The sequence below is a fragment of the Variovorax sp. PBL-H6 genome (assembly GCF_901827155.1).
Taxonomy (GTDB): Bacteria; Pseudomonadota; Gammaproteobacteria; order Burkholderiales; family Burkholderiaceae_C; genus Variovorax.
The window spans coordinates 217,420-273,281 of record NZ_LR594660.1 but is presented as its reverse complement, the minus strand read 5'-3'; the positions used below and the strand labels follow the sequence as shown (position 1 = coordinate 273,281).

Annotated in this window: 56 protein-coding genes (1 of these 56 running past the window's edge); 30 read left to right on the top strand and 26 right to left on the bottom strand. The window is 63.1% G+C overall.

Features of this window, described 5'->3' with window-relative positions; translation table 11 throughout:
• The 6 genes from G3W89_RS29660 to G3W89_RS29635 all read left to right on the top strand — a co-directional run.
• Positions 1–756: the final stretch of a flotillin family protein gene (locus tag G3W89_RS29660; protein ID WP_162570952.1), read on the top strand. 987 nt of this gene lie to the left of the window's left edge; only the last 756 of its 1,743 coding nucleotides appear in the window; its start codon lies beyond the left edge, outside the window; it ends in the stop codon at positions 754–756.
• A gap of 164 nt (positions 757–920) precedes the next feature.
• The gene (locus G3W89_RS29655) at positions 921–1,190 is read left to right on the top strand and encodes a hypothetical protein (RefSeq protein WP_162570953.1); all 270 of its coding nucleotides are present in this window, start codon (positions 921–923) and stop codon (positions 1,188–1,190) included.
• A 115-nt stretch (positions 1,191–1,305) separates the two neighbouring features.
• Positions 1,306–2,064: a hypothetical protein gene (locus tag G3W89_RS29650; protein ID WP_162577713.1), complete on the top strand. Its 759-nt coding sequence runs from the start codon at positions 1,306–1,308 to the stop codon at positions 2,062–2,064.
• Between the two features lie 305 nt (positions 2,065–2,369).
• A complete protein-coding gene (locus G3W89_RS29645) occupies positions 2,370–2,768 on the top strand; it encodes a hypothetical protein (protein ID WP_162570955.1) in 399 nt (132 codons plus the stop codon).
• 121 nt (positions 2,769–2,889) lie between these two features.
• The gene (locus tag G3W89_RS29640) at positions 2,890–4,059 is read left to right on the top strand and encodes a hypothetical protein (RefSeq protein ID WP_162570956.1); all 1,170 of its coding nucleotides are present in this window, start codon (positions 2,890–2,892) and stop codon (positions 4,057–4,059) included.
• Between the two features lie 75 nt (positions 4,060–4,134).
• On the top strand, positions 4,135–4,665 hold the full coding sequence (locus G3W89_RS29635; RefSeq protein ID WP_162570957.1) for an HD domain-containing protein: 531 nt from the start codon (positions 4,135–4,137) through the stop codon (positions 4,663–4,665).
• A 42-nt stretch (positions 4,666–4,707) separates the two neighbouring features.
• Here G3W89_RS29635 and G3W89_RS29630 read toward each other — a convergent pair whose 3' ends face one another.
• From G3W89_RS29630 to G3W89_RS29605, 6 genes are all read right to left on the bottom strand, one after another.
• Positions 4,708–5,097 carry a Csu type fimbrial protein gene (locus tag G3W89_RS29630; protein ID WP_162595291.1) on the bottom strand — a complete coding sequence of 130 codons (390 nt, stop codon included), beginning with the start codon at positions 5,095–5,097 and terminating at the stop codon, positions 4,708–4,710.
• 55 nt (positions 5,098–5,152) lie between these two features.
• Positions 5,153–7,369 carry a fimbria/pilus outer membrane usher protein gene (locus G3W89_RS29625; protein ID WP_162570959.1) on the bottom strand — a complete coding sequence of 739 codons (2,217 nt, stop codon included), beginning with the start codon at positions 7,367–7,369 and terminating at the stop codon, positions 5,153–5,155.
• Between the two features lie 21 nt (positions 7,370–7,390).
• Positions 7,391–8,098 carry a fimbrial biogenesis chaperone gene (locus G3W89_RS29620; RefSeq protein ID WP_162570960.1) on the bottom strand — a complete coding sequence of 236 codons (708 nt, stop codon included), beginning with the start codon at positions 8,096–8,098 and terminating at the stop codon, positions 7,391–7,393.
• Between the two features lie 163 nt (positions 8,099–8,261).
• Positions 8,262–8,717, bottom strand: coding sequence for a Csu type fimbrial protein (locus G3W89_RS29615; protein WP_162570961.1), 456 nt, complete (start codon positions 8,715–8,717; stop codon positions 8,262–8,264).
• 212 nt (positions 8,718–8,929) lie between these two features.
• The gene (locus G3W89_RS29610) at positions 8,930–9,373 is read right to left on the bottom strand and encodes a hypothetical protein (protein ID WP_162570962.1); all 444 of its coding nucleotides are present in this window, start codon (positions 9,371–9,373) and stop codon (positions 8,930–8,932) included.
• 93 nt (positions 9,374–9,466) lie between these two features.
• Positions 9,467–11,320, bottom strand: coding sequence for an AAA family ATPase (locus G3W89_RS29605; RefSeq protein WP_162570963.1), 1,854 nt, complete (start codon positions 11,318–11,320; stop codon positions 9,467–9,469).
• 265 nt (positions 11,321–11,585) lie between these two features.
• Between G3W89_RS29605 and G3W89_RS29600 the strand changes: the two genes are divergently transcribed.
• Positions 11,586–12,494, top strand: a complete 909-nt coding sequence (locus tag G3W89_RS29600) for a hypothetical protein (RefSeq protein ID WP_162570964.1) — start codon at positions 11,586–11,588, stop codon at positions 12,492–12,494.
• 102 nt (positions 12,495–12,596) lie between these two features.
• Here G3W89_RS29600 and G3W89_RS29595 read toward each other — a convergent pair whose 3' ends face one another.
• A complete protein-coding gene (locus G3W89_RS29595; protein ID WP_162570965.1) occupies positions 12,597–13,613 on the bottom strand; it encodes an AI-2E family transporter in 1,017 nt (338 codons plus the stop codon).
• A 239-nt stretch (positions 13,614–13,852) separates the two neighbouring features.
• Between G3W89_RS29595 and trpS the strand changes: the two genes are divergently transcribed.
• Positions 13,853–14,884: a tryptophan--tRNA ligase gene (gene trpS, locus G3W89_RS29590; protein WP_162570966.1), complete on the top strand. Its 1,032-nt coding sequence runs from the start codon at positions 13,853–13,855 to the stop codon at positions 14,882–14,884.
• A 143-nt stretch (positions 14,885–15,027) separates the two neighbouring features.
• On the top strand, positions 15,028–15,744 hold the full coding sequence (locus G3W89_RS29585; protein ID WP_162570967.1) for an ATP-binding cassette domain-containing protein: 717 nt from the start codon (positions 15,028–15,030) through the stop codon (positions 15,742–15,744).
• Between the two features lie 121 nt (positions 15,745–15,865).
• Here the strand turns inward: G3W89_RS29585 and G3W89_RS29580 are convergent, their stop codons facing one another.
• The 5 genes from G3W89_RS29580 to G3W89_RS29560 form a co-directional block, all read right to left on the bottom strand.
• Complete coding sequence (locus G3W89_RS29580; protein ID WP_162570968.1) at positions 15,866–16,156, bottom strand: hypothetical protein; 291 nt, start codon at positions 16,154–16,156, stop codon at positions 15,866–15,868.
• A 94-nt stretch (positions 16,157–16,250) separates the two neighbouring features.
• Positions 16,251–17,873 carry a hypothetical protein gene (locus G3W89_RS29575; RefSeq protein ID WP_162570969.1) on the bottom strand — a complete coding sequence of 541 codons (1,623 nt, stop codon included), beginning with the start codon at positions 17,871–17,873 and terminating at the stop codon, positions 16,251–16,253.
• A 270-nt stretch (positions 17,874–18,143) separates the two neighbouring features.
• Complete coding sequence (locus G3W89_RS29570) at positions 18,144–19,205, bottom strand: glyoxalase superfamily protein (protein ID WP_162570970.1); 1,062 nt, start codon at positions 19,203–19,205, stop codon at positions 18,144–18,146.
• A gap of 314 nt (positions 19,206–19,519) precedes the next feature.
• The gene (locus tag G3W89_RS29565) at positions 19,520–20,248 is read right to left on the bottom strand and encodes a hypothetical protein (RefSeq protein WP_162577712.1); all 729 of its coding nucleotides are present in this window, start codon (positions 20,246–20,248) and stop codon (positions 19,520–19,522) included.
• 16 nt (positions 20,249–20,264) lie between these two features.
• Positions 20,265–20,633: a hypothetical protein gene (locus G3W89_RS29560; RefSeq protein ID WP_162570972.1), complete on the bottom strand. Its 369-nt coding sequence runs from the start codon at positions 20,631–20,633 to the stop codon at positions 20,265–20,267.
• Positions 20,634–20,823: 190 nt separating this feature from the next.
• Here G3W89_RS29560 and G3W89_RS29555 point away from each other — a divergent pair, with 190 nt between their 5' ends.
• Positions 20,824–22,029 (top strand): RNA-guided endonuclease InsQ/TnpB family protein, encoded by a 1,206-nt coding sequence (locus G3W89_RS29555; RefSeq protein ID WP_269475013.1) that lies wholly within the window; start codon positions 20,824–20,826, stop codon positions 22,027–22,029.
• A 105-nt stretch (positions 22,030–22,134) separates the two neighbouring features.
• Here G3W89_RS29555 and G3W89_RS29550 read toward each other — a convergent pair whose 3' ends face one another.
• Positions 22,135–22,977, bottom strand: coding sequence for a prepilin peptidase (locus G3W89_RS29550; protein WP_162570973.1), 843 nt, complete (start codon positions 22,975–22,977; stop codon positions 22,135–22,137).
• A gap of 139 nt (positions 22,978–23,116) precedes the next feature.
• On the opposite strand from G3W89_RS29550, the gene G3W89_RS29545 reads away from it, so the two are divergent.
• Positions 23,117–25,105, top strand: a complete 1,989-nt coding sequence (locus G3W89_RS29545) for a beta strand repeat-containing protein (RefSeq protein WP_162570974.1) — start codon at positions 23,117–23,119, stop codon at positions 25,103–25,105.
• 175 nt (positions 25,106–25,280) lie between these two features.
• Here G3W89_RS29545 and G3W89_RS29540 read toward each other — a convergent pair whose 3' ends face one another.
• Complete coding sequence (locus tag G3W89_RS29540) at positions 25,281–25,817, bottom strand: outer membrane beta-barrel protein (protein WP_162570975.1); 537 nt, start codon at positions 25,815–25,817, stop codon at positions 25,281–25,283.
• A 196-nt stretch (positions 25,818–26,013) separates the two neighbouring features.
• A complete protein-coding gene (locus G3W89_RS29535) occupies positions 26,014–27,561 on the bottom strand; it encodes a hypothetical protein (protein ID WP_162570976.1) in 1,548 nt (515 codons plus the stop codon).
• A 135-nt stretch (positions 27,562–27,696) separates the two neighbouring features.
• Here G3W89_RS29535 and G3W89_RS29530 point away from each other — a divergent pair, with 135 nt between their 5' ends.
• Positions 27,697–28,002 carry a hypothetical protein gene (locus tag G3W89_RS29530; RefSeq protein WP_162570977.1) on the top strand — a complete coding sequence of 102 codons (306 nt, stop codon included), beginning with the start codon at positions 27,697–27,699 and terminating at the stop codon, positions 28,000–28,002.
• 204 nt (positions 28,003–28,206) lie between these two features.
• Here the strand turns inward: G3W89_RS29530 and G3W89_RS29525 are convergent, their stop codons facing one another.
• Positions 28,207–28,854, bottom strand: coding sequence for an HAD family hydrolase (locus G3W89_RS29525; RefSeq protein ID WP_162577711.1), 648 nt, complete (start codon positions 28,852–28,854; stop codon positions 28,207–28,209).
• 162 nt (positions 28,855–29,016) lie between these two features.
• Positions 29,017–29,322, bottom strand: coding sequence for a hypothetical protein (locus G3W89_RS29520; RefSeq protein ID WP_162570979.1), 306 nt, complete (start codon positions 29,320–29,322; stop codon positions 29,017–29,019).
• A gap of 300 nt (positions 29,323–29,622) precedes the next feature.
• Here G3W89_RS29520 and G3W89_RS29515 point away from each other — a divergent pair, with 300 nt between their 5' ends.
• From G3W89_RS29515 to G3W89_RS29505, 3 genes are all read left to right on the top strand, one after another.
• Positions 29,623–30,477 (top strand): RNA ligase family protein, encoded by an 855-nt coding sequence (locus G3W89_RS29515; protein WP_162570980.1) that lies wholly within the window; start codon positions 29,623–29,625, stop codon positions 30,475–30,477.
• Between the two features lie 110 nt (positions 30,478–30,587).
• On the top strand, positions 30,588–30,932 hold the full coding sequence (locus G3W89_RS29510) for a hypothetical protein (RefSeq protein WP_162570981.1): 345 nt from the start codon (positions 30,588–30,590) through the stop codon (positions 30,930–30,932).
• A 23-nt stretch (positions 30,933–30,955) separates the two neighbouring features.
• Complete coding sequence (locus G3W89_RS29505; protein WP_162570982.1) at positions 30,956–32,116, top strand: AAA family ATPase; 1,161 nt, start codon at positions 30,956–30,958, stop codon at positions 32,114–32,116.
• A 396-nt stretch (positions 32,117–32,512) separates the two neighbouring features.
• On the opposite strand, the gene G3W89_RS29500 is transcribed toward G3W89_RS29505, so the two are convergent.
• Both G3W89_RS29500 and G3W89_RS29495 read right to left on the bottom strand, forming a co-directional pair.
• The gene (locus G3W89_RS29500) at positions 32,513–33,013 is read right to left on the bottom strand and encodes a hypothetical protein (protein ID WP_162570983.1); all 501 of its coding nucleotides are present in this window, start codon (positions 33,011–33,013) and stop codon (positions 32,513–32,515) included.
• Between the two features lie 139 nt (positions 33,014–33,152).
• Positions 33,153–33,737 (bottom strand): hypothetical protein, encoded by a 585-nt coding sequence (locus G3W89_RS29495; RefSeq protein ID WP_162570984.1) that lies wholly within the window; start codon positions 33,735–33,737, stop codon positions 33,153–33,155.
• Between the two features lie 442 nt (positions 33,738–34,179).
• Between G3W89_RS29495 and G3W89_RS29490 the strand changes: the two genes are divergently transcribed.
• From G3W89_RS29490 to G3W89_RS29465, 6 genes are all read left to right on the top strand, one after another.
• Positions 34,180–34,509: a hypothetical protein gene (locus G3W89_RS29490; protein WP_162570985.1), complete on the top strand. Its 330-nt coding sequence runs from the start codon at positions 34,180–34,182 to the stop codon at positions 34,507–34,509.
• A 211-nt stretch (positions 34,510–34,720) separates the two neighbouring features.
• Complete coding sequence (locus G3W89_RS29485; protein WP_162570986.1) at positions 34,721–36,178, top strand: RNA-guided endonuclease InsQ/TnpB family protein; 1,458 nt, start codon at positions 34,721–34,723, stop codon at positions 36,176–36,178.
• Between the two features lie 591 nt (positions 36,179–36,769).
• Positions 36,770–37,084 carry a helix-turn-helix domain-containing protein gene (locus G3W89_RS33760; RefSeq protein ID WP_162570987.1) on the top strand — a complete coding sequence of 105 codons (315 nt, stop codon included), beginning with the start codon at positions 36,770–36,772 and terminating at the stop codon, positions 37,082–37,084.
• Positions 37,085–37,098: 14 nt separating this feature from the next.
• Positions 37,099–37,695 carry a thioredoxin domain-containing protein gene (locus G3W89_RS29475; protein WP_162570988.1) on the top strand — a complete coding sequence of 199 codons (597 nt, stop codon included), beginning with the start codon at positions 37,099–37,101 and terminating at the stop codon, positions 37,693–37,695.
• 554 nt (positions 37,696–38,249) lie between these two features.
• Entirely contained in the window at positions 38,250–39,299 is a 1,050-nt protein-coding gene (locus G3W89_RS29470) for a hypothetical protein (RefSeq protein WP_162570989.1), read from the top strand.
• A gap of 131 nt (positions 39,300–39,430) precedes the next feature.
• A complete protein-coding gene (locus tag G3W89_RS29465) occupies positions 39,431–40,222 on the top strand; it encodes a hypothetical protein (protein ID WP_162570990.1) in 792 nt (263 codons plus the stop codon).
• Between the two features lie 13 nt (positions 40,223–40,235).
• On the opposite strand, the gene G3W89_RS29460 is transcribed toward G3W89_RS29465, so the two are convergent.
• From G3W89_RS29460 to G3W89_RS29450, 3 genes are all read right to left on the bottom strand, one after another.
• Entirely contained in the window at positions 40,236–40,478 is a 243-nt protein-coding gene (locus G3W89_RS29460; protein ID WP_162577710.1) for a hypothetical protein, read from the bottom strand.
• 83 nt (positions 40,479–40,561) lie between these two features.
• Positions 40,562–41,014 carry a hypothetical protein gene (locus tag G3W89_RS29455; protein WP_162570992.1) on the bottom strand — a complete coding sequence of 151 codons (453 nt, stop codon included), beginning with the start codon at positions 41,012–41,014 and terminating at the stop codon, positions 40,562–40,564.
• A gap of 294 nt (positions 41,015–41,308) precedes the next feature.
• Entirely contained in the window at positions 41,309–41,701 is a 393-nt protein-coding gene (locus G3W89_RS29450) for a DUF4326 domain-containing protein (protein ID WP_162570993.1), read from the bottom strand.
• Positions 41,702–41,982: 281 nt separating this feature from the next.
• Here G3W89_RS29450 and G3W89_RS29445 point away from each other — a divergent pair, with 281 nt between their 5' ends.
• Complete coding sequence (locus G3W89_RS29445) at positions 41,983–42,702, top strand: Crp/Fnr family transcriptional regulator (RefSeq protein WP_162570994.1); 720 nt, start codon at positions 41,983–41,985, stop codon at positions 42,700–42,702.
• 113 nt (positions 42,703–42,815) lie between these two features.
• A complete protein-coding gene (locus tag G3W89_RS29440; protein WP_162570995.1) occupies positions 42,816–43,655 on the top strand; it encodes an HDOD domain-containing protein in 840 nt (279 codons plus the stop codon).
• 83 nt (positions 43,656–43,738) lie between these two features.
• Here the strand turns inward: G3W89_RS29440 and G3W89_RS29435 are convergent, their stop codons facing one another.
• Complete coding sequence (locus tag G3W89_RS29435; protein ID WP_162577709.1) at positions 43,739–45,910, bottom strand: ATP-binding protein; 2,172 nt, start codon at positions 45,908–45,910, stop codon at positions 43,739–43,741.
• 195 nt (positions 45,911–46,105) lie between these two features.
• Here G3W89_RS29435 and G3W89_RS29430 point away from each other — a divergent pair, with 195 nt between their 5' ends.
• Positions 46,106–48,184: a helicase C-terminal domain-containing protein gene (locus G3W89_RS29430; protein WP_162570997.1), complete on the top strand. Its 2,079-nt coding sequence runs from the start codon at positions 46,106–46,108 to the stop codon at positions 48,182–48,184.
• Between the two features lie 264 nt (positions 48,185–48,448).
• On the opposite strand, the gene G3W89_RS29425 is transcribed toward G3W89_RS29430, so the two are convergent.
• A complete protein-coding gene (locus G3W89_RS29425; protein ID WP_162570998.1) occupies positions 48,449–48,943 on the bottom strand; it encodes an H-NS family nucleoid-associated regulatory protein in 495 nt (164 codons plus the stop codon).
• A 239-nt stretch (positions 48,944–49,182) separates the two neighbouring features.
• Here G3W89_RS29425 and G3W89_RS29420 point away from each other — a divergent pair, with 239 nt between their 5' ends.
• The 6 genes from G3W89_RS29420 to G3W89_RS29395 all read left to right on the top strand — a co-directional run bounded on the left by G3W89_RS29420 (position 49,183) and on the right by G3W89_RS29395 (position 53,561).
• Positions 49,183–49,581, top strand: a complete 399-nt coding sequence (locus tag G3W89_RS29420; RefSeq protein WP_162570999.1) for a hypothetical protein — start codon at positions 49,183–49,185, stop codon at positions 49,579–49,581.
• Entirely contained in the window at positions 49,559–49,825 is a 267-nt protein-coding gene (locus G3W89_RS29415) for a hypothetical protein (protein WP_162571000.1), read from the top strand. Before G3W89_RS29420 ends, G3W89_RS29415 begins: the two co-directional genes overlap by 23 nt.
• A 64-nt stretch (positions 49,826–49,889) precedes the next feature.
• Positions 49,890–50,759 (top strand): hypothetical protein, encoded by an 870-nt coding sequence (locus G3W89_RS29410; protein WP_162571001.1) that lies wholly within the window; start codon positions 49,890–49,892, stop codon positions 50,757–50,759.
• A 365-nt stretch (positions 50,760–51,124) separates the two neighbouring features.
• Positions 51,125–51,748 (top strand): HAD family hydrolase, encoded by a 624-nt coding sequence (locus G3W89_RS29405; RefSeq protein ID WP_162571002.1) that lies wholly within the window; start codon positions 51,125–51,127, stop codon positions 51,746–51,748.
• Positions 51,712–52,410: a hypothetical protein gene (locus G3W89_RS29400; protein WP_162571003.1), complete on the top strand. Its 699-nt coding sequence runs from the start codon at positions 51,712–51,714 to the stop codon at positions 52,408–52,410. Before G3W89_RS29405 ends, G3W89_RS29400 begins: the two co-directional genes overlap by 37 nt.
• A 296-nt stretch (positions 52,411–52,706) precedes the next feature.
• Positions 52,707–53,561 (top strand): metallophosphoesterase, encoded by an 855-nt coding sequence (locus G3W89_RS29395; protein ID WP_162571004.1) that lies wholly within the window; start codon positions 52,707–52,709, stop codon positions 53,559–53,561.
• Between the two features lie 112 nt (positions 53,562–53,673).
• Here the strand turns inward: G3W89_RS29395 and G3W89_RS29390 are convergent, their stop codons facing one another.
• Together G3W89_RS29390 and G3W89_RS29385 are read right to left on the bottom strand one after the other, a co-directional pair.
• Positions 53,674–54,609, bottom strand: coding sequence for a DHHA1 domain-containing protein (locus tag G3W89_RS29390; protein WP_162571005.1), 936 nt, complete (start codon positions 54,607–54,609; stop codon positions 53,674–53,676).
• A 52-nt stretch (positions 54,610–54,661) separates the two neighbouring features.
• Positions 54,662–55,657 (bottom strand): hypothetical protein, encoded by a 996-nt coding sequence (locus G3W89_RS29385; RefSeq protein ID WP_162577708.1) that lies wholly within the window; start codon positions 55,655–55,657, stop codon positions 54,662–54,664.
• Positions 55,658–55,862 lie beyond the last annotated feature (205 nt).

Genomic DNA, 55,862 nt, shown 5'->3' with positions numbered 1-55,862 from the left:
ACGCAGGAAGCGCAGGCCGAGTCGGAAGCGAACAAGGCGCGTGCGCTGGCTGTCGCTGCCGAGGAACAGGTCCGCACGGCCCAGGCAACGGAAATCGCGAATCGTACGAAGGCCGTGGCCGTCATCGCCGCGCAGCAGCGCGCCGAGGAAGACTCCATCGGCATCGTGGTCGCAGCAGAAGCCGAGCAGACGGCGGCCAACCACCGCGCCATGGCACTGCGCACCGAAGCAGAAGGCCATCGTGACGCCCAAGTGGCACGCGCTGCCGGTATCCTGGCAGAAGGCGAAGCAACGGCCGAAGCGCTGGAAAAGCACAACGCTGCCCAGAACACGCTGTCGCCGGATGTCATCGCTCAGCAGGTCAAGCTGGCGCTCATCGCAGCGCTGCCGGAAATCATCGCCAAGTCGGTTGCTCCCCTGGAGAAAATCGATTCCATCCGCATCGCCAACATCGGCGGTCTGGGCGGCAATTCGAGCAACGACGGAAATGGTGGCAACGGCAACACGGCCGGCAACGGCGGCGGCTTGGTCGACCAGGTGGTGCGCGGCGCGCTGACGTACCAGTCGCAGAAGCCGGTCGTGGACTCGCTGCTGGCACAAGTGGGCTTCGGCACCGGCGCCACCCTCGACAACCTGCTGGCCAGCGGCCTGGCAGTCGGTCAACTGGCAGTTCCGGAGGTGGCCGTTTCCACCGCACCGGATGTCGCCGTCCCTTCGGCAACGCCCGCCGCGAACGATGGGCTGCAAGCAGCCTAATCGCTGAACTTTGTCCCGGTTAGCCCCGGGGCCGCGTTTCAGCTGATTCCTAGCCGCGCACTTTCGAGTGCGCGGCTTTTCTTCGCCTGACCGCCGGCAACCCGCGCGGCAGTAAAGTTGGGCCTGTACCCCCACGCAGACCTCAACCTCGAAAAGGTCACATCATGGAAGACAACGCGGAACTTCGGCACCTTCTCGCAAGGGCCAGGGATGCAGCGCGCGGCGGCCATGCAGCCTGGACCGTTCAGTCCACAGGCGAGAAGGTGGCCGTGGCATTGGTCCTTAATCGAGCCGACTGGCTGGCCGAGTTCGACTACACGCTAGCGGAAGCCATCAAGCGAACCGGGCCGGAATGGCTGCAGCTGATTCCAACTGTCGAGCGCCTCCTGGAAGACGAGGGCGTCTTGCCGGTGTCCCCTCAGTCGCCCAGCTGAGGCGCTCGGCCTCCCGCCTGCCGTTCTAAATGCCTCCGTTGTTCGTTCAGGTCTTCGGTCCGTCACTACACATCTCGTGTGGCCTGACGGCCGTAAATTTCAACGAAAGGACATCATGGGTAGAAGAGAGTGGGAAAAGGGTGAGGTCGTCATCCCGTCGGCCGCCTGGGCTGGCTTCAAGAAAGACCTGCGCGAGGCGTACAACAAGGCCATCGCCGCGGACTTCGAACTCGCCAAGCGAGTGCACGAGCGTGTGAAAGCCGCCCAGAAGGGCAAGCGCAATGTGGACTGGGAAAAGGCGGTCTGGGCTGAAATCCACGCCACCGACGAAAAGCGCTCTGCGGGCTATGGCTACTTCGGGGGCGGGGGCACCTACCAGGCCGAACGCTATGAGTTCAAGGTCGTCTCGGAATGGAACGTCAAGACCGCGCTCCTCGTGAATGATGAAGCTACCGGCAAGGTGAAGCTCGCCACGCCAAAGGCGAAGAGCTTTGCGCCGGTGAAGTCGGACGCACGCCAGTTCTATGCTGGCAACGAGGCATCCATCACGCTGGTGGACGAAAGCCGCACCGCGAAGTGGAACGTGTACGAAAACAAGAACGCGTGCGAGGAAGCGCGCCAGTCGTACATGGGCCGGGCCTTCCTCGGGCTGCTGGCGAAGGTCAAATGGACGCGCGGCTCTGGCGGCTCCTTCCATGGCAACGACGAATACCACGAGGACGCCGGCCGGGAACATGCGGGGGGCGGCGGCAGCTACATCAAGGACACCTTTGGTCCCCTCGGAGATGACGACTACGAGCGGACCAACGGCATCCGCCGCGCCAAGGCGCCTGCCTTTGCGGGCAGCCGGACGGTCGGGAAGTTCTATCGTTAATTCTTCAGCAGCGCCCTCCAGGCGCTGCTTTTTCGTCAACGCGACCGCCATGACTACTTTCGGGTGCGAACGCCCGCCGGCGTGTTTTGAAAAGCCGCCGAAGTGCCGAATTCTTCGCTTCTGCGGGGGGCCTTGTTCAGGGGAAAATCCTCCTACAGTCCTTAGGGGTTGTTCAAGGGGTTATCAAGGTTCGGCTCGCCTCGCGGCGGGCCTCTTTTTCCCCCACGATGGTCACTGCGCCTGCGGGGTAGTGCCACGTGCATTTCTTTCCTTAGCCAGGCCATGGCCTGGCCGCTTCTTCGCTGATGTCTCCCATTGCCACCATCACCGCTGCTGACGACGGCGGCGCGCACCTCCAACGTTCCATTTCCGACCTGCTCAAGATTGTTCGCGACCAGCTCAAGCTCGAGGTCCTCTTTGTCGCCGAGTCCGTGGGCGGCAACCGCGTGCTCCGCCAGGTCTGCGCCGTCGTTCACGGCGTTGGTGTGCACATTAGAGTTCCTGTCCAACTCCCAGACGGGCGGCTGTACGGCACGCTTTGCGGCTTCAACGTCGCCCCGTCGGCCCATCTCGACGAGAGGCACGTGAGACGACTGGAAATGGCGGCGGCAGCCGCCGCGCGGCTCCTGGCCCGGGCCGAGGGAAGCGACCTGTACGCGCTCGACGAACACGACGTCGTGACGATGCCCGGCGTACTCCTCTAAGGGATTGAGGCGCGCTTCAGGGCTCTCCGGATAATGTTTTCCGTAAGTCCGGGCTAAACGGGCTTTCTACACGATGGACACAGGAAACCCCTGTTCATTTCATCCATCAGCAGGAAGCCCCATGCCCAATCCCCAGAACGACAGCCTCCACCTTTTCGCTCACCAGGTGAGCGCTCAACTCTTCGCGCGCTGCCGCGTGAACGTGTCAATCGCCGATGTTCTGGACATGGTGGAGAGCGCCGTCTACGCCAGCGAGGGCAGCGGCCGCCCCGCGCAGCCCCAGCAAGCCCCGAACCCCGCGCAAGCTCCGGCCCACCTGGCGACAACCAGCGCTGCGGAGACGCTGGTGCGCAACGCCCTGCAAGGCGGCCAGACCTACATCCTTGAGCAGTCCGAGGGCACCGCCCGTCTCGCGCTGCTGGACCCAACCATCCGTAGCGGAATACGCCAGCTCAACATCTCTGCCCCCGGTGACGTCGCAAAGGCGCTGCGTGACCTGCTTGGCGTCGAGCTGGAGCAGGACAACCAGGTTTCGCGCGTGGTGGCCCTCTCCGACGGCACCGAGGTCTTCCTCACCGTTCGTCGCTTCGACGCGTCCCAGCAGGACCGTGACGCTGACGGCTACGAAATCTCGGCGCTGCCGGCAAAGAAGCCCGCACTGTCCATCTACGACCTCGGCATTACCCAGGTCGACCGGTGGATGGACGCCGCCGAGCAGTCGGACGGGCTGTGCCTGGTTCACGGTACCGGCATCCGCACGACCCTGCGCGCCACCGCAGACGAACTCGCCGAGCAAGGACGAGAGGTCATCTGGGTCGACAAGGCCGACGACGGTGCAGCGCTCGCCCGCATGGACGCCGACGTCTACGTGTTCTCTCGTCCGTTGCGGGATGCCAAGCATCTGCAGATGGTGGTCGAGCTCGCCGAGCAAGGCTACATCGTGCTCGCGTCGCTTCGCGCAGGCAGCGCCAAAGAAATCGTCAACCAGTTCTACCGCGCCGGCGTGCCGGCGGAGCGCCTTGGCGACATTCTCAATGCGACGCTGCTACAGGTGCTGGTTGACCAAGCCGCGGAAGACGACGGCTCGCCGTTTTCCCGCGAGGACCTCGCCCCCACGGTGCTGTCGGAGTTCATCGGCTACGACGATGCCCGTGACCTCGAGGCTCTGATGAGCGGAGACCTGCATGTGCGCTTTATCGCCATCGACGCAGCCGAGAAGCTGCGCGCGGACGAAATCACCGAGGAAGCCGCGCGCTCTGTTGCCGGCGACCTCCTCGACGTCTACCTTTGAGCCCAGAAAGAGGGCCGACAGCCCTCTTTGACCCTCGTGGCCTATACCTCACAAGTAAACTCTGAGGTATAGGCCATGACTACTTCTGCTTTCAACCATCTACGCTTCGATGCCCCTGTTCCCGAGGAGGCAGTCGTCGCGGCCAGGGCCTTCGCCATCAAGGCACACGGCGACCAGGTGTACGGCGACAAGTCTTACGTGGAAGGCCACCTGGACCGCGTTGAGGCCCTGGTGCGCTTCTACAAGCTGCCCAACTTCTTTCGCGTCGGCGCATACCTGCACGACACACTGGAAGACACCGCGGTGACCCAGGAAGAGCTTGCGCAGTCGTTCGGCGTGGACATTGGCGACATGGTCGACTGCGTCTCTGGCTTTGGGGAAACCCGACGCGAGCGCAACGAAGACATCGTCGGGAAGCTGCAGCACAATCCGCAATACGTGCCGCTGAAGCTGCTGGACCGCTTGGCCAACGTCGAGGCGTGCGTCGAGGAAGGCAAACTCGAGTTCCTCCCGATGTATCGCAAGGAAATGCCGATGTATTACGGCCTGTTCAGCGCCGCGTATCCCGAGGCCTACGCGCGACTGTGCCGGGCACTCAACTGGTGATTCTGCCCAAAAGCCCCGCTCCCGCGGGGCTTTTTCTTGTGCTCAGGGTTCGATGTAGACGGTCACGCCGTCATGGTATTGGCCGCCCGACACGTCCTGGCCAGGCGCAATGCTGGCGAAGACGGGAATGTCGCGCCCCAGGAGCAGCAGCGAAAGGACGACCGGCACCGACTGGCGCGACGCGACCGTGCCCCACACGCGCGAGTAGCTGCTGTCGGAGTAGATGTTGTAGCTCAGCGTGTCGGCCTTGCTGGTGTGCTTCATCTTGCGAGTCGCGATGCTCCCGGATGTCTCTGATGGTCCGAAGCTGACGTTCACCAGTGCTCCCGCCAGGCACCGGACGTTGAGCGACGATGAGGTTTTCAGGGGCTGCGCGCTTGTCGCCTCGTAGCTGCCAAACTGCAGTGGGCGGGTGCTGACTGAGCAGCCCATCTCCAGCCCAAGCAGAGCGTGCGCCGGCCAAGAGACCAGGCAAAGCAGTGCCAGGCTAAGGGCTCGTACAAGGGACATCCCCAATCTCCAGAAAAGCTGTTTTTCGTTCCGGGATGCGCACGGATACTTGGCAGGGCCGGCCGTCCACCACAAGACCGCCTTCATAAAGGCCCGGCGGTCCTTCATCTGTGTAAAAGGTGCCGTCCTTGCTCGTGACCAGCCGGAGCGTGTCCGAAGGGCTGGCAAGCGAAACCCGATGGCTGCCCAAGGCCACGCCGTCGGCGGACACCAGCCTTCCGGAGAGGGCTTGAGCAAGGTGCACCTTGAAATCCAGCAGGACGCCAGCCTTGTCCGGCAAAGAGACGTTCCTCTGCAGGGACTCGACTGCATAGTCCAGGGGAATGTTCTGTTCGTCCAGGGTGAGGCCATGCTGGGCCCAACTCGTAAGGTATGGCACCAGGAGACGACCATCATCTCCGGTGCGACCCATGTACTGGTTGTCCATCATGACCTTGACACCAGGCAACTTCGCGTCGACCACCGCGAACGCACCGTCGATGGGCCGCGTTATGCGCAATCCGTCCCCCCGAGTCCAGGCCACCGTGCTCGCCACCGAAACCCCCGCTTGCCCGGTTCGTTCCGAGGCATCGGCAGAGAAGGAAGTGCTGAACCGCTCGTGGAGGTACTGGCCACTGGCACGCACGTCCTGTTGGTCACCGACCCGCTGGGTGGCAAGGCGGTACCCGAGACCGCGCTGTCGCGAGCCGACGCTTGAGTAGTCGGCGCCAGAGACCACCTGCCCGCGGGAGGCCGAGACGTAGGCACCGGACGATTGGTTCAGACCCAGGTCGTAGCTCAGGGAGACGGCCACGCCTGGTGACACGTCCGGTCCGTGCCCGGTGGTCCCTCGCAGCGTGACATTCAGGGCGCCCCACCGCTTTGAAACGCTGAAAGACAGGCTTTGGCTCCCCTTGCCGTCCATCCGTTCGACCTTGGCCCCGGTGAGCGCGAACACCACGCCAGCGGCAGCCGTGGCCTGGTAGGTGGCGCTGTAGCGCGCGGCGCCCCGCACCCCTGGGTCGGTGACAGCTTCGCCGTAGAAGCCCCGCGAGTAGCGCTCGGCTTGGAATTGCACACTGCCGTGCTTGGATTGACGGACGAAGGCGGCGACCAAGCCCTGGCCGTGCGCGACACCGCTCGCCTGTGTCAGCTGCGCGGATAAGCTGCCGAACTGGCCGAGGACCGCCGTGACCTGGCCGCCGGTGTAATGCGCTCCGCCTGCTGTCCCCTGGGCGAACCCGCCAAGCGTCAGCGCTGGACTGAGCCCGCGGGCATACCGCAGGTTGTAGCCCCACGAAGGCCCCGCACCGACGCCACCCGAGGTTTCGCCGGCCGACACCGCATAATCAGAAACGCCCTCCGCGAGCCCCTCGCTTGGCAGGTAGCGCTGGTCCGTGAAGCGGGACAGCACGTTTCCTGCGCGGTCACGCAGCACGACCTCCGTCGCATGGAGCCCTGCGCCGACGTTGAGGTCGGACATCGACAAAGGTCCGGGTTTGACCGCGACGCTGCGCACCCGGATTCCGTCCACGTAGACATCGGCCATCGCGGGCACGGCCGCCTCGGCCGTAAAGGCAAGGCCTGGCACCCGCTGGAAGTACGGCTTCATCTCGAAGGCGCGCCCGAACCAAACGCCGCGCATGGCTCGTCCGGCATAGCCGTCATTGGGTACATCGCCGATGCTCAAGCGCTGCATCTGGCTTGGGAAGTCCCGACTGAACCGCAGCAGGCTGGAGCGCCAAGTGTTGTCCTCGGAGTACAGGTTGGCCTGCATCAGCCATGCTTGATGGCGAAACGAGTTCTCCGAATAGAACAAGGGGCTTCCCGGCTTGACCGTGTCCGTCGCGACGCGAAAGTTGCCGATGAAGCTCGTCTCAGCCGGGGTGAGCCCGTACGGGCTGACGCTCGCAAGCGAAATCTCCTGGGTGCCTAGACGCGCCGTGTCAGCAGTGAGCCGAACTTCCAGGGCGCTTTCGTCGATGACCGCCTCGACGCCCTCGAGCCCGGTCAGAGGAAGCACGACTTGGCCATCTACGGTGCTTTCGGGGCCGACGGTCTTGATGCCAAGCTTGGCGAGCTCCGAGCGCGCGACGAAGTATTCCCCCTTGTCGAAGACAAAGTTGAAGTTGCCGCGCGGCGAGTCGTTCAGCACGACATCGAGCAGTGCGACCTCGGCGCGCACCCCCGCATGGAGCAGCACGAGTGCCGCCACCGTCAGCCCCCTGCGCACACATCAGTCCGCGCAGAGCGGACCCTGTAGAGCCGTCGGCAGGTTGCCTTCCTCGGTCTCTGCCACCAGCGCCAGGCTTGCGGCACTGCAGGCTGGGCCGGCTGTCTTGAATTCGACCTTGCGGGCGGCACCCGGCAGCAGATACCAAGGATTCAGTTCGCCGAAGGACACCTGGTCCGCTGCCAGGCTCGTCAGGCGGACGTGCGCGTTGCCATTGTTGACAACCCAACCCTGGCCTTGCCCGTCCTTGAATGATTCCGGCTTGAAGCTCAGGGCCAGAGTTTCGGTCGCGGGCCTGTGCCACACTGCGACGCCAAACTTGACCGCCACCGAAAGTCGCGAAGCCCCGACGCGGCCAGCGGCAGAGGGAATTTCCTCCAGGAACAGGCGATACGCTGTCTCCGCGGTGCCTGCGGGCCGCTTGATGCGCGCCCGAACGACACGCTTCGCGCCTGGAGCGACCTCCACCTCCATCGGGAAGAACGCCACGTCGTCGGTGGGCTCGTAGCTGTCCACACCTTCGGCGCTTTGCTTCCATCGCACAGCGCTCACCTTCAGGCGCAGCGGTTCGGCGTCGTCGTTCGTCACCGACACCGAGCCGGCTGGGGCCTTGTCGGTCAGGTCCATGCGTAGCGGCGCAACGGTGAACTGGCCGGCGAATGCACTGGAGGCAGCAATGGCCAACAGGAGGGGAGCAAGTAGTTTCTTCATGGAAAAGCGGTCCTTTGGAAGAGGCCCCAAAAAGCGGCCTTACTTGGATAGGGAGCCGGCTTTATGCGCGCGACGACTGAAAGTGGCCCCGTGCCGCGAAATGACTAAGGGAGGCCGAGGCCTCCTTTTGGGTGGGAATGCAGCAGCGTGCCGCGCGGGGTGTTTACGGGGTGACGGTCAGCTGGACTGTGTCCTGGTACTCGCCGACGGTCGCGTCGATGTAGTCCGAGCCGCGCAGCAGGGCGTTCATCGAGAACGTCAGCGGCGTGCTGCGGCCGGTGCCGATGCCCGAGGCGTTCACGGGGCTCAGCTCGTACTTGATGTAGTCGCCGGTGGCGCTCTTCATGCGACGAGCCGTGGTGGCGGAGTCGAAGTTCGCGCCGTTGCCGACGTTCAGCGTGTAGTTGGCACCCTTCGTGCACCAGAAGCTCACGTCCGTCTTGGCGTTAACGTCGCCGCCGGCGCCCGGGTCTAGCGTGCCGAAGTTGACGTCAGGGGCCGCCAGGAACTTGCAGGTGCCCTGCACGTTCGCCAGGACTTGAACGTTGGCGTTGTCGGCCGCGAAGGCGGACGAACCGAGGAGGGTGGCGGCCAGGACGGCGAGGACTTGTTTGCGCATTGCAGTGGTGTGAAGTAGTTTAGGATGAGTTCCCGGGCGGCGGGCTCACTGAGCGGGGCCACGTCGCCGACGGTATAAAAGGTGTAGGCTAAAACTTTTATACATTTATATCGTTATGTGCTTTTGGATTGCATGGCGTGACCGAAGTCACAAGCCACCTATGCCCACCGCACACCAAGCAGAAAGCCACCTCCAGGGAGGTGGCTTAAGAATTACGTTGCGAGCGAGAACATCACAGCGCCGCGCTGCGCGAGCAGGCGCTCGAACTTGCGACTTCCCCTGCAGGCAAGGATGTGCCATACGACGCCGGCGGCGATGCACAAGCCGGCAGAGCCGAACGCGTCCGGAAGGTCGGACAGGAAACCGACTGCAATGCCGCCGGCAGCGACGAGACACCACGACCAACCGGCCACCTGGGCGGTCGCTGTCCGTACGATGGAAGTTTTGAGTGCACTACGGCCTAGCGCCGGGAAGGTGTAGCCGTGGAACATGCCGATGACGCCGGCGACTGCGACCATTTGGCTCTCGAGCGTCATGACGTCATATGGCGTCGCTTCGACGGGGGTGCCGAGCCAGTGGTAGACGGCAAGTACAACCATTGCGGCGGCAGCATGTGCCGCAAAGGAGACGATTGCAAGGAAGAGACGAACGAGCATGATGAGTTCCTTTTGGAGTTGACCTTCCTCGTGTAGCCAACTCGCCGGCGGGCTATATCGCAGAGCCCGCCGTTGCTCGGTCGACCTGCCCGACTATCGGGTCGCCCTGACCTGGCGGACCAGTTCAAGGACCCGGGTACCGTCAACGGTCTCGTCCCGCAGCAGTTCATCCGTCAGCGCATCCAAGGCGCCCCTGTACACACGAAGCAGCGCTTTTCCGGTCTCGCTGAGCGATTTCAGCAGGATGTCGGCCTGCCGCACCGCGGCGGTCACGTGTTGAGCCGCATGCTGAGCGGGGAGGGCCCCAAGGCTGAAGAGGGAGCCGTCGGCGCCGAACCCGTACCGACCAACCATGTCCAGCGCCAGCTTTGATGCCTCCTGCAGGTCATGGGACGCCCCGCTCGAGGCCTCCGCGAAGACCTCGAGCTCGGCATTCCGGCCGCCAAGCAGCATGACGATGTGGTTCTCCATGTCGCTGCGCAGCATGAGCGTCTTGTCTTCATCCTGCGTCACCAGGGTGACGCCGAGCGCCCCACCCCGCGGGAGGATGGTCACCTTCTCCACGTTCCCGTAACTCAGCACGGCTGCCGTAATGGCGTGTCCAGCCTCGTGGACGGCAATGTATGCCCGCTCCTCGTCACTCAAGGCGCGTTCGGCGCCGTTGAGCTCACCAATGCGCGTGGTCTCCACGGATTCCACAAAGTGGTGCATCTCTACGCCGCTGCTGGCGTGTCGGCCGGCAACAATCGCCGCGTGATTGACGATGTGGGCAATTGTCGCCGGGGACAAGCCTGTCGTCAGGCGGGCGAGCTGGTCCCAATCCATGGGGCCGTGCAGCTTCAGCTTCTTGCCGTACAGCTTGAAGATTTCAGCGCGGTCACGAACGTCCGGGTGCCTGACGGTCACGCGGCGGTCAAAGCGGCCTTCGCGTAGGAGTGCCTCGTCCAGGTTTTCCGCCAGGTTGGTGGCGCCGACCACAATGACGCCTTCGTTGGACGCAAAGCCGTCCATCTCGACCAGCACCTGGTTGATGATGCGGTTCGATTCGGACTCCACCGGGCCGGACCCGCTGCTCGTGCGCTTGGCGATGCCGTCGATTTCGTCGATGAAGAGGATGCAGGGGGCGTTCTTGCGAGCAAGCTCGAAGACACCTTTCACCTTCTGCACGCCTACGCCATAGAACTTCGAAGTGAACTCGCCGCCGTTGATGGCGATGAAGCTCGCCCCGCATTCGCCGGCTAGGGCCTTGGCCAGCAGCGTTTTGCCCACGCCAGGCCCGCCTAGCGCCAGCACGCCGCAGGGTGGGCGCCCGCCAAGGGCCGAGAACCGTTTGGGGTCCTTGAGGTAGGCGACCACGTCCTTGAGCGCGTTCTTGGCCTCCATGGCACCAATCACGTCATCGAATCGAATTCCCGTGGGCTGCTCGACAAGGGTTGCATTCCCGCCAAGCTCCTTGCGCACCAGGAAGACAAGGCCCCCGATGAGGAGCAACGGCAGCAGCAGACCGGCCACGTCGCGCGCGGTCCCGAGCCATGCACCCTCCACGTCGGGCGAGCCTACCTTGGAGTTGGGCAGCACGACCAGCTGGAACGGCTTTTTCTCGGGGTTTTTTGCCTCGCCGACCGCCAGAGCCGCGAACGAGCCCCGACCGTCGACCACGAAGTACTTTTCCCCGGAGGTCGTGGCGACCAGGATACCGCTTCCGGCGATACCCACCGCGGAGACCTTGTCTGCGCGGAGGTCGCTCAGAAGCTCCGAGCCGTCCTTCTCGACCTTGGACCATTCCTCGGGGGCTGCCCGCATCTGCTGCGCTACGCCGGTGAGCTCGGGGGCCTTCGGTTCATCCTTCTTGAGGAAATAGGCCGAGGTGGCGGCTACCGCGGCAAGGGCAAGGCCGAGAGCGACATTGCGAAGGAGAGAGCGGACTGGTTTCGAAAGTGGCTTCATGGAGCAGGGGCCTGGGTGAGGCCAACCTGTAGCCAGCGCGTTTATGCCGCAGGGCAATATGCGCTTTAGACCGGCCCTGCCGGCCTCGGCCGCGCCGAACCAAGGAATTTCGTTGCGCGAACGCACTGGATACTTCAGTATTCGGCTCGGCAGGAGTGCGTGCGCCCGCCAACTGGACGGCAGGAGTGGTTTCGACCAGCCAGCGGCGCGCTGTCCAGCCTTAGCACGCAACGACTACTGCGACAGACAAGGATGGAGGTGGCGTATGGCAACTGGCCCCAGAACAGGCCTTGACGAGTTCATGGACGACGTAAAGCGCGTCCGGAAAATGGCCTTTGTGGCCGCGGGCGGGCTGCTGGCTATTCCCCTGGGGGTTGGTCTCGCGGGCTTCAGCCCGCCCTGGCCGCCTGGACCAGGTCTCACCGTCATGACCTCGCTCGTGGAACTTGTGGTCCTCGTCGTGGTGTTCCAGTTACTCCATAGGGCGGAACGCTCCACGGCGAACAAAGTCGTTGTGGCGTCGGCGGTGCTGGTCTTTCTCTTCAGCATCCTCCACCTCGTGCTCAATGCCGCCTTCGTCTACCCGATACCGAACAACGACAACCGGGTCGTCATGGGCTGTGGCCTCACTGACAATGCCAGGCTGATTCTCAAGGGCGACGGGCAGACCCCAACGGACGAGTGTCCAGGCGAGTTCACTCAACTGCTGTCTGCCTCACAGTACGAACCCGAGAAAATATGGACGCGGTTCTCCCTCACAGGCATAAAGGCCGCGCTGGTACTTACCTGGCTGGGCGCCTTTGCCTCGCTTGCATCAATGGTCGGGGTATTTGTATCGTTTCAGCGGAGGCAGCCGGCACAGCCCGAAGGGCCGCCCGCTCCTACAGAACCGCCCGAGACCGGGGACACCGCTAAGCCCAAGGTACCAAGACCGGCGAAAAGGAAAGCGCCGAGGGCAGCCAAGCCCGAAACGGTTGCGCCGCAGGCTTCCGGGACGTCAAACAAGCCCGAGAGCACGGCGCGACCCGTACCGGACAAGCCCAACCCCGCCACCGCCGCAGCGATGGCGGAAGCTCGGGAGTCAGGCCGCGAGCGCTTCGAGACACCTGAAGGTCTTTTTGATGCGCTCGAAAGCGGGCCCGGCCCCAAAGAAAATGCACGCAAGCCTTCCTAGAAGCTCTTCGTTCACCAAGCAGTTCCACAAGGATTGGACCAGCCTGACCCTCTCTGGATGGCACGACATGAGCCGGCCGAAGGAGGCGACGTTGACCGGCGCCTAAGGCTTGGCTGCCGCGCGCAGGTAGTGAAACAGCACTGTCATCAAGAAGGGCCCCACGAATAGGCCGATGATGCCCATCGTCGACACCCCGCCAAGCAGCCCAAAAAGTACTGCCAGGAAGGGGAGCTCCACCGACGCGCCGATGATGCGTGGGCGAACGAACTTGTCGACAAGGAACAGCTCCACAGTCCCCCAAAGCGCGAGTCCGAGCGCCGCGGCGGTGCTGCCTTTTGCAAGCAAGACGAGGCTCACCGTGATGAAGGAGAGCGGAGCGCCCCCTGGAATCAGGGCAAGATAGCCGGTCAGGACGGCCAAGAGGACCGGCATCGGAGCGCCGGCGATGGCGTAGGCGATGCCCAGCACCACGCCCTCGAGGAGGGCAACGGAGCCTAGGCCCAGCGCGGTTCCGCGCAGGGACAGGGGAAGCAGGCGACGTACGACCGCATATTCGGCAGGCAGCAGCTTGGCTCCAGCGGCGTCGAGATGCTTCACGATGACCGAGGCGTTCAGCTGGAAGACCACGAAGGTCAGCAGGCTCAGCAGGATGTAAAACGCATTGGCTGCAAGGCCGGCGCCTATCCCGCCCAGCTTGCCGGTGGCGTTGAGCACCGAGGTGCCGGACACCTGGCTGACCATCTCGAGCAGAGCGCCAGGCGCAGACAGATGCGCACCCCACCAGGCGGCCGCCTGCCCGCCAAAGAGGGGAAGACGCTGCAGCCAGTCCGGAGAAGGCAGCCCCGTGGCATTCAATTGATGGACGTACCGCGAGGCGGCCGCGACTTCAGGGCTCAGCGCATCGATGACCGCGAGCGCTGGCAACCCGAAACCCAGCAACAGGCCCATGCCGACTGTGGCCACTGCACCACCATTCGAAAAGCCACGCCGTTCGAGCTTTTGGACGAGGGGCCAGGTTGCGATGGCGAGCACGCCGCCCCAGGCGAGCGACGGGAGAAAGTGCTGAAGCTGGTACAGCAAAGCGACCAGAAGGGCGGTGGACAGGCAAAAGCGTTTCATGATGGCTCCGAGAGTGGCCACCCCTGTAGCCAGCGCGCTTTAGCTTTCGGCTCGGGCATCTAAAACGCTTTGCTATAATGCTTATCATGAATCGCAAGTCCCTCATCGCTTTTTCCTGGTGGCACGGCTAACCCCGGCGGCCACATCCTTGCGTTTTCTTCTCTGTGATGCCGCCAGCTTTGGCGGCATTTCTGTCTCGACCTTTGCTGGCGGCGTCCGACCACTTTCGGAGCTTTCCAATGCAAACGTCTTCTTCTGTTCCTTCTCTCCCGTCCCGGACAGTCGTCCTCACAGGTGACCGGCCCACAGGCCCACTCCACCTGGGTCACTACGTCGGTTCCCTGCGTGCACGCGTCGAGCTGCAGCACACGGCAGACCAGTTCATCCTGCTGGCAGATATGCAGGCGCTGACGGACAACTTCGCCGACCCCCAAAAGGTCACGCGCAACGTGCTCGAGGTGGCGCTCGACTACCTGGCTGTCGGCATCGACCCGGCGAGGTCGACCATCTTCATCCAATCCCAAGTGCCCGAGCTGGCGGAGCTCAACATGCTGCTGCTCAACCTCGTTACGGTTTCTCGCCTCGAGCGTAATCCGACCATCCGTCGGGAAATCAACCTGCGAGGCTTTGAGCGCGACATTCCGGCGGGCTTTCTGACGTACCCTGTCAGCCAAGCAGCAGACATTACCGCCTTTAAAGCGACCGTGGTCCCCGTGGGAGACGACCAGCTGCCGATGATTGAGCAGACCAACGAGTTGGTGCACCGCATGAACGCCATTGCCGGCAAGGAGGTGCTGCTCGAGTGCAGGGCCATGCTTTCGAGCGTGAGCCGACTGCCCGGCATCGACGGCAAGGCCAAGATGAGCAAGTCGCTTGGCAACAGCATCGCGATTGGCGCCAGCCCGGCGGAAATCAGCGCCGCCGTCAAGAAGATGTTTACCGACCCAAACCACCTGCGCGTCGAGGACCCAGGTCAGGTCGAGGGAAACGTGGTGTTCTCGTTTCTCGACGCCTTTGAGCCCGACCAAGCCGCCCTGGTCGAGCTCAAGGCGCACTACCGGCGCGGCGGCCTTGGAGACGGTGTTCTCAAGAAGCGCCTGGACGCGCTTCTGCAGGATGCGCTCGCACCCATTCGCGCGCGCCGAGAAGCTCTGGCGACAGACCGCGGCGCTGTACTTGAGGTTCTGCGTCAGGGTACGGAGGCTGCCCGCGCGAGGGCAGCGCTGACGCTGGGGGAGGTGAAGCGCGCGCTGGGCTTGTCGTACTTCTGAACGCCCGCGGCCTTATATACGATTGGAAGGCTGGACAGCGCCGGGCTTAAAAGCTAAAATGCATCTTCACACACCAGCGCCTCTATAACACAACGCTGCCCCAGCGCGGCACGCCCTCCGAAAACAAGAAAGATTTTAAATCCATGGCCCGAGTTGCGCGCAAGCAAGCTGCCCCCAAGACCTGCCCGCCGCTGGCTGAACTCCTGCAAGAGGTGTCCGAGTCGGTCTACTTCAACGGCGAAAGCCCGCTCCGCCTGAACACCGATGCGGTCCGCGCAGACTGCCCGCTGCACCTGGTCATCGGAGACAACGGCGCCGGCAAGAGCTTCCTTGTCCAGGTCCTGAGCGCCTACGCGCGGTCCGACGACTGCACGCCCCTCCAGATTTCGATGGCTTACCGCACGCGAGCAGGTATCGAGCGGGCCTTCATGTACGGCTCGGACGAGGACCATAGCACCGGCCTCAACAGCATCGGCGTCGTCAGGCGCGCTATCAGCTCCATGCAAGGCTGGGGCTCGAAGGCGCACATCGCCCTTTTCGACGAGCCAGACACGGGCCTATCGGACCGCTATGCCCATCCGTTGGGAGCGCTCATCGCCCAGTTTGCGACCGCGCCGGCGGATGGCACAAAGGGCGTTCTCATCATCACGCACAGCCGAGCTTTGGTGCGAGGCGCCCTGGGCGTCCTCGAGCAAGGTGGGCACGAGCCATCAGTCGCATTCGTAGGAAGCCGCTACTCGTCGCTTGACCAGTTCCTGGGAGAGACGGCGCCGGCCACCGTCGAGGAGATGCTCGAGGTCGAAGGTAGTGCACATACGACCTGGCGGTGCATCTCCAAAATGCTCGAGCCCCGGAAATAGCGGGCAGGCTGAGCACAAGCGGGATTGGCATGTTCAGGGTCGAGGGCGTGGACGCCTAAGACGTGGTGGGCCAACAAAGAAACCTTCGCGGGGCATGTGCTCCGCGAAGGCTTTTGCTCAATCAGGTCTTCGAGTCTGCCTCCGGCGGCGTGGGCTCGAACGAGCCGTCTCGCCAATCTCGCACCAGCCCCTGCATCTGGTCACCCATTGCGTTGAATCGTTCGACAAGGTCGATGGTCAGGCACAGCGCCTGCATCAGGTCATGGTACGACATGTCCGAAACCCGAAGCGCGGGTGCGCCTGGCGCGCAAAACTGGTACTCGGTCGGGTCGAGCCTCGTCTCCAGGTAATCGGGGCGCAGCTCCGCCGGAACTGCTTTTGCGGGCAGGGCATCGATGATTTTTGTAGGCATACAGGTCTTTCGCGTTGTGGTCCTGCTGCGGTGTAGCGAGCGAGGCCGCCCGGTTGGGCGGCTTGAGCGACAGGGCAGGGCTCGCGTGCCCGAGCTAGAGCTGGGCCGGAGCAATCCGAACGAGCAAGGTCAGCCCATCCCGGTATGGAAAGTCCTGATGCTCGAAGATGTCCTTGCCTGTCCGCAAGATGAAGCTGCGAGCAAAAGTAGCGGAAACCGCCATTCCCAGCTTACCGAGGACTTGCACGAACTCGTCTACCTCAGCCGCGTAGGCTTGATGCGGCGCATCTTGCCAGTCCCCTCCAATTCTCGTCGTGCCGTTGGCGATGCTCTTGCCCATCTCCCAGACGTTCGCAAAGTTTTCGATGGCGTTCTCGATAGCACGGGCGACGTCAGGTGTGGCGCCAGCAGGCCGGCCGAACTTGATGCTGTCGGCAGCGCAGTAGTAGGCCCGCAACGCTTCACCCGACGCGACCCTGATGAACTCTGACGGCGCCGGCGTAACGAAAAGCCGGCTGGGGTCCTCCAGCTTGAGGAACTTCGCCAATCTTGGCAGCAGCGGGCTCGGGAGCAGGCCCGTCAGCGCCGGAACATCTTCATCGATTGAGGCGGCGAACTGCGGCCACCCGAGGCCTCGCTGCGCAAAGGCTTGCTCGACGAATCGAAGGTCGACGGAAGCAAGCGATGCACTCGGAGTGCGCAGCCCCAGGAGCCGCTTCCCGCCACGGGTAGGCGGGGCCTCCTTGAAAATCCTACGCGCGCGCTGGTAACGGCGAAACAAGCTCGCGGCCTGTTCGACACCTAGGGGACGGCGCGACCCGCCGACTCCAACCATACCCTTGCGGACCTCGTACACGTGCCATGTCAGTGCCTCAGCGCCGCACAGCCACGTCTGGCCATCGAACACCACGTCCCCGTGAAGCGGCTGGCCGTATCGCGCATCCGAGCGACGCGAGTGCTCAATCTCCAGCCAGCAGCCCAACTCGTCCCCCCGGGCGAACTCCGCGCCACCGCGCAGCACAACCAGCTCAGCGTTGCCGATGTCGTCGAAGGAGAGCAGGCTATCGTCCGCTCGCGAAATGCGTAGGTAGGCTGAAAGTGCGGCGAAGCCGTCGAGGATGGCGTCGTTTTCGACAAACCTCCGAAGTCCCTCCAGGGCCGTAGCGGCACCGTCCAGCCAGTGGGCGACTCCCTCGGCCGCCACCACCTCCAGCAGCACCGTCTCGCCTGCACGTTCGTGCCCCCGTGGCTCGAGCGCAGACAGGACCAGAGTGCCATCCACCAGGCCGACCCAGTAGACCTTTGTCGGGTCCGCCTCTGCCCAGCGAGTGATGCAGGCTTGCATCAGCAGCTTGACTGAAGCCCAGTCCTCGTACAGCTCGCCGTCGGCGGCACCAAGCTGGCGGCAGAGAAGCCGGGGTGCCACGGCATTGTGAATAGGCAGCAGGTGCCAGCTCGGCTTGCCGAGGACACGGGCAATCGCCTGCTGTGCGTGGGTCAGCTTGAGCTTGATGTTCCTGGCCGCAAACTTCTGCTGCAACCAACGAGCCAACTCCTTCGCGTCGACATCGGTCGGGGGAGGAAGCCCTTCGAGCAGTTCCGCGGCAAGCGCTGGCGTGAACCAAGGCTTTTCGCGACGAACGAATTCCCAAAGCGCGAGTGCACGGGGGTCGGTGGACGGGAGCGCGGGATTAAACGCGCGCGATTGAACGCTCATGGTCAACTCCATCGAAGAGCTCGTCGAATGAGCGGCGCGCGTTACCCAGGCTCTTCAATAGAAAACCAGGCAATGGTGTGGAAAACGAATTCTGACGCTGCTTTTTGCCGTGCCGGACACGGTCCGGTGCGCGCACTGACGGGGCAACTATCCCGAGGTCCCAACGAACCGTAAGGGAATGATACCGAGCCCCGTGCTGCCTCGTCAAGGAGCCGGCATGCGGTCGCACAAGAAAAAGCCGCCCTGGGTAGGGCGGCTTGTGAATGTCGACTAGCGGCGGGTCTTCAGAACCAGCCGTTCGTAGGCCGTCTTGGCCCGAGCGCGAAGTTCGGAGGCCAGTTGGGCAACGCAATATCCGTCGTACGGGCCGTTGAGCGTGAAGAGTTCCGACACATTCTGCCGCAGGAACGTCTCGGCGTTTTTGTTCTGTTCCCGCAGAGTGGCCTTGGCAAGCGCCTCCATCACCTTCGAAATCACCGAGGGCGTTCCCGCTTCGTCACCTTCGTCGGCAAAGAGGCGGTTGAAGACTTGGCGATAGGCCTGCATTTCCAGGTCGACGTCTTCAGCAGGTTTCACCGCGCCGGTTGTTCCGGCATCGCTCGTATGCTGCAGCGCTTCAATTTCCCACTTGGTGAGCGCGAAGCCAATGACGGCTGCGGCTTTCTCAAGGAGGGCCTTTGTCTTTGGCAGACTCCGGGTCTCCGTCAGCGTGATGCCTTCCTCGGCAAAGTACGTCCGGTAGGCGGCCAAGAGGACGTCGCGCACCGGAAGCTCGTCTTCATCCTCGAGCCATGGAAGGTCGTCATCCTCGGGGTCGCCTTCGTAGTCCTCGGGCAACAGCACAAGGGCTGACTCAGGAACGATTTTGCAATCGCCGTTCAGCCAAAGCGTTTCTCCCTTGGCATTACGCTCCGTGTGTTGCTCATCCCAGGAAAGTTCGGTTTCCCCGTCGCCTTGGAAGTCCAGCCCGTCTTTGCGGCGCGTAGCGGATGCAGCGCTGCAGGTGCCCGGCACCAATTCGCAGGCACCAATGAGCTCCATGAAGGAGCCGTGCACCGGCTTGCCGTCTTCGCCCGGCTTCACGAAGTCGAACTGGCCCGTGTTCTTGAGCGGGTACTTCCGCTCGACGGGCTTCGCTGCGGCAGCGCGCAGAGGACTGTCATCCGGAAGCTTTGCCTCCAGCTCGTTCCAGCTCTTGTGGCCAAGCGCCTTGGCCAGGATGGTCAGGCACTCGCTGTGGCTCAGTTCGGAAGCTGGCTTGGTGAAGCCCTTGAGTTCGCGGCGCAGAGCGCTCACGGTGGTCTTGGCTTGTTTCTTGGTCTCGAAATACATGGTGTGTTTCCTTGGGGGCCTCGCTGGCCCTGAAAAACGCTGCAGCGCAATTGCTGCACGGTGTTTGCATTGCCAAGCGAGGCCCCGGATTCACGGGATAGATTTCGCATTGGTTGTCCTCAAAAGTCTTCGCCATACCTGCGGGAGCAGGCGCAAACGGCAGGCGACTTCACGGCCTTGCGCCGTATAGGCAAGGGAGGATGTCGACCTATAGCCCTGCGGGCTCAGGCCGGCCACGAGGAGGCCGGGCGTGCCGTCAACAATGAAAACGCCCAGGCTGGTAAAGCCTGGGCGGAATGAGCGGGCAGGGCCCGTCAGATGGAGATGACCGGAAGGCCCTCGGGTCGAGTTGTCCGTTCGTACCAGTAGTGGCCGATGAACCCGTCCTCAGCCAAGACCTGCGCGATTCGCGGATTCGCGGCATGCTCTTCGTCGGATACAGGACGGACCAGCTTGAAGACCGAGCTTCCGCGACGGACGTACGCTGGTGCTTCCGCCGAAGTGGTGGAAAGCAGCACCTCCGGTACCGGTCGCCGGTCCTTGAAGAGGTTCACGCTCTGCACGAGCATGAACCCAGGCGTGAGCGGTTCGACCTGGATGCCGAACCTCTCGCTGAAGTCCATCCCGTAGAAGCAAAAAACTTCTTCTGGGTAGAGGTCCGCCTCGGGGTCCGAGATGTGCACCTGCTCGCAGGGCAGGCGGCTGCGAAGGTACGCAACCAGCTGCTCGAAGGCGGCCGCATCGGTCACCCAGCGCCGGTGGTGGTCTCGTAGGCCGCGGCCTGCATCTTGGACGATGCAAACCGGCTTGCCGTCAAACCAGAGCGTGTGCATCTGGGCGGACCGCTCACCGTCGAAGTATTCGAACATGAGTTGTCGCACGTCGAAGCGCTTTTCGAGGTCGAGCGTCTCGAGGAACTCGGTTGTGCAGTTGCTGTCGAGGTCCTGAATCTCCGGCAGCCACTGGCCGCTGAGAACCCAGGTGGTATGAAGCACTGGCTTCGTTGGGAGGAGGTAGACCTCCTTGAGCTTGAGCATTCTCATCAGGGGAACGACCTGCTCAGACCGAGACAGCAGCCAACATTGTCTTCAGACGCTCGACTTCAGCTCGCGCGTCCTTCAGCTCTTGGTGGAGGCGGATGACCTCCTGGCGCGCCTTGCGGTCGCCGCGGTGGGTCATGAAGAAGTGCTCCGCGTACTCCTCGGTGGCCGGAGACCATTGAGCGATGGAAGCGGAGATGGCTGTGCGATTGTCGAGCTCGACCAGCGCGCGGACGTAGGCACGCGATTCCAGTGCCCTGGCCGCATGCTCGTCTGGGGTTTCCTTCACCAGGCCCAAGCGGGCGAGAAGGCCGGTCGCCAGCATGCGCTGTGCATTGGCGGCAATGGCCAAGACCGAACGCGTAGCGGTGGGATTGACGGTATTCATGGATTGGTTACTCCTTGGGTTGAACAGATTTCCTGCCCCGTATAGGGATACCGACGCTCCGACGACGCACCGGGAGCAGCGCAGCGCCCCGTCCTTTAGGGCGGGGAGTGAATGGCGGTTGTTTGCAGCCGAAGGCGTTGCCCTATCTAAAAAGCGGCGATACACTGGATGAAACAACAGTGCCTCCTCGGTGTCCCTTCCCAGCTCTCCCCCGCTTTCGACCCGTGTCCTTCGGCTTCGGCTGAAGGACAAGCATGCGGCCGTGCTGCGCGCTATGGCGCGCGACGTGAACCAGGTCTGGAACTACTGCAACGACCTCGGCCAGCAGGTGCTGCGCCGCGAAGGTCGCTTCATGAGCGGGTTCGACTTTCAGAAGTACCTCAACGGCGCAAGCAAAGCGGGCCTGCTCGTGGGCTCTGCGGTGTTCCAGCAGGTCGCTGAGGAGTTCGCCACGCGCCGGCGGCAGTTCAAGAAGGCGCGCCTGCGCTGGCGTATCTCCGACCCTAAGCGCGCGAACCGGAGCCTAGGGTGGATTCCTTTCAAGGCTCGCTCGCTGCGCTACAAGGGCGGGCAGGTGGCCTTCCAGGGCCACCTTCTGAGCCTGTGGGACAGCTACGGTCTCGCCGGCCACGAACTCGGGGCCGGCAGCATCAGCGAGGACGCGCGCGGACGCTGGTACCTGAACGTCACGGTCCAGGTGCAGCCGAAGGCCAAGCCGTCGCCCGAGGGCCTCAAAGGGGCCCTTGGAGCCGACCTGGGGCTCAAGAGTCATATGACCGACTCGGCGGGGACCTCGGTGGACGCCCAGCGCTTCTATCGCGACCTCGAGTCGAAGATTGCCAGCGCGCAGCGCGCTGGCAAGGCGCACCGGGTGCGTGCGCTGCACGCCAAGGTCGCCAATCGCAGGAAGGATTTCCTGCACAAGCTCTCCACCGCCCAGGCCCGCGGCCATGCGGCGGTCTTCGTCGGCGACGTCAATGCCGCTACCCTCGCGAAGACCCGAATGGCGAAATCCGTGCACGACGCGGGCTGGAGCAGCTACCGAACCATGCTCAAGTACAAGTGCGATGACGCAGGTGCTTGGTTCGCGGAGGTCGACGAATCCTTCTCCACCCAGGACTGCAACATCTGCGGCACCCGGGCCGGCCCCAAGGGCCGAGCAGGGCTCGCGGTGCGGCAATGGACCTGCCCCTGTTGCGGCGCGTCCCACGACCGCGATGTGAACGCGGCGCGCAACATCCTTGCGCGTGGGCTTGTTTGGTTGGAGAAGACGTTTTCCGCTGCGGATTCGCGCTCGACGAAGAGTGCGGCCGCAGTGAATAAGGTGCCTGGCCCTTCAGGGCTAGGTGCCGCGGCCGGGCATGGCCGTCCAGCAGGGGGAATCCCCGTCCTTTAGGGCGGGGAGGATGTCAATCACAGGTGTTCCTTTCAGTTGTCCTGCAAGGTGTAGCGCAGCGCCGGCAGCGCGAGGAAATCGGCGCACGCCGCCCCTCGCGGCGGGTCAACCGAATGCGGCGTAGGGGATGGGCAGCCGGCCAGAGCGCTGCAGCGCGAAGATGATGACGCCGCCCAGGGCCAACCACTGGCCGAACGCCAGGCGGACCTGTCCATCCAGCTTCTGGCGGTTGGCGGCTAAAGCTGCGAACAGCGCAAGCGGGCACGCCGTGGCCAATGTCTGAACGACCCCGAAGGGCCCGACGAACGTGCCGATTGCCAGCAAGAGCCAGGCATCGCCCCCGCCGATGCCGTCGACGCCACGCCAAGCCTTGAAGGCGGCCCCGGTGACTCCTAGAAGGCCGTAGCCCGCCAGGGCGCCGTAGATGGCCAGCGTCGGCGAAATGAACCAGGACTGCGTGGCCGCAACCAGGCCAAGGGCAGCCAAAGGGTGGACCAGCGCGTCGGGCAGCAGCTGGTGCTCGATGTCGATGACGGCAGCCCAGAGAAGCAAAAGGGCCGCCACGCCGACGAGGGCAGCCTGAGCCGTGAATCCGAGCCAGGCAACGCTGCCCGCACCAGTTGCGGCGCCGGCGAGCTCGAGTGCAAGGTAACGCGGAGAGATGAGACGGTGGCAAGCCCGGCACTTGCCCCGCAGGAGTAGCCAGCTGACCACCGGGAGGTTGTCATACCAGGCAATCCGCACGCCGCAGGCTGGGCAATGGGACCGCTTTGCTCGCAGCATGGGTGCGTCATCGTCCACAGGCAGGCCCAGCTCCTCCTGTGCCCCCTGTCGCCACTCCAGCAAGAGCTTTCGCGGCAGGCGGTAGACGACGCTGTTGCCAAAGCTTCCCAGCACCAGGCCGAAAAGCATTCCCAGGGAGATGAACAGGTGGATGGAGCTGAGCATGCGTCCGTCTAGTAGCTCCCTTTAGCCTGCCGGCCCTGGGAAAGGCTCGCAAGCCCAGACAACCCGCGAGCCACCCATACCCGGAATAAGACGGTCCCTATACGAAAGCATCCGTCTAGCCCCACCTAAGGTTGCCCCAATGTCAAACCGCACGTCCCGTAGACTCGTCACCGCCCTGCTTGCGGTGTCCCTGGCCGTCCAATCGGTCGCAGCTGCCGCCGCGGGCGCACAGTTCTCATACCGTGTCCCGCTCAAGACGATGAACGTCATTCCGGATTACGTTCCCGCGACCGGCGCCATCACCAGTCTGACCGCGGACCCGCCAACTGTGGTCGCGGGCTCCTCGGGCGTGGTAACTCTCACGGCCAGCGTCGCGGATTCCAACGGAAGGCCGGCAATTGATGGCGAAACCGTCGCATGGGCCACGTCCGGCGGCGACTTGGGGGCCGGCTCCGCCACTGTCGGCGGGGCCGCCGTGATTACGCTTGCGCCGCCCACGGTAGCAGGTCCCGTCACGGTCAGCGCACTTCTCAACTCGAGCGGGGCTTCGCTTTCGACGGTGGTCGACGTTATCGCTGATGAGGTCAGCGCCAAGGTCGCCCAGGTTTCCGCGCCGGGAGGCACTCTTCCGGCCAACGGCTCGGCCCAGGCGCTCATCACTGCTTCCGTCACAGACGATTACGGCAATCCTCTCGGTGCTGGCATCCCAGTGACCTGGTCGACCGACATCGGCACCCTGACCGGGACCAGCAGCTCGACCGACGCGAACGGGATGGCCGCAACGCACCTGACCGCCCCGACCACGGTCGGCATCGCCACGGTGCGCGCCCTGGCAGCCAATAGCGGAGATGCAGGCAAGACTGCGGGCGTCTCCTTCATCGCGGACGCCGCGACCTCGAAGGTGGTGTCTGTCACGGCCGACAGGACCTTCATGACCGCAAACGGCAGCGCAACCGCGACCCTTTCGGCGCTCTTGCGTGACGCAAATGGCAACCTCGCGCCGGCTGGCACCTCGGTGAGCTGGGGAGCCACACTAGGGAACCTCGCCCCGGCGACTTCCTCAACTGACGCAGCAGGTCGCGCCACTGCCGTTCTTACGGCGGGCACCGTCAGCGGGACCTCGACGGTCACCGCCAGGGGCGCTTCAGGCGACGCAGGAAAGACGCAGTCGATTTCATTGGACGCAGACGCGACGACGGCTCGGGTGGTTTCGCTGAGCACCAACGCGACAACCGCAGTGGCAAACGGGGCGCCCGCGGCGACTTTGTCCGCTGCCGTGCTGGACGCCCACGGCAACCGGGTGACTGGGGCAACCGTCGATTGGACGACCACCCTGGGCAGCATTGCCGCGAGCTCCACTACCGGTGGAGACGGTATCGCCCACGCAGTGCTGAACGGCAGCACCGTTGCTGGCGCAGCGACCGTTCGGGCAAAAACCCGCGCAGGGGGCGATGCTGGCCAAACCCAGACCGTCACCTTCTCGGGCGACGCTGCGACTGCTCGCGTTACCGCGATGAGCAGCAATGCCTACACGGCCGTTGCCAACGGAGCGCCGGCCGTGACGCTCTCGGCTACGCTGAAGGATGCCAACGGCAACCTCCTGCCAGGCGCCATCGCCAATTGGACGACGAGCCTCGGCACCATTGCCGCGACCACCGCTGCAGGCGCAGACGGCGTGACCTACGCTGTGCTGTATGCAGGCGTTGCAGCCGGCACGGCAACGGTTCGCGTCAAGGGCGCAGCGGCAGATGCTGGCCAAGCAACATACATCAGCCTTATCGGTGACGTGACCACGGCGCGCCCGGTTCAGGTTGTCGCGAGCCCGTCTTGGGTCTGCGGCTCGGTCTATCCGGACAACATCACCACCACGCTCTACGCAGTAATGCGCGATGCGAACGGCAACGTGGTGGTCGGGGCGCCTGTGACCTGGGCAGTGGACCGTGGCTCTCTTGGCGTTGGCCAATGGGGCGTCTCATACTCGGATGCGAATGGCACCGCCGTCTCGACGCTCACGTCATCCCCGGAGTGGCAGGTGTACGCAACCGCCACTGCCTATGGCGCCGCAGGCCAGATGCCCGTCAACGTGTACTACGAATACTGCAAGCCCGCAGGGGGTGGCGGCAAGTAACGTCTACTGCCAATGCCCCTCTCGCAGAAATGCGAGGGGGGCATTTTTCTTTTTCTGGCGGAATGGGGCAGACTTTCTCCGTGGTCTGCGTTCGTGGCAGCCGAGCCGCAAGGAAAAACCCCCGGTGCAAGGCCGGGGGCTTCAGGGCAGCAGGGTTAGCTGCAGCGTTGGTTTGTCAGAACGACGCCTTGATGCCAGCGCTGAGGTTGTACAGGTCCGCTCGCGAGTCGCCGAAGTTCGGCACGTACTGGAGCTCGGTGCGCAGCGCAAAGGTCGCATTCAGCTTGTACTCCGCGCCGACTCCGAAGAGCGGAGCGTTGCGGTGAAAGCGACGGCCCTCGACTTCGCTGGCCGTGTCGGCAATACCGAGGCGACCGAATGCGGTCACACCGCGGTACGACGGGGCAAAGCCGAGCACGCTGGCGGAGAGCATCGAGTTCTGCGCGAAGCCGACGCCATCGCGCTGCTCGATGTCGCCCAGCCGCGCATAGCCGATTTCCGCTGCGACGTGGGGGTTGAACTGGTAGCCGCCGTAGATGGTCGCGCCCACGTCACCGGCCTTGATGCCGAAGGCAGTCTTGTCGCTCAGGCGGTAGTGCGAATAGTCGAGGCCCGCGCCGGCGTAGAAGTTGTCGAGAGCCGGAGCCGCATGAGCTGCGCCACCGAGGGTTGCAGCTGCGAGGAGAGCGAGTGCGAGGAGGGATTTCTTCATTTCATTGCCCCTGACGGGGTGTAGTTGAGGGATATGCGGTCCCGCGGACGGGTTAGCGCTGTTACGTGTAGGGAGGCGTCTGCTACGGCACCCAGCAGCTGCATCTCAGCGACTTTTGGCGGACAAGAAAAAGGACCGGCATGACGCCGGTCCTGAAGAAGTGAGCAGGGGCCGCTGCGGGCTGCCCGCGGTTCGCCTAGAGGTCCAAGGGGTCAGGCGTGCTGAGATAGGTCTCATGACACTTTACTGTGAGTAGGTCCAGGTTGATGGTCACAAACTGGCCCTCCTGAAAAGCCTCCATTGCGTCATCCACCACAAGCACGCGGCAAGAGGTCTCGCGCGCGACTGTCGCCAAGTGGGCGAGCTTGCCTCCAACGGCGCTCACCACCGCGCCGCGACCGCCCTTGCAGGCAGACAGCATCGCGAGTTCGTAGTCGACGCCAGCATAGGGCACCACTGCAATCGAGCCTTCCGGCACCGCCTCGTTTGGCTTGGGGAACACGACCTGGCCAAAGACGGTGCCGTCTCCTGCGAGTCGAACACAGTCATGTCCTTCAGCACGGCCAAGGCCTGTCGCAAACCGCCAGGCGGCTCTGTTGACAGGATGGTCCATGTCGTACGCAGCCCTCAAGGGCAAGCCCGCGCCCAGCCACCAGTCCGTGTGCATGGGGTTATCTCCCCCCATTTTCATGCCGGTAGGGCTCACTGGGCGCCATTTGGGGAGCGCCTCGTGGGTGTCCATGGTCGCATGCCTTGATGCCCAGTTGAGAAAGGGGGCTGCAGGCACCTTGACCAATCGGTCGCCAGCTTCGTCGCGCACAAGCAAGTCGAGGTATCCGCCGAACTTCGGGGCCTGTTGACCAATTCGAAGGCGTAGAACCTCCAGCTCGTAGTCCTCCTCCGCCGCCTTAGCTGGCGGGCGGGTCTGAAAAAACATTCCGCGCTTCTTGCCCGGTGACCCTCCGCTTTCGACTTCCGCCTCTTCCTGGACCTTGGCTTGGCCAATGCTGTCCGCCAGTTCGGTGAGCCGGTCGAGAATCGCTTGCGTTGGCTGGTCGAGGAGCTCGTCTGAGCCTCGGCTACCGTAGACCACGCCATCTCGAATGGCATCTTCGTAAAACTCCCAGCACTTCGGCTCGAAGTACGCGTTTTCCGCTTCTTCGCTGTCGCCGATGCGGCTGAGGTCGCGGTGCTCGCGGTAGGCGGCCAAAGCTTCCTTCGGCTCATTGAAGGTGGGAACCCAGAATGCGGGGCCCTGGACCCGCTTGAAGAGCGCTGCTGTCTCCTGGAGGTTGAAGAACACCAGGTCCGACTCGCGGCTGTACATGTGGTACTTGGCCCGCAGCACCCGGTATTCGTCGAGCGTCACGCACTCGTTGCCCATGCGCTCGAGGTGCTCTCTCGCGTAGGCCTTGTCGGCGCGTCCGAAGCCCGCGATGTACGCGTAGGGCTGGTAGAACTCGCCGCGTGAGCGGTAGATGCCTGCGGTCTGCCAGGCGGCGGTGCCGAGATAGCGCTTCAGGCGGGTATCGTTCGGGTCCTGGGGGCCATCGCACATTCCATCCTCGTCGGTGGAAATAGAGCGCTCGCCCTTCAAGATGGCGACAGCCATATCGAGGGTCATTCCCTCCAGGCCTTCCATGAGGAAGGAGAGGGCGCCGCGCCAGTCGTCGGAAAGTACCAGGTCCCGGGCGTGTTCGACCACGAAGCCCGGCTCGACTGAGAAAAACAGTTCTTTGGTCATGCTTGATGTTTGGAGTTGTCCTGACGTTGTCTAGCGAAATGCAGCAGGACCGTGGGCCTGCTGGGGACCGGGGCGGTGCGCGCGCCTCCCTATAGGTCGTTGATTCCAAATCCTTGGAGGTAAAAGGACAACAACATGAGTACACAACAACTGAACGACAGGCGCACGGCAGAAGCAAACGCCGCATTTCAGGCCTACGACTTCGGAACCGCCGTCGTCGAGTCCGCCGACGGCTGGAACCGCAGCCTTCCCGGGACGGAGATGGTTAGAACGATTTACCTGGCGCCAGAGAAGGACGGCGAGCCGACCGAGCGCGCTTACTTCACCGTCCGGTTCTCGGGGCTGGACACTTCGCTCATCAGCGAGGCCTATGCCATTACGGTGAAGGGCGGCATCTTCGGTACCGAGGGCGCACGGGCTGACGCACTGGCCACGGCCTGAGCGATGGGATGATTCTTTGAGAGCGGGCCCCCTTTGGCGGCCCGCTTCTTTTTTTGCCGAACGCTAGCTTGCCTATCCGAACGTGTCTGCGTCATGGCAGTGGGACAACAGCGTTGGCACCGGCATCCAGGTTCCCTGAACGCACCTAAGCGAAAGCCCCTCGGCAACGGCCAGAGGGGCTTTTCTGTGCTCCAGGACGACGGCTCAAGGCCCCAGCAGTCGCGTCACCAGTTCATCCAGGCCTTGAATCGCCGGTAGGGCCGGGTGCCGGCCGAAGCGGTCAACGAGAACGAAGTCCATGCCGGCCGCGGCAGCACCTCCTCCATCGCTTGATACGCTGTCTCCAACCACGATACAGTCCTTCGGCAGGATGCCAAAGGCCGCCGCGGGTCCGAAGAACATTTGCGCGTCAGGCTTGAGCAGGCCCGTGTCGAAGCTGAAGTTCCAGTAGTCAACCATGTCCGCCAGCAGCAACTTTGCCTGGCCATACGGCTTGGCCAGGTTGGAGCTGACGAGGATGAGATATCCCGCCGCCTTGAGCTGCACGAGTGCGTCGCGAACCTCATGGAAGAGCTTGATGCGATGAACCTCAGCCTCGAGCTCTGCCGTCACCTCGCGAAGTGCTTCAGGTGAGAGCACGCTGCCAATCTTCTTCGCCATCCGGCCCGGCGAGGCGTTCGACGTCATTACAAGCTCGCGCGCGTCCGAGGCAGTCGCGCCTGCCAGCAGCTGGCGATAGGGATGGGCAGGGTGGTCGATGTAAACGAGCGTACCGAACAAATCAAAAATGATTGCTTTCAAGGGGAACTCCAGCTGTAACGTTGAGCCAGCCCACCTCGAGTGAATTGCCACCGGCAGGCTTACTCTCCGTCTAGCTAGCGCCCTCCACCCTGGCGGCGTGAATGCGAAAACTCGCTGGACGCGAACCACCCTGCGGGGATTAAAAGGCTGACGGCCAAACGGAGAAAGGCCACCCGGAGGCGGCCTTTTGCGGCGTGCGCTCTGCCGAGGCGCTTACGGGGCCTTCTTTGCGGCCAGCTTCGCTTGAGCAGCCTTCAAAGCTTCGGGGCTCAGGCCAGGCGCCGACGGACCACCTGGCGGTTTCGGAGGGGCGGGCGCAACCACCTTCGGAATGATGGGCTGGCCCTTCTCGTCGAACTTCAGCTCCGGGGCGGGCGGCGGCGAACCGGGCGGCATCACGGGCTTGGCGACCTGGGACTTGGCAGCCGGGGCCTTTGCGGTTGCAGGCGCGGTATCGGTCTTCGAGCAGCCGGCGATTGCGGCAGCGACCAGGAGGACGGTGAGAGCGGTCTTTTTCATGGATACTCGTTGGGAATGATGTTGATGACGGGTGGCGGAAGACACCGCCTTGCCTTGTTTAGCGTTCTCGTTTAGCCAGGAGCATTTTAAGGGAGTCTTGCTTCCTATAAGGCAGAAGCCAATTCAATCTGCTCCCAAGCCGAGAGCCGCGGCGTGGCCCCTGCGAGTTGCGGTTTAGATGTGCAATTGACCGCGCGCTGTAAATCGTCTAAAATACAGCACGATTTAAGACGCGGAAACAAGCAGTTCCTCCGGGCACGCACGGTTCGCCAGCCGCGAAGTATTTGACAAGAGCCCGCCATGGAACAAGCCACCAAGTCCGCCATCATCAGCCTCGACATTCATAAGTACATGCGAACTCCCCACCTGGAAAGCTCCAGGCTGCAGGTGGGCGACGAGGGACATGGCCAGGTGCCCTATGCACAGCACAAGGGCAAGTACATCGTGCTCGAAGAAAAGCTCGACGGCGGCAACTGTGGCGTCAGCTTCAGCGCGGCCGGAGAGCTACTTTTGCAGTCCCGTGGACACTACCTCACTGGTGGCGGCCGCGAGCGCCAGTTCAACCTGTTCAAGCAGTGGGCAGTCGCACATGAGGGTTGGATGTTGGAGCGCCTTGAGGACCGCTACGTGATGTATGGTGAGTGGATGCACAAGAAGCACGCTATGTGGTACGACGCGCTTCCTCACTACTTCTGCGAATTTGACGTCCTCGACAAGGTGACGGGCAAGTTCCTCTCAACCGCCGCTCGCCGGCGCCTTCTCGCTGATGGCCCGGTGCTTTCTGTGCCCGTGCTTTACGACGGCATTGCACCTCCAAAGCTCTCCGATTTGTGGGTGCTGGTGAAGCCGTCGCTGGGGCGTACCTCGCAATGGCGAAGGGCGTTCGAGGCAATCGTCAAACGCGAGGGACTGGACGTCGAGAAGGCGTGGAAGCAATGCGACGGTTCAGACCGAGCCGAAGGACTCTACGGCAAGGTGGAAGAGGGTGACGAAACGGTCGACCGCTTCAAGCTGGTACGGCCTGACTTCGTGCAAGCCATCCTCGACTCGGAGAAGCACCATGCGGAGCAGCCTTTCATACCGAACCTGCTGCGGCCTGGTGTCGATATCTTCGCGCCGCGCCTGACGCACGGATGGAACGCTGAGCCATGGTAGCAAGAAGCCGTTGGCTACCGCCAGAGGACCAGCTGCTGCCTCGTGATGAGTTTAAGCGGCTCGTCTTCCTTCGCGCGGGTGGGAAGTGCGTTTTCTGCGACCAACCGGCCGTGGACGCGCACCACATCCTCGAGCGCAAGCTCTACCCCATCACGGGGGGCTATTTCCTGGGCAATGGCGCCGCGGTATGCGACGAACACCACTGGAAATGCGAGACCACGGAGTTGACGGTCGAAGAGGTGAGGGAAGCTGCTGGAATCAAGGCGCCAGTACTTCCGGACGGTTTCGACCCCGCCGCGCGCTTTGACAAGTGGGGCAACATCGTCCTCGAGGACGGGATGCGCGAAGCGGGGCCGCTGGCCAAGGACGACGGCATGCGCCGGGCCCTGACGCAAGGGCGCTTCATTGGCCTGCTGCTACCCCTAACATCAAAGAACAAGTGCTTCGCGCCATGATTGGTCGAGGCGAGGAGAACCAAATGAACAAGTATGACGCCGCCATCCTCGCGGTCGGCCCTGCAGCTGGCCGAAGGGACATCGACTGGAAGGCAGTAGAGGACGCGTACCCCGAGTGGCGCAGCCTAGCCGAAACCCCTCAAGACAGGCACTATCACGCCGAAGGCGATTGCTGGACGCACACCAAAATGGTCTGCGAGGAGCTCGTGAACCTGGCGGATTTCCAGGCCTTGGACGCCCGGGGCCAGCAACGCATGTTTCTGGGTGCGCTGATGCACGACATTGCGAAGCCCGGCGTCACGAAGGTCGACGAGAACGGCCGCATCTCGAGCAAAGGCCACAGCAAGCGAGGCGAGGTGGACGCCCGAATTCGCCTCTGGCGAGCCGGCTACGACTTCTCGGACCGCGAGGCCGTTTGCCGCATGATTCGGTACCACCAGGAACCCTTCATCAGCTTGCGCAAGGCAAACGCCGCGTTCCTTGCTCACAAGTGGTCGCACGAAGTGAACCTGCGGGAGCTGGCCCTCTTGGCGGAGGCTGACGCGCGCGGCCGGCGCACCGACCCCGCAAGCGATTGGCAGAACACCATCGACAACGTCGAGCTGTTCCGCCTGCTCGCGCAAGAGCAGGAGTGCTACGGCCAACCACGGCACATGGCCGATGAGCACACTGCCGTCTCGTACTTCCGCAGGGAGGGCGAAATCAGCCCGGATTACCCTTTCTTCGCGCAGCCAGGCTCGGAAGTTATCGTGCTGTCTGGGCTTCCAGCGACCGGCAAGAACCACTGGCTCGACACGAACCACCCCGAGCTTCCTGTCGTCTCCTTCGACGACGCGCGCGAGGAGCTGGACTTGGCTCATGGCGAGAACGACGGCAAGGCCGCGCATTTCGCAGTCGACAAGGCGAAGGAGCTCTTGCGCCGGCGTGTTCCTTTCGCCTGGAACAGCACGCACTTAAGCGCCCAGATGCGGCAGAAGACCTTGGACCTGCTGTACGCGTACGACGCTCGTGTCCGCATTGTCTACCTCGAGCAGCCTGAGGACGTCCTGCTGAGCCGGAACAACAAGCGTGACTCGACACTGAGCAACAAGGCCCTGCTGGGCATGCTGTTTCGGTGGGAGGTGCCGCTGCCCACCGAGTCCCACCGGGTCGATTATCAACCAGGCACAGCAGCCCGCACCTAGGGGAACAGATGGGCCGTACAGTCATGAAGCTGAACGCCGCCTTTCACGTCACCGTGACGAACTGAGCACGATTCACAGCCGCTGGTCACTGACCGACGGCTTTCTCGTCGCGACAGGCACCACGGCAGTGCCCCGAGTACCGCTTCATCGGCTGCGAGCTGCGCGACGCGAACCGACTGGCAGCTGCTGGGGCCCTTCGCCCCGGGAGCAAGAAGGGACGCTTCCGTGTGACGCTTACCGGCTACTGTCGCTATGACTGGGACACCGTCAGCCCACCGTGATTTCGAAAGCCACCTTCGGGGCGGCTTTTTTTATTATGCGCTGCAGAGCAGCTGGCGACCGAGTCGATTGCGCAAAGAAAAGCACCGACCAAGGGGTCGGTGCTTTGAATGACGATTACTGTTTAGGGTAATCGGTCCGATGCGCAACGGAAGCCGAGGGCGACCGCAGGAGCGCAACTACCTTGGCAACGTGCGGAGGCAGCGAAGGACCGGCCGTGGGAGTGGACGGGGACTCGCTGACAACTACGCCCTTCTCGACGGAATCGTTGGAACGACCCGAGGTGGAGGTTGCAGCCTGCGTTTGGCCGTTGTCTTGCGAAACGGCAGGGGTGGAGCTGGTCAAGGACGTGGCGCCCTTGACGAAACCTTCCTTGAAATCACCGGCAACCGACTTGATGCCATCAAGCGCGGTTGGGGCGACCGACTTGATGAGCGCGAACGGCGAAGTGATGGCCAGGCCCACGAACTTCCCGGCTTTTTCCGAAACCGATGCAGCGGGAACTGCTTCGGACGCGGGGACGAGAGCTTTGGAGCTGGTGGTGTTGACAGCGTCAGCGTGGGCGGACACAGCAATCATCGACAGCGCAGCGAAAGCGGCAAACAGAAACTTCTTCATAGGAGACTCCTTGTGGTGCTTGAGCACAGTTGAACTACCTTCTATAGCAAGCGCGGCCCGAGCGCGCTGCCCCAAAAAGAAAGAGCGCTCCGCAAAGGAGCGCCCGAATGAGGGGACAAGGGGAGAAGGAGAAGGCTGTCTAGGCGGCAGCGGGGACCTGGTTGACCAGGAAATCCGCCGGGCAAAGCTTGACCGAGTACGAATTGCAATGCTCCCCGTTCCAGTCGGTGTACGGCAAGCTGAAGCCTGCATCCTTCAACAGCTGGTTGAGGGCCAGCAGGTCCTGCGGCAAAAACAACAGGGTGATGTTGTCGTACTCTGCAAGCTGGAACACGATGAGGTTCGGGGTGTTCATGTAGCCACAGCTGATGCTGAGCTGGCCGAACTTGAACAGGCCGCCGACCGACGACTCACGGAACTCAGTCAGGTGCCCGACGATGTCGTCGCGGAAAGCTGCAAGCGTCTCCAGCAGCGTTCGCACGGGCTGGTAGGTTGTCTCGACTTCGGTCAGCTGCCGTTTCCAGCCAGCGAGCAACTGTTCGGCACGGTGAATCCGGTTGATGATTCGACCGCGCACCTCGCGCCGCGCCTCGTCGAGCGACCTCAGCCGATGCCCGACCAATGGGGTTGCCTCGCAGGCCGATGCCGTGATTAGGAACTGGGGGCCAGCGTAGTGCGGGTAGCCGTTGCGCTCCTGAATGGTGAAGTTGGTGTATCCGTCCATTGTGTCTGGTGTCTGATGCCCTGCGGCTGGTTGTGGAAGTCCTGACATCGAATAGCGACGCCTCGGCCCCGCGGCTAAAACCTCTCGATAGACAGTTCGTCGCCTTTCCAGACGATGTTGATGGAGCCTCGCGGCTCGCACCTTGGGCAGCCGAATATTCATCGGCACTCGCCCCGCCCCGGAACCCCGTGCGTCCGGGGCCTTTTTTTGCCCATCCCCTGCTCAGCGCCGCGTATAAAAACGTCCCCTATACAGCTGTGTCATGGTTTCCTCCCTGACCCATCGGATGGTTCTGGACACCTCCGCTCTTGCAGCCGGCCCGGCAACAGGCATGGCGCCTCGCCCTGAGACTTCGTGAGCTCAGGGCGATTTTTTCGTCCTGGGCTTGGCCGAGGTGGCTAGACTCTGCAGCAACCACGCTGAACAGGACATTGAAATGGGAATGAACGCCACCGTCGTCGTGATGCACGACGCCTTGGGACAAATCGAATCCGACCCGCGCTTCGGCGCCAAGCTCGCCGAAGCCATCCGAACGGCTTCGGTCGTTCCGGACACGAGGCAGGACGTCGCCGCGGGCAACTACGCGAATGCCGCCCACGTCGTCGAGTGCCATCACGCGGACTTCTCCGTGGCCATCACTGTCGGTGAGAACCTCGGCAAGGTGCAAAGTCGAGCGTTTTGCAAGCACACGACGGATGAAGGCCAAGTGCGACTTCTCGAGACTTGGGCGGACCGCCTCGGCTATCGCCTAGTCGCAAAGCGAGCCTTTTAGCCAGCCAGCGCCGTAAACCCACGGTCTTCAGGCCGTGGATGTAAGGCGCGAGTATTGCAGGCTATCTGCGCTTTGCCGATATAGGTGAGCCGACTCGGACTAGGCTGAGTCAAAGCGGACCTCTATAGGCTATACTTTCCTAAAATCTAGCCTGACTTTGCTACCGACGTCTAAAGTTCGCGCCAAGCGGACCTCCTATCCCAAGCACGACGTGACCTACGAGGTCCGCGAAGGCGTGCTCGAGGTGTCGCCCGCGCTGGGTGCACGCCTGCACGGAACGCTCGACGTGCTGTGCGAGCTGCGCGAGCATCTGCGCCGGGAACGCGAGCACGACCGTGCCCTGGGCCGCGCCGCCCGGGCCACCGGGGGCAGCCACCGCTATCTCGCCAAGGCCGACCAGTACCAGACCGTGCGCGCTCTGGCGGCGCGCGACCATCGCTTCGCCGGCGTGCACTCCCAGGTCCTGCAGAACGTTGCCGACCGCCTCGACCACGCCACCAAGGCGTGGCTCAAGGGCGAGCGCGGGGCACCCACGGCCGTGCCGCGCAAGAACTACCGCAGCCTCACCTTCACGCAGTACGGCTTTGCGGTGAAGATTCAAGGCGGGCGCCTGCACATGAGCCGGCTCGGCGAGGCGCGGCTCATCGGCCTGCGCAAGCTGCCGGGCCGCGTCAAGAGTGTGACCCTCGTGTTCAAGCAGGGCCGCTGGTTCGCGCAATTCACCTGCGAGGTGCAGGTGCAGCACTGCGAGCGACGGCGTCGCCACGCCTCTCCCGAGGTGGCGCTGCTGCCGGATTCGGGGCTCGATACGGGCCTCGCGCGAATCGCTACGCTCGCCGACGGCACCACCCATACGCCGGCGAAGCCCCTGAAGCAAATGCTGCCGCGGCTCAAGGCCGAGCAGCGCAAGATGAGCCGACAGTTCGAGGCCCGCAAACGCGAGCTCGCGGCATACAGGAAGGCGTTTCGGGCCCTGGGGCTCCATGGGCCGCTGCCGGAGCGTGACCACCGCCCGCTCAGCAATCGGCTCAAGCGCCAGATTCGGCGGGTCGCCATCCTGCACTCGCGCATCGAGTGCGTGCGCCGAGACCAGCTGCGCAAGGTCGCGCGCCAGCTCGAGCAGAAGTACCGCCTCATCGCGGTCGAGGAGCACGGGGTCGAGTTCATGAAGCGGAACCGGCGCACCAGCCGCAGCGTCTCGGACGTCGCCCCTGCGATGTTCAAGGGACTGCTCAAGCACGCACTCGGAGAGCGCTACGTTCCGGTCGCCAGCCGGCGTCCCGGCATCGGAGGCAACAGCCAGACGTGCCTGTGCGGCGCATCGGTGCCCAAGACCCTCTCGGAGCGCTGGCACGTCTGTGCGGCCTGCGGCCTGTCGGCGGACCGCGACGCGGTCAGCGCCAACATCGCGATGGACATCGCGTTCGGATATTCAAACCTCGGGGCGGTGAAGCCCCCGGAGCCCGGGCAGGGCCTCGTCAGACGTGGAGAAGGCAAGTGCCAAGCCGGGCGACCGGTGAAGGCCTCGCGCAAAGCGACAGAGCCTCCTGTGAAGCGTCCATCCTCCACCGGCCGACGGCTGGCGTGTACCGCGGGTGCGCAAGCTACCGCGGGAGTCAAGAACCCGCAGCTCTTGCCAGGCGCTCTGGCGCCCAACTTGAGCGGCTGAGACGAGCACCACGCCGGACAGGTCCGGGCTCAGCGCCTGACCTAAAACGTAGGAAGCCCCCGCCTTCAGGGGCGGGAGGAATGTCACCCGCTGATTCCATGAAGCCCCCCTCCCGCGCGACTGCGAGGAGGGCTTTTCTTCGAAGCTTGCTCTGCCATGGTGGGGCATCTCTCCGAGCAGCCACAGCCATGGCTAAGCCGTGCCGCTACACGCGACATGGCGAAAAACATTCAGTACCTGAAGAGGGTGGCACGTGCAGCGCATGCGGCAGACGCTACCGAAGAACTCTCGCCCGAGGCGCTCGAGGCCTTGTTGCTTCGCAGCGACCGGATGAGCGCTCCGGTCTTCAATGAGCTCACGACCAGGGGTTATTTGGTGGCAGAGCGCCGCGGGTGGTCCTTCTCGATGAAGGCAGAAGCATACCGTGCGGCAGCTCGTCGGCCAGCCGCGACCTAAAACGCATCGAGGGGGAGAGTGGCTACACAGCAAACCGGCACTGCTGGATGTTGAATCATTTTAGCCAATGGTGCGCAGTTTGATTTTAGACTATAATGCGTCCATTCCCAAAGTGAGATATAAGGCTTTTACCCCATGAAAGTGGACCAAAAAGCGCGCATGGACGAGGAGTTGCGAAAGCGCTTCCGCGGCATTGGCGAGGTACTTCGCTCGGCGCGCATGGACAGGAACATGACCCAAGAGGACGCGGCAGTTGCAAGCGCTTTGAGCAGGCAGACCGTGTCGCGCATCGAGCGAGGTCATCCTTCCGTTGCGTGGGGACAGGTTGGACGTCTCGCGCAGGTACTCGGGATGCCGCACCTCCTCGGAGGGGAAGACCCGTCGGCCCCTCACGTACACGGCCGCCGTGCTCGAGCACTGGCCACCAAAGATTCAAACAGCTCAACCTAAAACGCTTCGCTTCCATGAAACACCGCCTCAGCACCATCATCCTCGCCGCCGCAGCCTCCGTTTTCGCCCTGAGCGCCTGCGACACTTCCGTGGCGACGGCTGCCACCCCGGCCCCGGCGCCTTTCTCGACCACCGTCCAGGCCGCCTATGACTCCATCGCGGGCCAGACAACCGGCTTCACGCTGGGCGCGCCGCTGGCGGCCAAGGTGGCCTACGTGTTCTTCGACCCTCAGTGCCCGCATTGCGCCCACCTGTGGAACGCGGCCCAGCCGCTTGGCGCGAGCGCCCGTATCGTCTGGATTCCGATTGGCATGCTCTCGCGCGCCAGTGCACCGCAAGGCGCAACCATCCTCGGCGCGGCAGACCCGGCCAAGGCGATGACCGAGAACGAGACCAGCATCCTCAATCGCCAGGGCGGACTCACGGCAGACAGCGACGCCGTCGCGCGCTTCAAGGACAAGGTCGCGGCCAACACCGCACTGTTCAACAGCATGCGAGCGAAGGACGACGGCGTGCCGTTCATCGTCACCAAGGTCAATGGGGAGGTTCGCTCGCAGTCCGGCTCCCTGTCGACGCCTCAGCTCAAGCAGTTCCTCGGTCTTCCGAACTGAGCACGCAACTGGCTCGGCGCTCGGCCGAGTCTTTGCAGATTTCGCCCTTCGGGGCCTTTTCTGTTTCTGCCTCGCCAAAGTAGCCCGTGAAGTAGTTCACGCAGGTAGCCCTTAAGTGCTACCCGCCACCGGAAAACGAATCCTTTAGACGGACACGAAGTCACCGCCCTTTACAGTCGCGCCCAAGGGCCGGCATCCGTTCGGCCCAATCAACCAAGAGGGCGGACTGGATGATGCGTGCGATTCGATGTTTCGTAGCAGTGGCAATGGTCACGGCAATAGCAGCGTGCGGCGGAGGCGGGGGAGGGTCAAGCGGGGTTGGTGGCCTCATCGCGACGGGCCCCTCAGCGCCTGCGGCGAAGCTTACGACGGTCGTTGCAATCAACGGCGCGGAGGCTTCTGCGGCAAGTGACGGCCGATACCTTGTGCGCCCAGGCGACACCGTCGTCATCACGCCCAGCCAGGGTGCGACATGGTCGACCAAGGCTGCCGACCCCGGGTTTGTCCAACTGCGAAACCCTACAGCTGTCGACAACCAATGGTCGGCGCAGGTAGTGAATACGAAGGCGCAGCAGACGACCTATACGGTTACTGCGAACGCTGCTGGCAGCGACCTGAGTTCAGAGGTCGTCCTGGCGGTCATGGCAGGTGACGCACGCAACGGCGAGTTCCTCGTTTTTGCGACCAACGGTACGCAGCAAAAGCTATCCCTCAATCTCGACCTGAGCACCTACGAGCTGACAAACTCGGCCGGCTCGACCGTCACGGGCACGTTCAGCGCCCGCGCCGAGGAGCCCGGCACGTTTTCGTTCAAGAGCGCCCGGGTAGAAATCGCCGTGGACAACGCCCGCTTCCGGCTGACGGACGACGTGGTCGTCGGGTCCTTTCCCTTGGAGCTCGCGCAGGCGGGTCCATTCATCGCCTACTCCGTACAGCCGTTCGTTGCTGTTCGTAACCTCGTGACTGAGCAGGCCGGCCTGGAAGGGACGTACAACCGGTTCGGCATCGACCTGACGCCAACTGGACGGGATTCGACCATCCGTCAGGTCCAGGTCCTCCCCGGTGGCGCGGCCGTCCTGATGTGCGACGACATTGGCGTCAGGCGCATCGAGGCCTGCCCGCCCGCATCGGTTCTCACCTACGACGTGACGCCAGGCAACTCCGCTACGAGCTGGCGCATCACGAACAGGGCGAATCCCAACGACGTCGGCGCATTCGCTGTCGCTCGGGTGGGCAAGGAGAACGTGTACCTGGCAGCGGGCCTCAACAGCCAGGTCGCCAACATGTCGGTGTTCCGCATCGGGCTGCAAGACTCCGCGGCATGGCCGTACACGACGGCTCGAGGCGCCGACACCGCGGCCGGCTGGGTCAAATTCGTACTTGACGCGACGACATACAGCGCAGCCGTGACTCGCTACGACGGGTCCCAAGAAGCGCTCGCCTACGGGCTTATCGGCACCGGAACTGCCGGTCCGCAGGGCATGCGCATCGCCAACCAGGGGCCCGGTGGCCTCTGGGCTGTGCAAAGCGGCCAGCTGGCTGTTGTCGTCGGCGGGCGCGGCACCGCTCAGAAAGGCTTCATTCAGATTGGCCTGACCGACTGAAGCGCTTGTCTCGGAGAACGCCGCCGGACCTTCCTGGCGGCTTCATGCCGGTCGGAAGGGAAGGACGAGCCCGGCGTTCGCTACATGGGATAGGTCAACAACACAGAAAGCCTTATCCCATGCGTCAAGACATGCAGAAAGTTCTCTCCGAACACGGCCGAAGCGCCTCTCGCTACCGCTACGCCCCGTCCCGGGTCCGCGTGATTGACGGAGAAGTTGTTTCCCTCTCGCGCGAACCGATGCAGCTGCGCTATCGCACCGGCTACGGTCGGGCCGCGAAGGAGAGCTACCTCTCCTTCAAGCCGCTTCATCGCTTCCTGGCGAGCCGCATCGGTCAGCCCTGGGACGAGGTGCACTCGGAACTGCGCGGCCTCAAGGGCGCTCGTTCCGAGGAAGCCATTGCCCATGCCGTCGGCGACGTGGCCGTGAATACGTTCATCGACATCGATGGCGTCGTGAAGGTCACCACGCCCTACTACGGGGTGCAAATCGCGGCCGACTGGTACGACTTCTACGTTCACCCGACGTCGCGCTGCTTGCATGGCGGCACTCCGCGCCAATCCGGTCGCAAGAGCTGGGCGGAGCGCGCGGCCGAGGAGGTCGCGGCTCGCCGCCGCGACATCGACGCGTCAACTCAGGCACACCTCGTCGACGGCATCTGGTATGCCGTCAAGCTGGCACCGTTGGCGCCGCTGGTGCGCTACAGCCACCTGACCCCGCTTCCTTTCGCAAGGCGCGGACGGGTGTACGCAACGACGAGCATCGCCGACCCGAAGGTGTTTTGCGACGCTGTCCTTGGCCAGGCTGATGACTACCATCGCGGCAACCTCGAGAGGCTGTACGGCCGCAAGGACGTTTACGGTATCTCCAGGCGCCAGCTTGGCCACAAGGAGCTCGTGAAACTCGGCCTCGCCGCCGCGTAACGCAGCGCAACAGCTACTTCCACATGGACGGCTTCTTGCCGTCCATTTTTTCTGCGATGCAGTGGTAGTAGCAATCGGTACCTTCGACCGAGTCATAGCAGGCAATCACCTCGCAGCGGTCCCGGAATGCCGCCGGTGAATCTTCGGACAGGCCTAGCCGGTTCAGGAGTGCGGCCGCGACAAGCTTCTTTTCGTCCGCATCCAGGACCAAGGGGTCGGCCACGAGGGGAAGCTTGGATTCGTCTTCGACCATCATGAATCTGAGGGGTTTCTTCACGGAGGTCAACCTTCAAAAAGAGCCCGCAAAGGTAGCGCATCGCCCCGACGATTGCAATGCGCTTACGCCGCGTCTGCGACGCCGCGCGCGTGCGGCTCATGCCATTCAACGCGTTCCCACTGGCCAGCCTGCACAACCAGCGTGCCATCCTCGAGGCGCAGCGGCTGGTAGCTGGTGGTCACCCCGATAAACATCTTTTCCGGGCGGTCAAGCACAGCTTCGTCGGTGGCCCGCAACGCGACACCGCCGGCTTCGGGAAGCTTGCGCGAGTGCCGGCTGTTCGCCAATGCAAGGAAGGGGCAAACAGACATCGCGTAGCTTGCGCAGTCCGTGTGCATCGCCGCGTCCGTGAACACCCGATACTCATGGGACCGCGGTCCTCCGATGAATGCGAGGTGGCGGCCGAGAGGCTCACCGCACATCGCGCAAATGCGGCCAGTAACGACCCGGAGCCATCGCTTGACGTCGGTGACCCGGAAATCCGGAGCTCCATCAGGCTTGATGAGCACCGTCATCGGAATTGGGAAGCCTCTGGCATCCCGAGGACGCTTGGCCAGGCGCGCCGGGATGGGCGCCTCGAGAAGGGTGGCTACAGAAACGCGCATGCGAACTTTTTGGCTATAGGGCGCCGCATTTTAGCAACCCAGCGCCGTAAACCCGCGGCCTGCTTTTGACTGCGGAGCGGCCCGGGATGGGCGAGCACTTCCTGCCAGCACCAAACCCGTGCGTCGCGAGCGAGTTTGCGGTTTGTGACGTTGCGCACACCGGCCCGCAAAAGAGACACCGCGCCCATTTGGCGCGGTGAGGAATCAAAACAAGGAATCTTGCACGGGCGGCGCACCTTGACCGGCTTCGTCCCTAGGTGCGAGCTCGCGACCGAGAATGCGCCCCATTTGGGCCCGAATCAGCTCAGCGTGACAGCGGCGCGGGGCACACCAGCACTGGAGAGCAACGGCCTGGCCGCTTTGAACAAGCAGGGCCAAGCGTCGAATTTCTCGGGTCATGGGTCCTTCGCGCTCTTCGTCCAGGGCTCTCTCTCGCTCGAAACTCGCGATGGCCGCATCCCGGCCAGCGGCATCCAGGTGGTCCTTCAAAACCGCTTTGTTGCCAAGTACTGCGTTCGTGCGGTCCACAGCAACAACCAGTTCCCCATCTCGTGGGGGCGTGCCGCCTTTCCGCTTGCTGACAATGCGTACGTACATCAAACCTCCAATATTAAGCCTGACTCGTATAGAGATTGCCCTTTCGTGACGAAAGAGCGCAGCTGCCGGCCCGGACGTTCAGCGGGTGGTGGATAGGTCAGGTTTGCTGCGTTAGACTCTCCTCGCCCACCCTGAAAGGGATAGCTTTTTACAGGTTCCCGGGCGCCCCTCTGCGGTCACAGACGCTCGTTACGCTAGGGGAGCTTTTGCTCGGATGTCCGCGAACCAGGCTCCGTGCGCAACGATGCAGCGGCATGGGCCGCACGGAACGGAGGCACGGATTGTCCAAAGCGCTCTTGGGGCTACCCCAGGCCTTCTCGAATTTACCGGACCATGCACGCCAGAAGCTGGCAGAGAGCGCAACGGTCCGCACGTTCGCCAGGAACGAGGTCGTCATTCCGCCCGGACAGCTGTCTCCACCGGTGGTCGCCCTGCGCTCCGGACTTTTAGTCCTTTCCTTTACTGGCGATGTCGAGGGAGGCATCGCAAGCGACTTCGTCAGGCCGCTTGACGTATTCAGCGGGTCGACGCGATTGAGAATTTTTTCGTCCGGCACGTTGTCGGCTGTCAGCGCTTCAGCCGCAGTGCTGTGGCCCGTCGAAGCTTTCCGTGAGGCTCTTCTGTCCAGCGCCGACTTTGCGGTCTGGTATCTCGACGGCTTGGAGCGCCGCTTGGCCCATCACTATCTTCACCGCGCCCGCGTGGTCCATCTTTCAGGGGAAGCTCAGTACGCTTACTTCCTCTGGGCCATGTCAGAGCCGACGACGGACGGCCGCCGGCTCATGAAGGTGAAAATTCCCCAGCAACTCGTGGCGTCGTACCTGGGAGTCGGGCGAGAAGAAGTCAGTCGAAGAAAGACACTGCTCGAAAAGACCGGGCATATCAGTCAAACGAGTGCCGGCCTCGAGTTAATGGACTCCATCGTTCACTTGTTCTCGCTGGAGGACGCGGGGTCCCGGATGCCTGGGGAACTGCCATTCGTCACTGGCCTTGACGCATAAAGAGGCGAGTTACGTTTTAGATGCCATGCCCTGTAAGTAAATTGTGGGTGGGGCACACTACAGTTTTCCTTACCTCCTGCCGATATCCCCCGTGAGACACCGAGTTACCCGCCTTGACTGACCAGATGCCTGCCACAAGCCAGCCTATTCCCCTTCAAACCTCGGATTCCCGGATTCCTCCTCTGTCGGACGCCCTCTCTCGGCTGATGGGGCTCACGTCAACTGAGCGGACGAACCCTCGCACCTTCGAGCTGCTGACCCTGAAGGACCCGGCTGCAGTCGCGCGGCTCATTTCGCTGTCAAACGCCGCGGGGTACCACCGCAGCGGCAACTCAGTGAAGTCCGTTCGGGATGCGGTGAGAGTGATTGGCACGCGCGCCTCGTACGACGCGCTGCTGGCCATCTTCACACTCGACCTGGTCACATTCCCAACGCACCTGCAGCCGTTGCGAAACTTCCTGACCCGGCACATTTTCTCAGTCCTCGCGACCGCCCGACGCATCGCGCCCTACGCGTCGCCGGAGCACGTCGTGGCGGACCAGACGCACCTTGCGTTCGTGGCCATCGTGGACAAGCTGGGCATCGCCCTCGCCATGGGCCGCATGCACGGCGCGACGATGCCGGCGATGATGGCAGTTGCATCGGACTCCCGCCACTGGCTCCACGGCATGCCCGAGTTCGACGAGGCCTTCGAACTCAGCGCGCAGGTTGCCCGCAGTTGGGATATGTCAGAAGAAGTGCCTCAGGACCTGGAGCACCTTGCTCGGTGGGCGGAACACATGCCGGTCATGTCCAGCGCGTGCCATCACGTGCTCGCAGCGGAAGCGCTACTTGACGCCAAGAAGGGCATGGGCAATGACGCACTACTGGAAGCACCTTTCCGGGACTGGCCTGTCATTCAGAACCTGTTTACGCGCGGCGTCGACCCGATGTCCCTCGTAGCGGACTGGTAGCTTCGCGCCGGCGGCTGCCCACGCGCCCGGCTGGACGTGATGGCCAGCGGCAAGCACTAAGGCAACCTCCGGCTGCCTGCTGTTCAGACGACAGTCGTGCGGGGTGCCCCAGGCTGAGCCTGGGCCCTGGACTTGACTTGGCACTCGAGCTGAAGCTGGCCAATCCACTCGTCTGGCGACAGGCTCTCCCCGAGCAGGACACACTGGCGTTTGACGGTCGCAAAGTCGCCGGCACAGAGGTTTGGCATGAAGATGAGCTCCTCGCTCCACCGAGCCTTGTCCGCTTCGCTGATACCTTCCTGGGTCTCTCGCAGGCTGGCTTCGTTGAGGAACATCTCCCAGCGTTGCTCCGCCGTCAGGGCGAGGAACTGCAGTTTGAAAGTGAAGCGGCGCAGCGCGGCGGTGTCCAAGCCCTCGAAAAGGTTGGTTCCGAGTACAAAAATCCCAGTGAAGCGCTCCATGGCGGCGAGAAGTTCGTTCACCTTGGACACGTCGTGCGAGGCGTGAGCCTTGTTGCGGTCGCCCAAGAGCGAGTCGCCTTCGTCGAGGAAGAGAATTGCGTCTTCGCTTTCCGCCTCTTCGAACATCGCTGCAATGTTCTTTTCGGTCTCTCCAACCCACTTGCTCATGATATCGGACCCGCGCTTGGCCAGCAGCCGCTTGCCCAGCGTCTGGGCCAAGTACTCGACGTACTGGGTCTTCCCGGTGCCCGGTATCCCGTACAGGCAGATGGACCCCTTCGGAGTACGGGTCAGCGCGGTGAGAATCTGCTTCGGACCGAAGCGCCCCGCGCAGTTCAGGAAATCAAGGGAGTACTGCGTCACGCACTCCTTCGCCTTGGGCGAGGTGCCGCGCTCCAGGGCCTTCAGGCTGCGCTTGACGGCCTGCAGAAGCGCCGCTTCATACTCCGACGGTGTCTGCACTCCGAAAAGGCGTGCGGCGCGCATGCCGGCCTCCAGCTGGACGCCTGACACGTCCTCCAGCCGCAGCAGGGCTTCCTCGGTCTCGCGCGAAAGGTCCAGGCCTTTCACCGTGCGCTCCAGCTGGGCGCGCCGGTCTTCACGCCGCGCCTTCTGCAGGCCCGCGTGAAACACGAAACGGGACACCGTGTCTGGTGACAAGCTACTGACATTCGCCGACAGCCAGACCGTGGGCAAAGGATTTGACGTCAGTATCAGCTCATCGAAGGGCGCGACCTGCCCGGGGTCGACCTCGAGCCCGAACATCTTGGCCATGTAACCTGAAGGCTGCGCCTCCAGGATGGCATCCGGCCGGTCGAGCACGAGGAGGGCGGCCTTGTCGACCGTCGGCAGGCAGCGCTGGGCGATGTACGCAATGGTTGGCTCCTCGCCGTACGAGCTCTCCAGCTTGGCGAGACGATGGGCGTTCCTGTTGGTTCGCTCCACCAGCTCCCGCAGGACCCCCTGCTTGTCCAGGCCGCCGGCCCCGTACAACATCAGGTTGACGCCAGGCTCGGATGCATTCGCGACCAGCGCCGCGGCCAGGTCGAGGTCGTCGGAGGGCAAGCGGGCAGGGACGCCGGAGGTCGGGCGAAAGACGATGGGCTCGGTCAGCGTGCGGGCCAGCCCCTCGGGGGACTCGGCGAGGACGCGAATCCAGAACTCCGAGACGACTGGGTAGCGGTTCAAGGTGCCACGGGTGCGAAGCAGCCCCGAAAGGCGCAGCGGCGACGTTTCCGCCAGGGCACCTGCCAGTTCTGCGACGGACACACCAAAAATCCCTGCGAACACCTCAGGGGCGAGACGGTTGGACTGGTCCAGTCTCGACAGGATGGTGCGCAATTCGTCGCTAACGGCGGACGCAACGCCGAAGACGAGCAAATCGCGCTCGAGGTCAGTTAGCTCAAGGCAGTCCACCAGCTCCTGCACCCGATGGGAAAAGTTGTTCTTTGCCTTGTCGAGGATGAAATCGTAGTGCTTGCTGAACTTCCGCAGCGCCGCGTTCACGAGTTCCAGGAAGGCCTGTGGCTCGGCTGCGACCCAGTCGTGCACGGCAAGACCTTCCAGGATGCTGCGCATGTACTCGACGTCCCGGGATGAGGAATCCGTCGCGTAGTTCACCTGCTTGAGGAGGCTGCTCATGCGTTCCAGGTTCATCTTCTTGCCCCGTTGGGCCGTCTGGATGGCCACGACGTCAGCCGGCCACTCGAGCGCGGCAGCAATCGGTGCGTACCAGGCTGCGAAGACGACCGGATTGTGGACAAAGCGAGGCAGAAGGTCCGGTTGAGCTGCCATTCGCAGCAGCCAGAAGGGGAGCTGGGGAAGGTCGATGTGAGCTTGTGACACGAGGTGGCCTGTGAAAACGTGGTCAGGGAGATGCCGGCTGTGTAAGGCCAGCGTTTATCCGGCCGCCTCCCTAAAGGCCTCGTCGTTTAAGCGTCGTAGCTACAGGTGCCAGGAACAACTTTTCTCGTACCAAGGAAGAACAACATGACCACAATGACTTCGTCGAAGCGCGCTCACGCCTGGGTCGACGCTGCCTACGCGGCACTCTCCCGCGACCGCACCTTCCTGCTGCGCGACCAGCAAGTGGACCTCTCGAAGGCCGTCGCTGACGCATTTCTCACCGCGGTGCCCCTGGCTGCGGAGGCCCCCACCGGCACCGGCAAGACCATCGCTTACCTCATCGGCGCACTCGCGGCGTCCGATGTGCTGGGCGAAAACCCGGTCCAGCCCCTCGTGGTCTCCACCGCAACCAAGGCGCTGCAGTCGCAGCTGTTTGAAAAGGACCTGCCCGCACTCGTGCGCGCAGGGCTCGTCATGGCGAACGACGTCGCCCTCGCAAAGGGCAAGGGGAACTACCTTTGCCTTACGCAGGCGGAGGAAATCCGGGACCTGCTGAACGCGGATGGCCAGGAGACCTTCATCGACGACGCTGCCGCGGCGGTCGACCCCGACCAGCTCGACTTCATGGTCGACCAAGCCAACGCTCGTCGCTGGGATGGTGACTTTGACACCTGGACGCACGGCCGCCCGAAAAACGTACGGTCGATTGCAGTGTCCTCGGACACTTGCACCGGCAAGAAATGCAGCCGCTACAAGGATTGCACCTACTTCCGCGCTCGCGGCCGCCTTGGAGGCGCACGCATCATCGTTGCCAACCACGACCTCGTCCTTCGCGACCTGCTGCTCGCGGTGGACGGCGAAACGTCGGCGCTGCCGGTGGCCAACTACTACATCATCTTCGACGAGGGGCACCACCTCCCGGAAAAGGCGATTGCAGTGGGCGCGCGCGAAGCGGACCTGGCCTCGTTCCTGCGGGTTCTGCCCAAGCTGAGCGGGATTCAAGCCATCCTCAAAGGTAGCCCGGAGCTCACGAAACAGCTGGGCGCGTACAACGTGCACATCGACGACTTCGACCGCAAGCCCATTGGGGGCCCGCTGGACGAGCTCACGACGCTGCTCAACGACATCGAAGTGGACCCCGACACGGCGCAGCGTCGCTTCATGAAGGGCGAATTGCCTCCGAACGTGGAGCTGCAGATGAAGGTGCTGCTTGCAGCCATGATGCCAGCCATGCTGGTGACGGCGGGTACGCTGGCCGCGCTGCGCGAGCTCACCGGCCTGCCCAAGCCAGTGGAAGACAAGGCCACCGACCTCGGTCGGCGCGCCCTGGACGTTCACCGAGCGTTCAAGGAGCTTTCCGAGTGCATCAGCATGATGGTCGCCCCTGGGCGGCGTGTGAAGTGGCTGTTCCGCAAGGACAAGGCACTCTCGCTGCACTGCTCGCCGCTGGAAGGCGCTGACGTGCTCGGCCCGCTGCTCTGGCAGAGCGCCCGCACAAAGGGGGTCGCTATCGTTTCCGCAACGCTGCGCGACATCGGCGGGTTCTCTCGCTTCAAGTCGCGCGCCGGCATGCCGGACAAGTCCAAGACGATGGTGCTGCCGTACACGTTCCCCTACAGGAACAGCACGCTCACCGTCGCCGGAATGAACGCAACGCCGAAGATGGCGGAGCGCAAGATGTTCATGGGCGAGCTGGCCCTGAAGCTGCCGACGGCCATCGACCGCAAGGAAGCGACTCTCATCTTGTTTCCAAGCTGGGCGATGCTCAAGGAGTTCGTGCCGAAGCTGCGCTATCAGTTCGGCGAGGACGCAGTGCTGGTGCAGGGCGACAATGTGGTCCCTGTGCTGCGCAAGATGCACACCGACCGCGTTGAGGCGGGCAAGGGAAGCATCTTGGTTGGCACGGCAACGTTGGCGGAAGGTCTCGACCTCCCTGGCAAGCTGTGCGAGCACGTCATCATTGTGTCACTGCCGTTCGCGGTGCCGACCAATCCGGTGGAACAGGAACTGTCCGACCTGCTCGGAAAGGAATACTTCTCGAAGCGCAGCTTGCCGGACGCCATGGTGAAGCTCGTACAGATGGTGGGTCGCCTCCTGCGTCGTGAAACCGACCGCGGCCGCGTGACCGTCTTCGACCGCCGGCTGGCATCCACCAGCTACGGCCGCCAGATGCTGGAACAGCTTCCACCGTTCCAGAAAATCATTGAAAAACTGGCCGCCTAAAGGCTTTCTTCAACCGCCCGAGACATCTCGGGCGGTTTTTCTTTGCGCAAGTGTCTTACACGCAGCGGATGAATTCCCGCCATAAACAGCGGCGAATGAACATCTATGTCATCGATGACCATCCGATGATGCGCGAGGAATCACGATGGTCCTGCGGCGCCTGCGCCCTGGCGAGAGCATCGTCGAGTTGGACCGTTTGGACCAGCTAGCCCCTGCAGTCAGCGCCAAAGGCCAGCCGGACAGCCTGAAATCGCTCTGAGGCCATCAGGCCTTCTGCGCGAAATCGTCCAGGGACTTGCCTGCTTCCAAAGCTTCGCGCAACCAACGGGGGCGCGGGCCCATACCCGACCAATTGTTGCCTGCATTGTCGCTGTAGCTGACCTTCGCCTGGCGCTTCTTGCCTGCTTTTGACAACTTCAAAGAAGCTGCCTTCTTTGGCGCACCGGCAGTAGCAAAGTCCGCAAGCGACTTCCCCGAGAGAAGGGCCTTTTTCAGCCAATCAGGGCGCTTACCCATTCCTCCCCAGGTGTTGCCGTTCTCGTCCGCAAACTTCGCCACTCGAGCGCCAGTGCGCCCCTTGACTGCCTTCGTCGACTTAACGCCTTTGCCGCCAAACAACTGTTCCGCAGTAAGTCCATAGTGTTCAATTGCTTCCCGGATGCGGGCAACAACGCCCCCGACTTCCTTCTCGCGAACGCTGTCGGCTTGTCGTTGAAGCGCAGCAATTTGCTTTTGGAGTTGGCTGTACGTTTGAGTCATTGGTGTGAAGAATCGATATTTCAGAGTCTTAGACTCTATCGCGATTTTTGGTTCGATGTTCAGGGGAGCGTAGTAAAGCTGTCGTGGAGTCGTTCTAGCACCAGCAAGTAATGAATTTGCGACGGCGCTAGGAGAGTTGGGGAGCTGCAAGACGCGCAAATCGCAATGACCGGAACGTAAGTTGCGCTTTAGCCTCTGGTAACGTATAATTGACCCCACACACTTAAACGACAGCCGAGGTGTTCGGCACCAAGAAGAACAACATGCCCCGCATTCGCAATCTCGCCCAACTTGATGACGAGAGCCTGAACCTGGAAGTTGTCCTCGAAGAGGCGCCCACCTTGTGGGAAGACCTGCTTCGCAAGGGCTACGAAGTCACGATGCCCGATATGCTCGGCTTCAGTGCGCCGCATGACATCAGCTGGTTCATCGAAGTGGGCGAGTCGAGAACCACCGCCTACATGTGGAGCCAGCGCGCCCGCGCTCGTGTCGGCAATCGCTTCATCGTGGACGGTGCCCCGGCAGCTGCTGTCGCCGAAGCGCAGCGGCTTCTCGAAGGGGTGGCGATGGAGGAATCCCTGTCGGGCGCGCCGCTGTATGCCGGCGTACCGGTCGATGAACATGTCACCGTCGCCTGAGCACACTGCCCGGCTCGCATCGTTGGGTAGCCACCTGCGCGACCTGCGCCAGCAGAGCTCGCTTCGGCGCCTGGCCGAAAGCACGGGCGTCTCCAAGCCTACGCTTATCGCCGCGGAACGGGGAGGGGACCTGCAGCTATCCACCCTCCTCCGGCTCCTTCAGGCGCATGGCCGGCTCGCCGAATTCGACCGGTTCGTCGCTACCCTGGCAGTTGGTGAGCACCAAATCGGCGAGCCTGCCTGATACAGCATCCTGAGCGCGCGCTTTCGCTATAGGGGAGGTAGCAACTCTCAAGGAAAGCTCGAGCATGCGAAAAGGAAACAAGCCTCGTTTGGTCGTGAACAGCTCCGGGGCCTTGGTGGCAGTCGCCACAGGTTCTGACGCAACGACCGAGCATCAAGGCGGCATGGATGCCCTGAGTGCGGCCCTGACGGAAGGGCCCGGCGTATCCCGTCTGGCGCTTGCTCAAAGGCTTCGCAAGGATGGGCGGCTCCACTGCCCAGACCTGATGGCAACCAAGCGCATTGTCCGGGACCTGGCCAATGTCGTCTACGAAGAGCGCCTGGTACAGGGCGAGCCGGCGGCTGCCCTGGTGTACATCGCTGGCAAGCGCGCGGCAGCCTTCGGCAATTCGTTCATCGATGCGGAGCTTAGGCTCAATGTCGTGGGCGATTCGACCGGCCTGGGCGGGGCGTGGGATGAACGCAGCTTTGGCATCAAGGTGAAGGGGCAGGAGCGCGTGAAGCAGCTGCGTGCTTTCGCGCAGGCCGTGAAGGCTGGCAGAGCCATCTTCGCGGGGACGTTCCTCGAAGGGGAGGGTCTCCTCGGCCTGAGCGGCGTCATCATCGCGATTGAGGACCTCTTGGAGCCGCGGCACAGGGAAGCCATGGCGAAGGCCCAGGCCGCGTTTGAATCCGATGTGCGGCTGCATGCCAACGGCCGAGCAGATGAGCTGCTTGCAAAAGCTCGCACCCTGCAGCACCGCAGCATCTTGCATATCTGGCCCATCTGGAAGGACGGCGTGGTTGACGGGGAGGTCATTTACGCCATGAACCCTGGGTTCAATGTGGACGCGGACTACTGGGGGCCCTACAGCTTCGACCAGCTGAACCAATGGCTGGAGGCCGGCGCTGTAGCACCATTGCGCGCGAACAAAGTCCAGCTGGCTGCTGCGTAATTCGAAACGACCCAAGAGCACCTTGCTCTTGGGTCGTCTTCTTTCGTCTCAAAACAGCCGGCTCATATTGGGGACCAATAAGAGCCGGCTCTGCCTAACCTCGCCGGCAAGAAGACCTCGCCGAGGCTAGGCATCTCAGTGTTGCCATTGCTGAATGGGCCAGTGTAGTAGGCAGCGCTGCCGACCACAAGCCCGAGCAGAGAACAAAAAAGCAGCCCCTGAGAGGGGCTGCGGGAATGATGCTTTCAAGCCGAGACGAGCGGTCACCTCGGTCTCCAGAAGCCTCCGGCCCTGACGTGGGCCCTATAGGGCGAATGGACGGTCCCTAGACCTAGAAGGCACCCAATCCCTTTGAAGGAACCTAGATGACTGAAAACAATGTGCTCGCCATCGACTGTGATGGCGTCAAGCTGGACTACAACGCCACCTACCCGCGTGTCTGGCGCGCAGCGTTCGGAAGCGACTTGCCCCGTGTGCGAGACAACTGCTACCACGCTTCCAATGAATACGGCGTGGCCTTCCGTGACCAAGCTCAAAAGGAGCAGTTTTTCGATGCGTTCGACGACCGATTCTGGTCGACGATGGAGCCTCTCGAGGGCGCCGTTGAAGGCGCCAAGCTGCTCTCGGCCGCGAGCTGGCGCATTGTCTGCGTAAGCTCGATGCCCAAGAAGTACGCCGGCGCGCGACACCAAAACCTCCAGAAGTTGGGGTTTCCTGTGGAGCGCGTCATTGCCACCGGCCGCGGTGATGACCACCGGAATCCCAAGCTCGACGCCATCGCCGACTTGCAGCCCGCTGCATTCGTCGACGACCTGCTCGAGAACTTCGACGGCATCTCAGAACGCGTGCATCGCGCCTGGGTCGACTACCAGAACGTCGATTCTCCCAACAGGGGCCTTGAGGGCAAGTACCCTCACGATAGCGTCCATCGCTCGCTCTTCGAGTTCGCCGCATGGTGGACGCAGCATCGCAGATTGCCAGCCTTCTGATTCACGGCCGCCTCGTCTTCGAGGCGGCCGTTCCTTTCTTCCGCAATAGCCGAGGGACCCGATGTCCCTATAGGCGACAGGACAACATCAACCTCATCATGAGCTACATCGATACCATCCCTCACAAACGCGTCGGCACGCTCGCGGGCTATCCGGTCTACCACTCCAACGCCACCGTCAAGGCGGCGCGCGGAGCATCCGATTTCGGTTGCACCCCCTCCAACCTGGTGCTGGGCGGCGGCTCAGGCGAGCACCCAGGTCTCGTCGTCCACAACTTCGACTACCTGGTTTCGCAGTACCTGCTCCTTCGAATGGAGCAGCTCGGAAATCCGCCGCATCCGAATGGCTTCAGCCCCGCGGAGGACTACTTCGGCAGCAAGCTCGACACGAATCTCGCGAATTGCTTCGAGTTCTGCGGCTGGGGTGTCGAGCAAGTTGCGGAGTTTCTCCGACGTTGCTCAGGCCACTTGGTAGCACGGCCATACGCGGCAGAGCTCGACACAAGCTTCGAGCATTGGCTTGCTTACAGCTTCGGTGAATACGCCTGGTCTCGCCAGCCGAATTTAATGTCAGGCATGTTCGAGCGCCAAGCCACCCAGCTGCTGTTTACGTACAAGAAGCTCTTCGCCGGGGAACAGTTCTCCAACTTGGTTCCAGCGTAGGGCTCGCCCTTCATTAAGCACCCCTCCGCGGGTGCTTTTTCTTGGCCGGCGCATCCGGCGGGATGGCCACGACGCCCGCCAAATGCAAAAACCCCTGTCGGTGAGGACAGGGGTTTTGCGCCCAGGACAGTTCGAAAGTGGGCTGCGTATTCCACAGCGTGAAAGCATTATAGCACGGCAAGGCTGAAACGCCAAAAGATGCGTTTTAGACGTTCAATCTAGGGTCAGGCAGACAACGAGGGACCTGGGGAAAAGGGTTAAAGCCGGTCGCTTTACGTGGAATTGGATTCCACGTAATGACCGACAAATACCGCATCTTCCCTGGCGCCCCATTTGCCGCCATCGGCACAAATAGCCGAGCGGGTGGCAGGGACTTCATCGTCTCAGACATCCACGGCCGTTACGCGGAGCTGGTTGCAGAGCTGGTCGCCGTGCGATTCAATCCGTCGCGCGACCGGCTGTTCTCGGTAGGGGACCTGGTCGACCGCGGGCCGCAGAACCTGGACTGCCTCGGGCTGCTGCGCCAGCCTTGGTTCAAGGCCGTTCTCGGAAATCACGAGGGCTTGCTTCTGACTCGCCGGGCAGGGCGACCATCCCGCTACCACAGCATCCTCGATGCCTACAACCCGCGGAACGGAACGGGCTGGCTCGACGGGCTGTCCCTCGCCGACGAAGTCGAGCTGAACTCGCTCATTCCGTTGCTCGAAGCCTGCCCCTTGGTCATGCGCGTCGCCCACGAAGCAGGGGAATTCAATGTGACACACGCGCAGCTGACTCGCGACCGCACCTCCGGCTTCATCAGAGAGGAGCACCTGCTGGATGAGCAGTTGCTCGAGTACGCCGAACCCTTCCTCACATGGGGTCGCGCCCTTTGCGGAGAGGGCCGGCGCGCACACAAAGCGCTGACGGTGGACCTTGGCGACGGCGAGGTCCTCGAGGTCACAGGTAACCCCTTTGAGCCCGGCGTTGCGCTCACTTACTGCGGACACAACCGGCTCAAGCGCAGCCTGCTCCACCGCTCCCACTTCCACTTTGACCGTGGTGCGGCCTACATGGGCCCGGGCGAACGGGTGCTGGTGCTGGAACACGCGGATGTGATGCGGCGTCTTGAGCTGGCGGGCGTCAAGGCCTGGCCAAAACACACGCCCTGAACGCCAAAGTCGCCCCCGGAGCTGGGGCCAGGTTGCTGCTGCCGATGTTGGCCGGCGGCAATAGAAAAGCCCCTCGCTCGCCGGGCCGTAGCTGGGGAGGAGGGGCTCAAAATCAGCTTGCCGGCGTAGGGTTCAGTACGCCTGCAACCAGGTCGGTGATGCGGGTAGCCGGAAGGCGCAGCGCCGCAGCCTCCTTGTGACCACCGCCGCCGAAAGCCTCCGCCAGCGCCCGAACGTCGAAGCCGCGGACGCCCCGCAGCGAGAGCTTCAGCTGGCCGGTGTTCTCGAGTGTCCAGACGGCTGCGAAAGTGCCCGCTTGCTTGGCAAGCAGCGCGCCAACATCGCTGGCGAGTTCCCGCGGCCCGCACACCATCAGTCCCTGGTGCCCCATGACGCTGACCGGCACGGCCTCCTTGGCGATGGTCGCGACAATGGCGTCAAATTTCTGGCACATTGCCTGGCCGGCCGCCATGAACGTTGCGCGCTCGCCCTCGTTCATCTGCAGCACCCGATTCCACGTCGGAAAATCCATGGGAAGCGAGTCGAGCTTGGCGAGGAAGTGCCGCGTGTGGTCCCCGAAGTGCCAGAGCCACAGGTCACGGTCTTCGACGAACTGAACAAGTTCAGGCACATCGAACTGACCGTGAAAGTACTCCCACGCGAGGCGGGCGCCCGACTTCGAGATGTCAAGCGCCGTGTGACTGCTGTGCCGGTGCACGGTCGCAGGCTCGGATGCACCAGCCTTGGCGTCGCGCACGAGGCGGACCTTCCCGCAGGTGCACTTGTAGCCCGCAAGCTTGTCGATGGCGGTCTGGTGGTGGTCGAGAAGCACGACGCGTGTTGCGACAGCCTCCAGGGCCTCGACCTGTTCGCGCGGGAACGAGAAGTCGACGATGTACACGGCCTTGCCGGTGACATCCGGGGGCGCCATGCCGTATTGGTACGGCAGGTAGTCGGCGGTATCCCGTAGCTTCAGCCAGGCAGCAAGCGCTGCGGCGAAACCATCTGGACAGTCCGCGTGGTAGATGACGATGTTTTGTTTGCTCATGAGTTCCTTTGAGGGTTGCCTTCTTCGTATAGGGCAGGCCCCCGCGGACCGCCTAAATCGCGGCTGCCTCCAGCCGGTCGTAAGGCACCGGGTGCTCTAGCGGGTCCGCGTACTGCGTCATAAGCTCTTCGAAGTCGTATATGCCCGAAGCAAGGAGGTGCTCGCTCTGGTAGTGCACTCTGAGGTTGATGCCAGGCACCTTGGCAGCCTCGTCCTTCCAGACGAGCTGCGAGTGAAAGCGCTGCTGAATGCCCTGCTTGTTCAAGCCCCGCAGCAGGCGGATGGACCACTCGCGGGCAGCGGGCTGCTCCTCGTACACCGTCAGCTCCGGATGGGCCCGCACCGGGCCGGTGCCAGCAATCCATGCGTCAAGGTCAGCGACCGTGTACCAGCCGTAGCGCGCTTTGTGGGAGTAGTGAGGGGACATGAAGAAGACCACCCCCTGCTTGCGTTCGTCGGCCCAATCCGCACGAATGCTGTCAACCCGCATGCCCGCGGCCTTGAGCCGAACTTCGATGCCGGTCGCCTCGGCCGCCAGGGACAAGGCCTTCGCGTCTGCGTAGCGCGTGGCCGCAGCGGCTTTGTCGTCAGCGGTGAGCGCCCCGAGAATGGCAAAGCTCAGGCCACCGCGCAGGAACGAGTGAGACCAGGGCATCGCCAGGACAACGTCCTTTCGCTGAATTGCTTCGTGAAGCTCGCGCAACCGTGCGATGTTCTCGGCGCCGCGTACATGGATGGCAAACCCATTCCGATTCCAGGCGGTCATGAGGTCATCGCGAGCCTTGGCGCCGAGCTTCTGCGGGTGGTCGGGCCAGAATTCGGTGTGCGTCTCGCGAACGAGCTCCATTGCCTGGGTGCGGGGCCGACCCGGCGGCAGAGCGGCCAAGTCGCAGCTGTACATCAGCAGCGCGGCAGGATAGGGCTTGAACCGCTTGTCCTTGGACCGACCCTCATACTCGATGTACGCCAGTAGGTCGGGAACGACCTGGATTCGGTGGTCTTCGACTCCCTGCGGAAACTGCGGCAGGGCGATGCCCAGCGCGGCCATCAACGGCTTGACGCCACAGCCGTGCTCAGCGCAGTGGTCGAAACCGAGGCTCAAGCCCTGAAGGGTTCCGCCCTCCGAGAGCAGCCAATTCTTTGAGGTATACGCAACACGCATGATTCAATGCCTTCATTCAGGTCAGCGCGTCAATAAACTGACGCATATCCGGCTTTATCGCCAATTTATTGCCAATTCGGGCGGGGCTCGC

Bases quoted from the DNA above. Each gene is read 5' to 3' on its own strand.
- G3W89_RS29655 (WP_162570953.1), top strand. From the start codon at position 921: ATGGAAGACAACGCGGAACTTCGGCACCTTCTCGCAAGGGCCAGGGAT.
- G3W89_RS29650 (WP_162577713.1), top strand. From the start codon at position 1,306: ATGGGTAGAAGAGAGTGGGAAAAGGGTGAGGTCGTCATCCCGTCGGCC.
- G3W89_RS29645 (WP_162570955.1), top strand. From the start codon at position 2,370: ATGTCTCCCATTGCCACCATCACCGCTGCTGACGACGGCGGCGCGCAC.
- G3W89_RS29640 (WP_162570956.1), top strand. From the start codon at position 2,890: ATGCCCAATCCCCAGAACGACAGCCTCCACCTTTTCGCTCACCAGGTG.
- G3W89_RS29635 (WP_162570957.1), top strand. From the start codon at position 4,135: ATGACTACTTCTGCTTTCAACCATCTACGCTTCGATGCCCCTGTTCCC.
- G3W89_RS29630 (WP_162595291.1), bottom strand. From the start codon at position 5,097: ATGGGCTGCTCAGTCAGCACCCGCCCACTGCAGTTTGGCAGCTACGAG.
- G3W89_RS29620 (WP_162570960.1), bottom strand. From the start codon at position 8,098: ATGAAGAAACTACTTGCTCCCCTCCTGTTGGCCATTGCTGCCTCCAGT.
- G3W89_RS29615 (WP_162570961.1), bottom strand. From the start codon at position 8,717: ATGCGCAAACAAGTCCTCGCCGTCCTGGCCGCCACCCTCCTCGGTTCG.
- G3W89_RS29610 (WP_162570962.1), bottom strand. From the start codon at position 9,373: ATGCTCGTTCGTCTCTTCCTTGCAATCGTCTCCTTTGCGGCACATGCT.
- G3W89_RS29605 (WP_162570963.1), bottom strand. From the start codon at position 11,320: ATGAAGCCACTTTCGAAACCAGTCCGCTCTCTCCTTCGCAATGTCGCT.
- G3W89_RS29600 (WP_162570964.1), top strand. From the start codon at position 11,586: ATGGCAACTGGCCCCAGAACAGGCCTTGACGAGTTCATGGACGACGTA.
- G3W89_RS29595 (WP_162570965.1), bottom strand. From the start codon at position 13,613: ATGAAACGCTTTTGCCTGTCCACCGCCCTTCTGGTCGCTTTGCTGTAC.
- trpS (WP_162570966.1), top strand. From the start codon at position 13,853: ATGCAAACGTCTTCTTCTGTTCCTTCTCTCCCGTCCCGGACAGTCGTC.
- G3W89_RS29585 (WP_162570967.1), top strand. From the start codon at position 15,028: ATGGCCCGAGTTGCGCGCAAGCAAGCTGCCCCCAAGACCTGCCCGCCG.
- G3W89_RS29580 (WP_162570968.1), bottom strand. From the start codon at position 16,156: ATGCCTACAAAAATCATCGATGCCCTGCCCGCAAAAGCAGTTCCGGCG.
- G3W89_RS29575 (WP_162570969.1), bottom strand. From the start codon at position 17,873: ATGAGCGTTCAATCGCGCGCGTTTAATCCCGCGCTCCCGTCCACCGAC.
- G3W89_RS29570 (WP_162570970.1), bottom strand. From the start codon at position 19,205: ATGTATTTCGAGACCAAGAAACAAGCCAAGACCACCGTGAGCGCTCTG.
- G3W89_RS29565 (WP_162577712.1), bottom strand. From the start codon at position 20,248: ATGAGAATGCTCAAGCTCAAGGAGGTCTACCTCCTCCCAACGAAGCCA.
- G3W89_RS29560 (WP_162570972.1), bottom strand. From the start codon at position 20,633: ATGAATACCGTCAATCCCACCGCTACGCGTTCGGTCTTGGCCATTGCC.
- G3W89_RS29550 (WP_162570973.1), bottom strand. From the start codon at position 22,977: ATGCTCAGCTCCATCCACCTGTTCATCTCCCTGGGAATGCTTTTCGGC.
- G3W89_RS29545 (WP_162570974.1), top strand. From the start codon at position 23,117: ATGTCAAACCGCACGTCCCGTAGACTCGTCACCGCCCTGCTTGCGGTG.
- G3W89_RS29540 (WP_162570975.1), bottom strand. From the start codon at position 25,817: ATGAAGAAATCCCTCCTCGCACTCGCTCTCCTCGCAGCTGCAACCCTC.
- G3W89_RS29535 (WP_162570976.1), bottom strand. From the start codon at position 27,561: ATGACCAAAGAACTGTTTTTCTCAGTCGAGCCGGGCTTCGTGGTCGAA.
- G3W89_RS29530 (WP_162570977.1), top strand. From the start codon at position 27,697: ATGAGTACACAACAACTGAACGACAGGCGCACGGCAGAAGCAAACGCC.
- G3W89_RS29520 (WP_162570979.1), bottom strand. From the start codon at position 29,322: ATGAAAAAGACCGCTCTCACCGTCCTCCTGGTCGCTGCCGCAATCGCC.
- G3W89_RS29515 (WP_162570980.1), top strand. From the start codon at position 29,623: ATGGAACAAGCCACCAAGTCCGCCATCATCAGCCTCGACATTCATAAG.
- G3W89_RS29505 (WP_162570982.1), top strand. From the start codon at position 30,956: ATGAACAAGTATGACGCCGCCATCCTCGCGGTCGGCCCTGCAGCTGGC.
- G3W89_RS29500 (WP_162570983.1), bottom strand. From the start codon at position 33,013: ATGAAGAAGTTTCTGTTTGCCGCTTTCGCTGCGCTGTCGATGATTGCT.
- G3W89_RS29495 (WP_162570984.1), bottom strand. From the start codon at position 33,737: ATGGACGGATACACCAACTTCACCATTCAGGAGCGCAACGGCTACCCG.
- G3W89_RS29490 (WP_162570985.1), top strand. From the start codon at position 34,180: ATGAACGCCACCGTCGTCGTGATGCACGACGCCTTGGGACAAATCGAA.
- G3W89_RS33760 (WP_162570987.1), top strand. From the start codon at position 36,770: ATGAAAGTGGACCAAAAAGCGCGCATGGACGAGGAGTTGCGAAAGCGC.
- G3W89_RS29475 (WP_162570988.1), top strand. From the start codon at position 37,099: ATGAAACACCGCCTCAGCACCATCATCCTCGCCGCCGCAGCCTCCGTT.
- G3W89_RS29465 (WP_162570990.1), top strand. From the start codon at position 39,431: ATGCAGAAAGTTCTCTCCGAACACGGCCGAAGCGCCTCTCGCTACCGC.
- G3W89_RS29460 (WP_162577710.1), bottom strand. From the start codon at position 40,478: ATGATGGTCGAAGACGAATCCAAGCTTCCCCTCGTGGCCGACCCCTTG.
- G3W89_RS29455 (WP_162570992.1), bottom strand. From the start codon at position 41,014: ATGACGGTGCTCATCAAGCCTGATGGAGCTCCGGATTTCCGGGTCACC.
- G3W89_RS29450 (WP_162570993.1), bottom strand. From the start codon at position 41,701: ATGTACGTACGCATTGTCAGCAAGCGGAAAGGCGGCACGCCCCCACGA.
- G3W89_RS29435 (WP_162577709.1), bottom strand. From the start codon at position 45,910: ATGGCAGCTCAACCGGACCTTCTGCCTCGCTTTGTCCACAATCCGGTC.
- G3W89_RS29430 (WP_162570997.1), top strand. From the start codon at position 46,106: ATGACCACAATGACTTCGTCGAAGCGCGCTCACGCCTGGGTCGACGCT.
- G3W89_RS29425 (WP_162570998.1), bottom strand. From the start codon at position 48,943: ATGACTCAAACGTACAGCCAACTCCAAAAGCAAATTGCTGCGCTTCAA.
- G3W89_RS29415 (WP_162571000.1), top strand. From the start codon at position 49,559: ATGAACATGTCACCGTCGCCTGAGCACACTGCCCGGCTCGCATCGTTG.
- G3W89_RS29410 (WP_162571001.1), top strand. From the start codon at position 49,890: ATGCGAAAAGGAAACAAGCCTCGTTTGGTCGTGAACAGCTCCGGGGCC.
- G3W89_RS29405 (WP_162571002.1), top strand. From the start codon at position 51,125: ATGACTGAAAACAATGTGCTCGCCATCGACTGTGATGGCGTCAAGCTG.
- G3W89_RS29400 (WP_162571003.1), top strand. From the start codon at position 51,712: ATGGTGGACGCAGCATCGCAGATTGCCAGCCTTCTGATTCACGGCCGC.
- G3W89_RS29395 (WP_162571004.1), top strand. From the start codon at position 52,707: ATGACCGACAAATACCGCATCTTCCCTGGCGCCCCATTTGCCGCCATC.
- G3W89_RS29390 (WP_162571005.1), bottom strand. From the start codon at position 54,609: ATGAGCAAACAAAACATCGTCATCTACCACGCGGACTGTCCAGATGGT.
- G3W89_RS29385 (WP_162577708.1), bottom strand. From the start codon at position 55,657: ATGGCCGCGCTGGGCATCGCCCTGCCGCAGTTTCCGCAGGGAGTCGAA.